Annotated in this window: 53 protein-coding genes and 1 tRNA gene (2 of these 54 cut by a window edge); 28 read left to right on the top strand and 26 right to left on the bottom strand. The window is 59.2% G+C overall.

Features of this window, described 5'->3' with window-relative positions; all coding sequences use genetic code 11:
- The 5 genes from phaeop14_RS15865 to phaeop14_RS15845 all read left to right on the top strand — a co-directional run.
- Positions 1-128 carry the end of a fumarylacetoacetate hydrolase family protein gene (locus phaeop14_RS15865; RefSeq protein WP_040178879.1) on the top strand. Its footprint begins 562 nt before the window's first position, so 128 of the gene's 690 nt are visible here — the last part of the coding sequence; its start codon lies beyond the left edge, outside the window; its stop codon occupies positions 126-128.
- 349 nt (positions 129-477) lie between these two features.
- The gene (locus phaeop14_RS15860; protein WP_096790080.1) at positions 478-1,524 is read left to right on the top strand and encodes a TRAP transporter substrate-binding protein; all 1,047 of its coding nucleotides are present in this window, start codon (positions 478-480) and stop codon (positions 1,522-1,524) included.
- 70 nt (positions 1,525-1,594) lie between these two features.
- Entirely contained in the window at positions 1,595-2,179 is a 585-nt protein-coding gene (locus phaeop14_RS15855) for a TRAP transporter small permease (protein WP_096790079.1), read from the top strand.
- Positions 2,176-3,681 carry a TRAP transporter large permease gene (locus tag phaeop14_RS15850; RefSeq protein ID WP_024098775.1) on the top strand — a complete coding sequence of 502 codons (1,506 nt, stop codon included), beginning with the start codon at positions 2,176-2,178 and terminating at the stop codon, positions 3,679-3,681. Before phaeop14_RS15855 ends, phaeop14_RS15850 begins: the two co-directional genes overlap by 4 nt.
- A 98-nt stretch (positions 3,682-3,779) precedes the next feature.
- On the top strand, positions 3,780-4,220 hold the full coding sequence (locus tag phaeop14_RS15845) for an acyl-CoA thioesterase (RefSeq protein ID WP_096790078.1): 441 nt from the start codon (positions 3,780-3,782) through the stop codon (positions 4,218-4,220).
- A 30-nt stretch (positions 4,221-4,250) separates the two neighbouring features.
- Here the strand turns inward: phaeop14_RS15845 and phaeop14_RS15840 are convergent, their stop codons facing one another.
- Together phaeop14_RS15840 and phaeop14_RS15835 are read right to left on the bottom strand one after the other, a co-directional pair.
- Positions 4,251-5,477, bottom strand: a complete 1,227-nt coding sequence (locus phaeop14_RS15840; RefSeq protein WP_096790077.1) for a winged helix-turn-helix domain-containing protein — start codon at positions 5,475-5,477, stop codon at positions 4,251-4,253.
- On the bottom strand, positions 5,477-6,502 hold the full coding sequence (locus tag phaeop14_RS15835) for a LacI family DNA-binding transcriptional regulator (RefSeq protein ID WP_014876273.1): 1,026 nt from the start codon (positions 6,500-6,502) through the stop codon (positions 5,477-5,479). Before phaeop14_RS15835 ends, phaeop14_RS15840 begins: the two co-directional genes overlap by 1 nt.
- A 145-nt stretch (positions 6,503-6,647) precedes the next feature.
- Between phaeop14_RS15835 and phaeop14_RS15830 the strand changes: the two genes are divergently transcribed.
- A tRNA-Arg gene (locus phaeop14_RS15830) sits at positions 6,648-6,724 on the top strand.
- 77 nt (positions 6,725-6,801) lie between these two features.
- Here the strand turns inward: phaeop14_RS15830 and phaeop14_RS15825 are convergent.
- From phaeop14_RS15825 to phaeop14_RS15810, 4 genes are read right to left on the bottom strand one after another with little or no spacing between them, the layout of a single operon-like run.
- Positions 6,802-7,578: a heme ABC transporter ATP-binding protein gene (locus tag phaeop14_RS15825; protein ID WP_096790076.1), complete on the bottom strand. Its 777-nt coding sequence runs from the start codon at positions 7,576-7,578 to the stop codon at positions 6,802-6,804.
- 12 nt (positions 7,579-7,590) lie between these two features.
- Positions 7,591-8,676, bottom strand: a complete 1,086-nt coding sequence (locus tag phaeop14_RS15820; protein WP_096790075.1) for a FecCD family ABC transporter permease — start codon at positions 8,674-8,676, stop codon at positions 7,591-7,593.
- 1 nt (position 8,677) lies between these two features.
- Positions 8,678-9,547, bottom strand: a complete 870-nt coding sequence (locus phaeop14_RS15815; protein ID WP_096790074.1) for a heme/hemin ABC transporter substrate-binding protein — start codon at positions 9,545-9,547, stop codon at positions 8,678-8,680.
- Positions 9,547-10,599 carry a hemin-degrading factor gene (locus phaeop14_RS15810; protein ID WP_096790073.1) on the bottom strand — a complete coding sequence of 351 codons (1,053 nt, stop codon included), beginning with the start codon at positions 10,597-10,599 and terminating at the stop codon, positions 9,547-9,549. Before phaeop14_RS15810 ends, phaeop14_RS15815 begins: the two co-directional genes overlap by 1 nt.
- A gap of 233 nt (positions 10,600-10,832) precedes the next feature.
- Between phaeop14_RS15810 and phaeop14_RS15805 the strand changes: the two genes are divergently transcribed.
- The 7 genes from phaeop14_RS15805 (at position 10,833) to phaeop14_RS15775 (ending at position 16,355) form a co-directional block, all read left to right on the top strand.
- Positions 10,833-12,881: a TonB-dependent receptor domain-containing protein gene (locus phaeop14_RS15805; RefSeq protein ID WP_193438253.1), complete on the top strand. Its 2,049-nt coding sequence runs from the start codon at positions 10,833-10,835 to the stop codon at positions 12,879-12,881.
- A 27-nt stretch (positions 12,882-12,908) separates the two neighbouring features.
- Positions 12,909-13,340 carry a hypothetical protein gene (locus phaeop14_RS15800; RefSeq protein ID WP_096790072.1) on the top strand — a complete coding sequence of 144 codons (432 nt, stop codon included), beginning with the start codon at positions 12,909-12,911 and terminating at the stop codon, positions 13,338-13,340.
- A complete protein-coding gene (locus phaeop14_RS15795) occupies positions 13,337-13,993 on the top strand; it encodes a MotA/TolQ/ExbB proton channel family protein (RefSeq protein WP_096790071.1) in 657 nt (218 codons plus the stop codon). The genes phaeop14_RS15800 and phaeop14_RS15795 overlap by 4 nt, the downstream gene beginning before the upstream one ends.
- A complete protein-coding gene (locus phaeop14_RS15790; protein ID WP_244905781.1) occupies positions 13,983-14,366 on the top strand; it encodes an ExbD/TolR family protein in 384 nt (127 codons plus the stop codon). The genes phaeop14_RS15795 and phaeop14_RS15790 overlap by 11 nt, the downstream gene beginning before the upstream one ends.
- Positions 14,366-14,755, top strand: coding sequence for an ExbD/TolR family protein (locus phaeop14_RS15785; RefSeq protein ID WP_096790069.1), 390 nt, complete (start codon positions 14,366-14,368; stop codon positions 14,753-14,755). The genes phaeop14_RS15790 and phaeop14_RS15785 overlap by 1 nt, the downstream gene beginning before the upstream one ends.
- A complete protein-coding gene (locus phaeop14_RS15780) occupies positions 14,752-15,597 on the top strand; it encodes an energy transducer TonB family protein (RefSeq protein WP_096790068.1) in 846 nt (281 codons plus the stop codon). Before phaeop14_RS15785 ends, phaeop14_RS15780 begins: the two co-directional genes overlap by 4 nt.
- 110 nt (positions 15,598-15,707) lie before the next feature.
- Complete coding sequence (locus tag phaeop14_RS15775) at positions 15,708-16,355, top strand: GDSL-type esterase/lipase family protein (protein ID WP_096790067.1); 648 nt, start codon at positions 15,708-15,710, stop codon at positions 16,353-16,355.
- Between the two features lie 123 nt (positions 16,356-16,478).
- On the opposite strand, the gene phaeop14_RS15770 is transcribed toward phaeop14_RS15775, so the two are convergent.
- The 10 genes from phaeop14_RS15770 to phaeop14_RS15725 all read right to left on the bottom strand — a co-directional run bounded on the left by phaeop14_RS15770 (position 16,479) and on the right by phaeop14_RS15725 (position 27,318).
- A complete protein-coding gene (locus phaeop14_RS15770; protein ID WP_096790066.1) occupies positions 16,479-17,021 on the bottom strand; it encodes a toxin-activating lysine-acyltransferase in 543 nt (180 codons plus the stop codon).
- A gap of 40 nt (positions 17,022-17,061) precedes the next feature.
- Positions 17,062-21,867: a hypothetical protein gene (locus phaeop14_RS15765; RefSeq protein ID WP_158524517.1), complete on the bottom strand. Its 4,806-nt coding sequence runs from the start codon at positions 21,865-21,867 to the stop codon at positions 17,062-17,064.
- 451 nt (positions 21,868-22,318) lie between these two features.
- Positions 22,319-22,939, bottom strand: a complete 621-nt coding sequence (gene ureG / locus phaeop14_RS15760) for an urease accessory protein UreG (protein WP_096790064.1) — start codon at positions 22,937-22,939, stop codon at positions 22,319-22,321.
- Complete coding sequence (locus tag phaeop14_RS15755) at positions 22,936-23,598, bottom strand: urease accessory protein UreF (protein WP_096790336.1); 663 nt, start codon at positions 23,596-23,598, stop codon at positions 22,936-22,938. The genes ureG and phaeop14_RS15755 overlap by 4 nt, the downstream gene beginning before the upstream one ends.
- The gene (locus phaeop14_RS15750) at positions 23,588-24,070 is read right to left on the bottom strand and encodes an urease accessory protein UreE (RefSeq protein WP_040178852.1); all 483 of its coding nucleotides are present in this window, start codon (positions 24,068-24,070) and stop codon (positions 23,588-23,590) included. The genes phaeop14_RS15755 and phaeop14_RS15750 overlap by 11 nt, the downstream gene beginning before the upstream one ends.
- A gap of 12 nt (positions 24,071-24,082) precedes the next feature.
- Positions 24,083-25,822: an urease subunit alpha gene (gene ureC / locus phaeop14_RS15745; RefSeq protein WP_096790063.1), complete on the bottom strand. Its 1,740-nt coding sequence runs from the start codon at positions 25,820-25,822 to the stop codon at positions 24,083-24,085.
- Positions 25,822-26,127 carry an urease subunit beta gene (locus tag phaeop14_RS15740; RefSeq protein WP_096790062.1) on the bottom strand — a complete coding sequence of 102 codons (306 nt, stop codon included), beginning with the start codon at positions 26,125-26,127 and terminating at the stop codon, positions 25,822-25,824. Before phaeop14_RS15740 ends, ureC begins: the two co-directional genes overlap by 1 nt.
- The gene (locus tag phaeop14_RS15735) at positions 26,124-26,291 is read right to left on the bottom strand and encodes a peptidase M23 (protein ID WP_096790061.1); all 168 of its coding nucleotides are present in this window, start codon (positions 26,289-26,291) and stop codon (positions 26,124-26,126) included. The genes phaeop14_RS15740 and phaeop14_RS15735 overlap by 4 nt, the downstream gene beginning before the upstream one ends.
- Positions 26,292-26,315: 24 nt before the next feature.
- Positions 26,316-26,618 carry an urease subunit gamma gene (locus phaeop14_RS15730; protein ID WP_024098754.1) on the bottom strand — a complete coding sequence of 101 codons (303 nt, stop codon included), beginning with the start codon at positions 26,616-26,618 and terminating at the stop codon, positions 26,316-26,318.
- A 1-nt stretch (position 26,619) separates the two neighbouring features.
- Positions 26,620-27,318 (bottom strand): urease accessory protein UreD, encoded by a 699-nt coding sequence (locus tag phaeop14_RS15725; protein ID WP_338090129.1) that lies wholly within the window; start codon positions 27,316-27,318, stop codon positions 26,620-26,622.
- A 573-nt stretch (positions 27,319-27,891) separates the two neighbouring features.
- Here phaeop14_RS15725 and urtA point away from each other — a divergent pair.
- The 8 genes from urtA (at position 27,892) to phaeop14_RS15685 (ending at position 39,629) form a co-directional block, all read left to right on the top strand.
- On the top strand, positions 27,892-29,187 hold the full coding sequence (gene urtA, locus phaeop14_RS15720) for an urea ABC transporter substrate-binding protein (protein ID WP_040178848.1): 1,296 nt from the start codon (positions 27,892-27,894) through the stop codon (positions 29,185-29,187).
- Positions 29,188-29,261: 74 nt separating this feature from the next.
- The gene (urtB, locus tag phaeop14_RS15715) at positions 29,262-31,262 is read left to right on the top strand and encodes an urea ABC transporter permease subunit UrtB (RefSeq protein WP_244905780.1); all 2,001 of its coding nucleotides are present in this window, start codon (positions 29,262-29,264) and stop codon (positions 31,260-31,262) included.
- A 3-nt stretch (positions 31,263-31,265) separates the two neighbouring features.
- Positions 31,266-32,468: an urea ABC transporter permease subunit UrtC gene (urtC, locus tag phaeop14_RS15710; RefSeq protein WP_096790059.1), complete on the top strand. Its 1,203-nt coding sequence runs from the start codon at positions 31,266-31,268 to the stop codon at positions 32,466-32,468.
- The gene (gene urtD, locus phaeop14_RS15705) at positions 32,465-33,205 is read left to right on the top strand and encodes an urea ABC transporter ATP-binding protein UrtD (protein ID WP_040170042.1); all 741 of its coding nucleotides are present in this window, start codon (positions 32,465-32,467) and stop codon (positions 33,203-33,205) included. The genes urtC and urtD overlap by 4 nt, the downstream gene beginning before the upstream one ends.
- A 3-nt stretch (positions 33,206-33,208) precedes the next feature.
- Positions 33,209-33,904, top strand: coding sequence for an urea ABC transporter ATP-binding subunit UrtE (gene urtE / locus phaeop14_RS15700; RefSeq protein WP_096790058.1), 696 nt, complete (start codon positions 33,209-33,211; stop codon positions 33,902-33,904).
- 516 nt (positions 33,905-34,420) lie between these two features.
- Positions 34,421-36,235, top strand: coding sequence for a BCCT family transporter (locus phaeop14_RS15695; protein ID WP_096790057.1), 1,815 nt, complete (start codon positions 34,421-34,423; stop codon positions 36,233-36,235).
- A gap of 173 nt (positions 36,236-36,408) precedes the next feature.
- Positions 36,409-38,598: a thiamine pyrophosphate-dependent enzyme gene (locus phaeop14_RS15690; protein ID WP_096790056.1), complete on the top strand. Its 2,190-nt coding sequence runs from the start codon at positions 36,409-36,411 to the stop codon at positions 38,596-38,598.
- A complete protein-coding gene (locus phaeop14_RS15685; RefSeq protein ID WP_096790055.1) occupies positions 38,595-39,629 on the top strand; it encodes an ACP S-malonyltransferase in 1,035 nt (344 codons plus the stop codon). Before phaeop14_RS15690 ends, phaeop14_RS15685 begins: the two co-directional genes overlap by 4 nt.
- Here phaeop14_RS15685 and phaeop14_RS15680 read toward each other — a convergent pair.
- From phaeop14_RS15680 to phaeop14_RS15670, 3 genes are all read right to left on the bottom strand, one after another.
- A complete protein-coding gene (locus phaeop14_RS15680) occupies positions 39,619-41,235 on the bottom strand; it encodes a DUF427 domain-containing protein (protein ID WP_096790054.1) in 1,617 nt (538 codons plus the stop codon). The two genes, phaeop14_RS15685 and phaeop14_RS15680, sit on opposite strands and share 11 nt — an antisense overlap.
- A gap of 138 nt (positions 41,236-41,373) precedes the next feature.
- Entirely contained in the window at positions 41,374-42,075 is a 702-nt protein-coding gene (locus phaeop14_RS15675) for a winged helix-turn-helix domain-containing protein (RefSeq protein WP_040170054.1), read from the bottom strand.
- Positions 42,047-42,352 (bottom strand): hypothetical protein, encoded by a 306-nt coding sequence (locus phaeop14_RS15670; RefSeq protein WP_040170268.1) that lies wholly within the window; start codon positions 42,350-42,352, stop codon positions 42,047-42,049. Before phaeop14_RS15670 ends, phaeop14_RS15675 begins: the two co-directional genes overlap by 29 nt.
- A gap of 167 nt (positions 42,353-42,519) precedes the next feature.
- On the opposite strand from phaeop14_RS15670, the gene phaeop14_RS15665 reads away from it, so the two are divergent.
- The 4 genes from phaeop14_RS15665 (at position 42,520) to phaeop14_RS15650 (ending at position 46,490) form a co-directional block, all read left to right on the top strand.
- On the top strand, positions 42,520-42,993 hold the full coding sequence (locus phaeop14_RS15665) for a hypothetical protein (protein WP_096790053.1): 474 nt from the start codon (positions 42,520-42,522) through the stop codon (positions 42,991-42,993).
- A 107-nt stretch (positions 42,994-43,100) separates the two neighbouring features.
- Positions 43,101-43,718: a ribonuclease HII gene (locus phaeop14_RS15660; protein WP_145957411.1), complete on the top strand. Its 618-nt coding sequence runs from the start codon at positions 43,101-43,103 to the stop codon at positions 43,716-43,718.
- Positions 43,719-43,828: 110 nt separating this feature from the next.
- Entirely contained in the window at positions 43,829-44,932 is a 1,104-nt protein-coding gene (locus phaeop14_RS15655) for a site-specific DNA-methyltransferase (protein WP_024098739.1), read from the top strand.
- Positions 44,933-45,110: 178 nt separating this feature from the next.
- On the top strand, positions 45,111-46,490 hold the full coding sequence (locus tag phaeop14_RS15650) for an adenylate/guanylate cyclase domain-containing protein (protein ID WP_096790051.1): 1,380 nt from the start codon (positions 45,111-45,113) through the stop codon (positions 46,488-46,490).
- Here phaeop14_RS15650 and phaeop14_RS15645 read toward each other — a convergent pair.
- Positions 46,487-47,656, bottom strand: coding sequence for an alkane 1-monooxygenase (locus phaeop14_RS15645; protein WP_096790334.1), 1,170 nt, complete (start codon positions 47,654-47,656; stop codon positions 46,487-46,489). The two genes, phaeop14_RS15650 and phaeop14_RS15645, sit on opposite strands and share 4 nt — an antisense overlap.
- Positions 47,657-47,728: 72 nt before the next feature.
- Positions 47,729-48,802 carry an A/G-specific adenine glycosylase gene (mutY, locus tag phaeop14_RS15640; protein WP_096790050.1) on the bottom strand — a complete coding sequence of 358 codons (1,074 nt, stop codon included), beginning with the start codon at positions 48,800-48,802 and terminating at the stop codon, positions 47,729-47,731.
- 84 nt (positions 48,803-48,886) lie between these two features.
- Here mutY and phaeop14_RS15635 point away from each other — a divergent pair, with 84 nt between their 5' ends.
- Together phaeop14_RS15635 and phaeop14_RS15630 are read left to right on the top strand one after the other, a co-directional pair.
- Complete coding sequence (locus phaeop14_RS15635) at positions 48,887-49,414, top strand: DUF721 domain-containing protein (RefSeq protein WP_040170062.1); 528 nt, start codon at positions 48,887-48,889, stop codon at positions 49,412-49,414.
- Positions 49,411-50,082, top strand: a complete 672-nt coding sequence (locus phaeop14_RS15630) for a DsbA family protein (protein WP_040178827.1) — start codon at positions 49,411-49,413, stop codon at positions 50,080-50,082. Before phaeop14_RS15635 ends, phaeop14_RS15630 begins: the two co-directional genes overlap by 4 nt.
- Before the next feature lie 83 nt (positions 50,083-50,165).
- Here phaeop14_RS15630 and lpxK read toward each other — a convergent pair whose 3' ends face one another.
- The 5 genes from lpxK to phaeop14_RS15605 all read right to left on the bottom strand — a co-directional run bounded on the left by lpxK (position 50,166) and on the right by phaeop14_RS15605 (position 56,166).
- Complete coding sequence (gene lpxK / locus phaeop14_RS15625) at positions 50,166-51,170, bottom strand: tetraacyldisaccharide 4'-kinase (RefSeq protein ID WP_096790049.1); 1,005 nt, start codon at positions 51,168-51,170, stop codon at positions 50,166-50,168.
- Positions 51,157-52,353, bottom strand: coding sequence for a 3-deoxy-D-manno-octulosonic acid transferase (locus tag phaeop14_RS15620; RefSeq protein WP_096790048.1), 1,197 nt, complete (start codon positions 52,351-52,353; stop codon positions 51,157-51,159). The genes lpxK and phaeop14_RS15620 overlap by 14 nt, the downstream gene beginning before the upstream one ends.
- A gap of 30 nt (positions 52,354-52,383) precedes the next feature.
- A complete protein-coding gene (locus phaeop14_RS15615) occupies positions 52,384-53,187 on the bottom strand; it encodes an inositol monophosphatase family protein (RefSeq protein WP_096790047.1) in 804 nt (267 codons plus the stop codon).
- Positions 53,174-54,520, bottom strand: coding sequence for a TldD/PmbA family protein (locus tag phaeop14_RS15610; protein ID WP_096790046.1), 1,347 nt, complete (start codon positions 54,518-54,520; stop codon positions 53,174-53,176). Before phaeop14_RS15610 ends, phaeop14_RS15615 begins: the two co-directional genes overlap by 14 nt.
- A 122-nt stretch (positions 54,521-54,642) precedes the next feature.
- Positions 54,643-56,166: a DUF2125 domain-containing protein gene (locus phaeop14_RS15605; protein ID WP_040170075.1), complete on the bottom strand. Its 1,524-nt coding sequence runs from the start codon at positions 56,164-56,166 to the stop codon at positions 54,643-54,645.
- A gap of 132 nt (positions 56,167-56,298) precedes the next feature.
- Between phaeop14_RS15605 and phaeop14_RS15600 the strand changes: the two genes are divergently transcribed.
- A protein-coding gene (locus phaeop14_RS15600) for an SDR family oxidoreductase (protein WP_040178820.1) crosses the window boundary here: on the top strand, positions 56,299-56,339 show its 5' end (the start). Its footprint extends 709 nt past the window's final position; the window shows 41 of its 750 coding nt (coding positions 1-41); its start codon is at positions 56,299-56,301; its stop codon lies off the right edge, out of view.

The following is a 56,339-nucleotide window of genomic DNA, read 5'->3' as shown; positions in this document are numbered from 1 at the left end:
ATTATCACCTGCGGCCCGGCGATCTGGTCATGACAGGCACCCCGGCTGGCGTCGGACCGGTTGTCGCAGGCGATTATATCGAAGGCGGAATTGACGGGTTGATGCCGGTGCGGTTGACGCTGCGCTGAGGGATCGGCGCGCGATATACATGTGTCGTGGTGAGTTTAGCATCGCTATACACGTATGACGTGAATTAAGTAACCGAATTACCGCTTGTTTCGATCATCCTGTAACGTATTTTTCTTTCAACACACCGCGCGGACTGCGCAGGATCGCGAAATCATGTGGCAGAAATGCATAATCATCTGTTGATGGTTACAAATGCACCTAATAGCTGGTGAGGCAAGGGGGTGCTATCGTGGTGATCCGGGACGGGATGACCGCGTTTGCACAGTGTCGCAGGGCAAGGGCGTTTGTTGCATCGGCGGGGTCCGATGGCGATAAATGAAACGAACAAAGGTCAGAGGGAGGAAACACATGACCACTCGGAGAAAGCTACTTGGCGCGGCGGGGGCCGTTGCACTCATGGCGATGGGCGCGACGTCCGCCATGGCGCAGGAGGTGACGCTGAAGCTGCACCAGTTTCTGCCGGCGCAGGCGAATGTGCCCAAGCTGATTCTGGATGTCTGGGCCGACAAGGTCGAGGCCTCTTCCGATGGCCGCATCAAAATTGACCGCTATCCGTCGATGCAGCTGGGGGGCAAACCGCCAGAGCTGATGGATCAGGCCATTGATGGTGTTGCAGATATCGTCTGGACCGTGGTGGGCTATACGCCCGGTCGCTACCCGTCGACCGAGGTGTTCGAACTGCCGTTCATGATGACCAATGCGCGCGCGGCCTCGCACGCCTATTGGGAGATGTTCGACGAGCATATGAAGGGCGCCGAGTTCAAGGACGTAAAAATCCTGGGCACATGGGTCCATGGTCCGGGCATCATCCATACCACTGATCCGGTGGAATCCCCTGACGACCTGCGCGGTATGAAAATCCGCGGCGGGGGCCGGTCTGTGAATGGTCTGCTGACCGAGCTGGGCGCCACCCCGGTGGGCATGCCGGTTCCGGCCATCCCCGAAGCGCTGTCCAAAGGCGTGATCGACGGCACCACTATTCCGTGGGAAGTCACCACCGCTCTGAAAGTGCCGGAGCTGGTCGAGAACCACACCGAATTCACTGGCCGTGCGCTTTATACGCTGACCTTTGTTCTGGCGATGAACAAGGAGAAGTACGAGAGCCTGCCTGACGATCTGAAAAAGGCTGTCGATGAGAACTCCGGTCTGGAATTCTCCGTCTTTGCCGGTGGGACCATGGCGGATGCCGACACTCCCGCGCGGGAGTTCGCGCTGGACGAAGGCAACAATGTCATCACTCTGGACGAAGAGCAGACCGCGATCTGGCGTGAGGCGTCCCAGCCGATCTACCAACAGTGGCTGGATGATATGAAGGCCAAAGGGGTCGATGGTGATGCGCTGCTGGAGCAGGCCACCTATCTGATCGACAAATACACTGCTCAGTACGACAACTGAGCCAAGACCGGTGGACCTGCGGCTGCGTTTATCCGCAGGTCCACCCCCCACCTGAAAGGGTAGGCTTTCCATGCACAAGCTGATGATGGGACTGGCCAGATCCATGGCCATGGCGGGCGGCGTTGTGCTGTCGCTGCTGATCCTGCTGACATGTCTGTCGATTGCCGGGCGTCTCTTGAACGGGGGGCTGCACGGCGCCCTGATGCAGAGCATCGCGCCGGATCTGGCCGAGTGGCTGATCGCGATTGGTGTCGGGCCGATCAACGGGGATTTCGAGGTGGTCGAGGCCGGTGTCGCCTTTGCGATCTTTGCCTTTCTGCCGCTGTGTCAGATCACGGCAGGCCATGCGTCAGTGGATATTGTGACCAACAGTTTTCCGAGGGGAGCCAAGCGGTTCCTGCGGATGGTGACGGAGATCGTTTTTGCCGCAGTGCTGGTGCTGATCGCGGTCCGGCTTGGGGCTGGTGCGCTGAGCAAGTTCCAGAATGGCGAGACGTCCTTCCTGCTCGAGTTTCCGGTCTGGTGGGCCTATGCCGCCAGCCTCGTCGCGGCCAGCGTGGCCGCCGTGGTGGGCATTTATATGGCCGCCGTACGTACGATTGAATTTATGACTGGCCGCATCCTTGTCTGGGACGGCGTGGAGGGCGAACAGTGACTGCGCTTGAAATCGGGATTGCCTCTTTTCCCGTCCTGATGATGCTGATTTTCCTGCGGGTTCCGATTGGCCTGTCGATGTTTCTGGTTGGTCTGGTCGGGTTGATCATTGTGACCGACGGCACCCAAGTTGCCTTTGGCCGGATGAAAAGCGAGACCTATTCGACCTTCTCCTCCTATTCACTGACCATCGTGCCGATGTTCCTGCTGATGGGCCATTTTGCGACGCTGGGGGGGATGTCCACCGCGCTGTTCAAGGCGGCGGAGGGGTTCCTTGGCCATAAGAAGGGCGGCGTTGCCATGGCAGCCATCGGTGCCTGTGCAGGCTTTGGCGCGATCTGCGGTTCGTCGCTGGCAACTGCGGCGACCATGGGGCGGGTGGCGCTGCCGGAGCTGCGCAACTACGGTTATGCCGGTGGGTTTTCCACCGCGACGCTGGCGGCTGGCGGCACCCTTGGTATTCTGATCCCGCCCTCTGTGGTGCTGGTGATCTACGCGATCCTGACCGAACAGAACATTGCCAAACTGTTCTTGGCGGCCTTCATCCCGGGTATTCTGGCGGCCATCGGCTATGTGATTGCAATCTCTATCTACGTCCGCGTCTTTCCCGGAAGTGCCGGCACCCGCCCGCCCGTGCCATGGGGCGAACGGTTTGCGGCGCTGTTTCACGTCTGGCCGGTCCTTCTGGTCTTTGGACTGGTGGTTGGCGGGATCTATCTCGGTTGGTTCACCCCGACCGAAGGCGCGGCCGTTGGCGCGTTGGGGACCGGGCTGATCGCCTGGCTGAACGGTGGGCTTAATCGCGAGACCCTGACCGACAGTTTCATGGTGACAGCCCGTTCGACCGCGATGATCTTTTTCATCGTGTTGGGGGCCGGGTTTTACAACGGGTTCCTCGCTCTCACCAAGGTGCCGCAGGAGTTGGCTGATTTCGTGGTCTCACAAGGGTTGAGCCCCTGGATGGTGCTGATGCTGATCTTGGCGTTCTATCTGGTGTTTGGCTGCCTGATGGACAGCCTGTCGATGATCCTGCTGACCATCCCGATCTTTTACCCTGTCATTTCGGCGATGGATTTTGGTCTGGTGAACCTGCCCGCCATGCAGGCCGAGGCCGCGATGGAGGTGTTGAAGGCGGGTGTGCCACAGGGGATGGGGGCGGAAATGCTCGCCTCGATCCAGGAGGCGATTGCCACCGGCGCTGAGCTGACCCGCGAGCAGATGAAAGAGCTGGGCATTCGCGTGACCAAGGGGATGGCGAACCGGATGGAGACCGAATACGTCGCAATCTGGTTTGGCATTCTGGTTCTGATCGTGGTCGAGGTTGGCCTGATCACGCCGCCGGTTGGTATGAACCTGTTTGTGATCAACGCGATGGATCGCACCACCCGTATGGTCGATACCTATAAAGCGGTGATGTTCTTTGTCGCCTCCGACCTGATCCGGGTTGTGATCCTGGTGGCCTTTCCGATCATCACGTTGCTGCCGTTGATGTTGATGCGCTGACGGCGCGGTTCACTCTCGCGGCCATCCGTTTGACCCTGGGGTCTGATGGGTGGCCGTTGCCATTTTCAATCCAGTTTTTTCCAGATCCGAGGCCCAGAATGACCGACAGCCAGACGCCCGATTTTATCCATGAGATCCGTGTGGGCTGGGGAGACTGTGACCCGGCGCGCATTGCCTATACCGGGCATTTGCCGGGGTTTGCGTTGCAGGCGATTGATGCCTGGTGGGAACATCAGCTCGATGGCGACGGCTGGTATCAGATGGAGCTGGACCGTGGCACCGGCACGCCCTTTGTACACATGAGCATCGATTTCCGCTCTCCCGTCACACCGCGCCATCGGCTGGCCTGTTCGGTCTGGCCCGTGGCTTTGGGTCAGAAATCCGTGACCTTTCGGGTTGAGGCACGGCAGGATGGCACCCTTTGTTTTGAGGGTAAATTTGTCTGTGTCTTTATCGCGCCAGAGGATTTCAGCGCCAAACCTGCGCCTGAAGATTACCGCGCAGTGATTGAGCCGTTGCTGCGGCCCGACCTCGCCTAGGGTTGGGAACTCCCCGTATTAGAGCCGATATCAGAGCGGCTCGCGCTGCCAGCCATCCGCAAATGACACCCGCTCCATGTCGGCAAAACGGCGGACCCGCTCCAGTTCGGCCTCCAGTCGGTTCTGCCGTGCCGGAGACCATTTGACGCCCCGCTCTGGCCAAAGCGCGGTGACATGCAGGGTGCCTGCGAGGCCCCCGGGCTGGCGGTGCGCCTTCATATCGATGCGGCCCACCAGGCGGTCTCCCTCCATCAGCGGGAAGACATAATAGCCGTAGCGGCGTTTGGCGGCGGGGGTGAAAACCTCAATCCGGTAGTGAAACCCAAACAGCCCTTCCGCGCGCTTGCGATCCCGCAGGGCCGGATCAAACGGGCTGAGGACGCGCATGCGGCCGGGGGGTGGCGGCAGCGCGGCGGCCTGTTCGACAGCACCGGGGCGGGCAAAGACACGGCGGCTGCGCCCGTCCGTTAGCGTGACATCGACCGGCTCAATCTGCCCATCCGCCAGCGCCTGTTTGCACCATGTGGCGCATTCCGCTGGGGAGGCCGTGGCCCAGAAGGCGGCCAGCTCTCCTGAGGTGGCAAAGCCGAGCCGGTCCAGCGCCGCGTTGCACAACCAGTCCAGCGTTTCTTCCGGCGCGGGAGAGCCTTGCGCGGGGAGATATTGGCTGTCGATGACCCGTTCGCTCAGATCATAGCGTTTCTGAAAGCCGCTGCGCCCGACCACCGCCAGCGCGCCAGAGCGCCAGAGGTATTCCAGCGCGGTTTTTGACGGGTGCCAGTCCCACCAGCCGCCGGTGCCCTTTTTCTCGTCCTTGCCTACGTCCGAGGAACTGACCGCACCATAGTCGCGGATATGGTCGAGAACATGCTGGAACTTCGCCTCGTACCCGTCGCGGTGCCAGTTGCGGTATCTTTTGCGCAGCACCTCGGCGTCGCGCTGAAACCGCAGGTGCCAGTGCGGATAGAACTCCATGGGCAAAACGGCGGCGTCATGGGTCCAATGTTCGAACAGGTTGCGATCCTGCTCATAAAGCCGTTTCAGCGCCGCAGGCCGATAGCTGGGCCTGCGTGAGAACAGGATCATGTCATGGGCGCGGGCGACGGTGTTGATGCTGTCCAGCTGCACAAAACCAAGCCGGGTGATCAGCTGCAGCAGTGCATCACCCTTGGCCGACCCGCTGGGTTGCTCCAGCAGGCCATGCCGATCCATGAACAGGCGCCGCGCGGCCCGGTTGTCCAGCCGCGCGACCGCCATCAGCGCCGCTTGAGCGTGTCACCAAAGGTGATCGTGGGCGTCAGGGTCACGTGCTTTTCGATCTCGGCATCCGGATTGTCGAGTTGGGCGGCAATGATCTCAGCCGCCTTGCGCCCGATTTCCAGACGACAGGCATCCATCGTGGCCAACTGCCGTGGCAGCCCCTGCAACAGTTCAACCCCGTTGAAGCCGGCAAGTCCGATCTGACCGGGAATGTCGATCTTCTGATCCATCAGGTAGAGCATGCCACCTGCGCCGATCATGTCGTTGGAATAGTAAAGAAAATCCAGCTCCGGAGAGCGTTCCAGCATTTCCTGCGTCATCTCCCGGCCCTTGGCCAGCGCAGAGCCGCCGGAGTAGAAAGCGCGATCCATGATCTCCACGCCTTCCTTGGCGAGGGCCTCGGTAAAGCCCTCGAACCGTTTGCGCGCGCGGTGGTCCAGCGGCATCTTGGTGCCCATGAAGCCGATATTGCGATAGCCGGCTTTCAGGATCGCCTTCGCCATCTCTCGGCCTGCGCGACGGTGTGAAATGCCGACCATTGCATCCACCGGCTTGCCATCGGTATCCATCACCTCAACCACCGGAATGCCCGACGCATTGAGCATGGCGCGCGCGGCCTCAGTATGTTCGAGACCCGCAATGATGACGCCAGAGGGCCGCCAGGAGAGCATCTCGTAGAGGACTTTCTCCTCTTTCTCCGGCTGATAGTCCGTGACACCCACAACCGGCTGCAGGTCGGTATTTTCCAGAACCGAATTGATACCAGTCAGTACCTCGGGAAAAACCATGTTCGAGAGCGACGGGATGATGACCGCCACCAGATTGACCCGGTTGGAGGCCAGCGCGCCGGCGATCTTGTTGGGGACATAGCCCAGTTCCTTGGCCGCGCTCAGCACCTTTTGGCGGGTTTTTTCCGACACATCGCCCCGGTTGCGCAATACGCGACTGACGGTCATTTCTGACACCCCGGTGGCTTCGGATACGTCACGAAGAGTGAGCGGGCGCTTGTTGTCCGTTGTCACGTCGATGGCCTCACATTGTTGTTCCCGTTAGGTTAGCGCAGACAGCGCAGGCTGCACAATGGGGACGGCTGCCGCGAAATCCAATTCCTCAGGATTGTCTTGCCATGACGGGTTTGCTATCGCGTAAACAGGCTGGCCCGGATCAGGCCCCGTGGCTCAACTGGATAGAGCAGCCCCCTCCTAAGGGGCAGGTTGCAGGTTCGAATCCTGCCGGGGTCGCCATTCTGTTGGCTGTGCTATTTTTTCATTCGTCAGTGTGTGCAAGATGATCTCTTCCCTCCTTTGGGAGGGGGGCTATGTCAGATCTGGCGCGCCTGTGGCAGAAGGAAGGGAACACCGGAGCGGGGCAAGCTGTTGACCGGGACCGGGCAACCGTAGGCGTGTTCCAAGGTTTGGCTGGTTAGAACCTCCTGCGGTGTGCCCTTGGCGGCGACGTGTCCGGCATGGATCAGGGTGATCTGGTCGGCATACATGGCGGTCAGGTTCAGATCGTGCATCACTGCGACAACACCGCCGCCGCGCGCTGCATAGTCACGCGCCAGATCCATCACGGTGAACTGATGACCGATATCAAGGCTGGCCACGGGTTCATCCAGAATAAGCCAACGCGGGATGCCCTCTACCACCGGTTCCCAGACTTGGGTCATCACCCGGGCCAGTTGAACACGCTGCTGTTCGCCGCCGGAGAGATCTTGATAAAACCGGTTTGCAAACCCGCCCAGATCGACCTGTTCCAGCGCCCTGAGCGGTAGCTCCGTGTCCGCCGCGGCCAGACCTGCGGAGAGCCCGAGCCGTACGATTTCCACCACTGTGAAGGGAAAGGCGATTGCGGCGGATTGCGGTTGAACGGCCCGGATCGCAGCCAACTCCCAAGGTTTCATCGCAGCGGTGTCTTGGCCGTTCATCAAGACCTGGCCTGTAAAGGGCACCTCGCCGGTCATTGCCCTCAGAAGTGTGGTTTTGCCAGAGCCATTTGGGCCTGCGATTGCCGTCACCTCACCTGGCCGTGCGGCGAAGTCGATGCCATCCAAAATTCTGCGATGGCCAAGTTTAACCGTAATGTCAAAAGCTTCCATCGGGTTCTCCGCTCAAAGGCCCGTGCTGCCGAAGCGGCGCAGCAGGATCCACAGAAACACCGGGGCGCCCAGAACGGCTGTGATAATGCCAATCGGAAGCTCGGCTGGGGCAATGATCACCCGCGAGATCATATCTGCCGCCAGCAATAGCGATGCACCCAAAAGGGCGGCATTTGGCAACAGGCTGTGGTGGTCCGGTCCGCTGGCCAAACGCAGCAGATGTGGAACGACGATGCCGATAAATCCGATGCCACCGGAGACCGCGACAGAGGCTCCGGTGGCGCTCGCGACTATGAGGATTGCGATGTTTTTGACCCGTTGCACCGGAATACCGATATGCCCCGCCGCTGCTTCTCCCAGCGCCAGCCCGTTCAGGCCGCGCGACAGGGCTGGCAGAGCCAGCAGAGCGACGCCAATGATGGGGGATGCTGCCAGCACCTTTGACCAGGTTGCACCGGCCAGTGATCCCATGCCCCAGAATGTCAGATCGCGCAGTTGGTTGTCATCTGCGATGTAGACCAGAATTCCCGACAGAGCTCCTGAAAGTGCGCCGAGCGCGATGCCTGCCAGCAGCATCGTGGCGACCGAGGTCTGCCCCCTGCGTGTGGAGACACGGTACAGAATGAGCGTAGACCCCCAGCCGCCGAGAAATGCGGCGATGGGGACAAGGTAGTTGCCAACCGTATCGCGCAGCATGGCGGGCAGAAAGGCACCCATGACAATTGCACAGATCGCTGCCAGCCCCGCGCCAGCACTGACACCGACAATCCCGGGATCCGCGAGCGGGTTGCGAAACAGCCCCTGCATCACAGCGCCGGAAACGGCCAGGGCGGACCCAACCAGAATACCCAAGAACAGACGTGGTAAGCGGATATCGAACAGAACAATCTGATCCAGTCGCGACAGGTCGCGTCCCATCGCCAAGTCTTGCAATGCCCCCCATAGCGACGTGCCTGACGCGCCCCAGGCCAAGGACAAAACAGACATCACGGCCAGCAGTAAAGCCAGAACGACGGTCAACCTCCGCGCCTGCACCCGGCGGTCGATAGCGCCCAGCGATGTGACACCGCTGTTGGGGGTATCCGCAGCGAGCGCCATATCAGTCTGCCTCGCTGTAGAGTGCCTGGTTGAGCTCAGTGACTGCGGATGCGGTGCGCGGCCCAAAGCCAAGCAGATGCAGGCCGTTCATGCGGACCACCTTGCCGGTTTGGGCAGCGGGGGTCGGTGCGATGGACGGCAGCGCAAGCAAGTCCTCGATTGCGGCACCATGGTCGCCGCCACGGTCCATCATCAGGATCACATCCGGCGCAGCCTTCGACACCGCTTCGTCCGTCATCGGCTTATACCCGTCGAAGTCCGTCACCGCGTTAACGGCGCTAGCCATTCGGATGATGCTGTCGGCCGCCGAGTTTGCACCGCCCGCCATGATTCTGCCGCCCCGTGTCGACAGAATGAACAGCACCTTTTTGGGATGCTCCCCGGCAACCGATGCGGCGTCTGCTTCTGCGGATCTGAGGTCTCGCGACACGGTCTGCGCCAAGGCTTCGGCTTCGGCCTCTTTGCCCAATGCCGCACCAACGGTGCGAATCTTGGCTGTGATCCCGTCTGCGGAAAAGATCTCCGGCACCGAAACGTAGTCAACTTGAGCGCTTTTGAGGACGTCCAGCGTTTCAGGCGGGCCGGCGCCTTCGATCGCGATAATCATGTCGGGGGCAACCGACAGCACGCCTTCTGGGGACAATGCCCGCGCGTATCCGATATCCGGCAACGCCAGTGCTGCTGCAGGGTAGGTGGAGGTCCGGTCGCGGCCGATCAGCCGATCCTGCTGACCAAGAGCGTGGATGATCTCGGTCACCGAGCCACCGACAGAAACGATGCGTTTGGGCATCTCCGCCAGGGCAATGCTGCCGATTAGCAGCCCTGCCATCAGCAGATTAAGCCCCAGGAATAGACGGCCGAATGCAGACATCACGCCGGTTCTTTCACAGCGTAGGAGGCTAGGTTTTCAACAATGGCATTCCATTCCGGGCGGTGATCTTTGGCTTCGGTCCGGCGGCCAAAGACCTGAAAGATAATGCCACCCTCGGCATCGAAGGCTTCGACAGACACCGCGTCCCCGCGCTGGGTGGGCTTGGTCACTGCCCAAACCTCAGCGATGTGGTCCATGCGCAAATGCAGATCAAAGCCCGGGTCCAGGATATTCTGCCATGGCCCCATTTCACGCAGATTGCGGATTGGGCCGCCATGGATTTCGATGCATCCCATATTCCCGACGAAGAACATAACGTCGAGTTCCTGATCCTGTACCGCAAACAACATCTTATTGACCTCAGCCGGGTCGAGCTTGCGGGCCAGCGGCTCCCCTGCAGTGCGGTAGGCGCCCAGTCGGTTCATCTTCAGCTTCGATGTCAGCCGCATGAACTGATGGGTATCCGTCATCTTGGCCCATTCAGCGCGCAGGATGTCTGCCTTCTCCGGGTTTGCCTTGGCAGGTTCTGTCGGTTTGCGCGGCTCTACGGTGAGTTCCTGAGACTGTTGCTCCAGGGTCAACTCTTCAACCAACCGCTGCCAGGCATCCAGATCCGAGGTCTCGCGCAGATGCACCTTATGAACCGCGTCGCCGGCTGCATCAAAGATCTGAATTGACCGTTTGGTGCCCTTGTCTGTTTCGCGTTTCACCGCAAAAGCCGAGACGAAATGCCGGGGGAAGAAGCGCAGATCAATTGCATCATTGAGGATCATCGATGCGTGCTGGCCTGAGTGATAGTTTTCGTAGATGCCAACCTTCTCGATCACACAGGATGGGTTGCGGGTCAGGGCCATAACCTCACCCAGTGGCGCAAGTCGCGGCATGATTTCATCCGGGCTGGCCTGAATGCGCGAGACGCCTTCACCGACATAGGCGGCCACCAGCTGGCCTTCGGTAATGCCGAATTTGTCGGCAAAATCGCGATCTCTCAGGTTTGCATGCTCAGCGCGCGCCGCACGGATCGCAGCTGGTGTCATGGTTGAGGCGGTCATGGCAGCCCTTTCTACTAAGACGTCCTAGAAGAGGCTGGCAGTGGCGGAACGTGCCGCGCGAGAGCTGGCCACCGCGTTTTACGGTGCATTAAATTTGTTGACTGTTTTTATCAGCTTTAATAACAGACACAAGCGGAATTTATGATTCCACCAGATCTATCAGACAAACGACCAGGCCAGCCCCGCCGCAAGCATTTGGTTCACCGAACTAGACTAATGCGAAGGGACGCGAGATGGGGAAATACCAAAAGGGATGGCGGTTGCTGAGCACCGTATCTGTGTTGGGCCTGCTAGCCAGCGCAAACAGCGTGGCGGCACAGGATATTGCGGAAGACGGCGATTTTCTGGGGACGATTGAGCTGGGCGCAGGCAAGCGCGAGGTGCAGACCGACACCGGGGTGCCGCTCACTGTTATCAACCAAGAGGAAATCGACGACCGGCAAGCGGCAACAATTGCCCAATTGGTTGAATCCGTACCAGGTGTGACACTGGTGAATGGCACCACCCCGCAGTCTTCCGGTATTTCGATCCGTGGCTTTGGCGCTGACGGGACCTACGGGGCTAACCCGCGCGTGTTGATCACCATTGATGGGGCGACCACTGGCGGCGAAGAGATCTATCGGATTGGTAACCAGCTATTCACAGATCCCGCACTCTACAGGGAAATCTCGGTCATCCGCGGTACGGTCGGCAGCTATGAGTATGGATCGGGCGTTGTTGGCGGTGTCGTACAGCTGGAAACCAAGGATGCCTCTGACTTCACCGGTGGTGAAATCGGTACACGCTTCCGGCAGACTCTGGAGGCACAGTCCAACGGCACCGGATGGGCCTCATCCTCCATTCTGGCTGTGCAGCCAACAGAGGATCTGGAATTTCTTCTGAACTACACAGTCCGCGACAATGATTCCTATGAGGATGGCGATGGTGTTGAAACCGCAAATAGTGGCTTTCGGAACTATTCCTATCTGGCGAAGGGGCGCTACACATTCGGGAATTCCCGCGAGCATGCCCTGAGTGCCTGGTATAATGTCACCCATTCGGACGACAACAGCGTGCCCTATGACATTCTGGGCGCGTCTTCAGGTGGCGGGTTCTACTTCGGCGATGTGGATCGGATCACAGACAGCCGGACCGCCGGATTGCGCTACGAATTCGATGCGGTTGACAACGACCTCATCCATTTTGAGGCGACCCTGACCTATGCGGAACAGGACATTGACAGCACGTATGTCGTTGGCAGCTGCGCCGGGTTCCCGGGCTGTGATGCCTCTGTGTCAGATCTGTTGAACGCGGATCACAACTATAAAACCACCAAACTGCAACTGAAGAACACCAGCTATTTTGACACGGGTGTCGCCTCGCATGATCTGCGGCTTGGTCTGGAGATTACCAACCGTGAACGCCTTGATGCGAATTCGGCCCCTGGTGGCACCGACCGCAGGGTCGCGCTGTTTGCAGTGGACGACATTCAGTTTGGCGACCGTTTCACGCTGACCCCAGCCCTGCGGTATGAAACGCAGGACCTGAAGGGGACGGACACTGTGTCTCCCGGGGCCACCGATCCCTATAACGGCGAGATCAAGAATGATGCCCTGATGGGCGGGCTATCGGCGCGCTATGAGTTCGACAGCGGCTTTGCTGTCTTTGCGAGCGCCGCATACACTGAGGTTCTCCCGATCATTGATCGGTTGGACAAGGACCCTTCGGTCTGGGTGCCGGAAATCGGAACCACCTATGAGGCTGGTTTTTCCTATCAGAACCAGGATGTCTTTACCTCCGGCGATCAGTTGGCCTTTAAGGTCAATTACTATGACACCAACCTGAGCGATGTTCGGGTTGCCGGCGATGTGCTGACACAGGTGGATGTCGACGGCTTCGAAGTCGAAGCGTCTTACGGCATGGCGAACGGTCTCTATTTCGACCTGAACGGAACCGTTGCAGATGGTGAACAACGGCGCCCGGATGGCACTGTGTCAGAGTATACTCTGGCCCCGGTTGGTTCCGCCGCGCTGACAGTTGGCAAGCGTTTCAACGACACGCTGGATCTGAGCTGGGAAGTGGTGGCTGCAGAAAGTACAAATGCCATCAATGGGAGCGGTCCCTTGCCCGGTTACGGAGTGAATAACCTGCGCGCGACCTTCCGGCCGCAAAACGGCATGCTTGAAGGGACCGAAATCCGGTTCGGCGTCGAGAACGTTTTTGACAAACAGTATCAGACCCAACTCTCAACCCGTGCGGCAGCCGGGCGCAATTTCAAGCTGACGGTTTCCAAAACCTTCTGATCCCAAAGGCAAATCGAGAGGTGTTCCATGACACTTGGATTGAAAACCGGAAAACCCCTGCTGCTGGCCGCTGTGATGGCAGCAGCAGGCGGCGCCACAGCGCAAGAGCCGGACAACGCAGGGGTCACCATTGAGCTGAGTGACGCCGAACCGGTCGGCGAGGCCTGTAAACTGTCCTTCGTTGTGCAGAATGGCCATAAGGCGGACATCGGCAAGGCGGTCTATGAGATCGTCTTGTTCGATGATCAGGGACAAGTGGCGCGGCTCACGCTTCTCGATTTTCAGGACCTGCCTGCCGGGCGCCTGCGCGTGCGGCAGTTCCAGTTTCCTCACACCTGTGACGGCATCAGTCGGGTCCTGATCAACGGCGCCGATACCTGCACCGGTGATGGGCTTCCGGACGGTGCCTGTAGCCGCGGGCTTGTGCTGAGCAGCAGGGTGATGGAGCTAGCAGGATGACATTTGTTCAGGATGCCCTTGCCAAGGTGCTGGAGTTGGGCGGACCGGTGGTCTTGCTGTTGCTGGCAGTTTCGGTCCTGACCACTGCACTGGTGCTCTACAAGATCTGGCAATACCGTTCTGCCCGTGTTGGCCAGCATAAGGCGTTGGCCTCTGCAATCGCAGCCTGGGATCGCGGCGAAAGGGAGGCCGCCCTCGACAAGCTGAGCCATAGTCAGTCCTATCTGGTCCCGGTGATGCGGCTGGCCCTCTCAGGTACACAAGACACAATGCTGGCCGAGCGTGCTGACGCCGAAGCAGAAGAACGTTTCTCCCAGTTGGAACGCGGATTGGGGACATTGGACATGGTGGCACAGCTGGCGCCTCTGCTTGGGCTTTTCGGCACGGTGATCGGCATGATCGAGGCGTTTCAGAAACTGCAGTCGGCAGGCGCGTCGGTTGACCCTTCACTGCTAGCGGGCGGTATCTGGGTGGCCTTGCTGACCACGGCGGCAGGGCTGGCTGTCGCAATGCCCACCTCGCTTGTGCTCAGCTGGCTCACCGCCCGCATGCAGCGGGAGAGGGTCTTTGCCAATCGTGCTCTGCGCACCATCTTCGCCCCGACAGCCCAGACCTGGCCAAGAGAGCCTCTTCAGGTGGCGCATGGCACTTAAACTGCACAGCGCGCGTCGTGGCAGGCTCTCGATGACCTCGCTCATTGATGTGATTTTTCTGCTGCTTCTGTTCTTCATGCTGACGTCAACGTTTTCAAAGTTCGGCGAGATTGAACTGATGGCGGCAGGGCGCGGACCTGACAGGAGTGAGCGGCAGATGCTGTTTGTCAAGCTGGGGGCAGACAGCCTGACCTTGAACGCGCAGCCGGCTGACCTCAGTCGCATTGCCGATCTGATCCGCCTGCAGCCGCAGGCTGGCGACGGCCATCTGGTATTGATCAGCCCAAGCGAGGGGGCGTCCTCACAACGCCTGGTCGATCTGCTCACGCAGTTGCGTCAGGTGGCGGATCTCCAAGCTGTGGTGCTGGGCTGATGCGGATCCGGCCACATACAGCGGCGCAGAAGGAACCGACGATTGCGTTGATTAACATCGTTTTTCTGATGCTGATCTTCTTCATGATCGCGGGCACCTTGGCGGTGCCGCTCGACAAAGATGTCACACTGATTGAGGCCAAGGATCTGGAGGGGCGGGAGCCACCGGATGCCTTGGTTGTGCATGCTGACGGCAGGCTCACCCTGCGCGGCAAGGTGCTGGCGGATGCCGCCACATACGCCGCGATGCTGACCGAAGAGGAGCGCGCCGAAGTGCGGATCGTTCCGGATCGCGATTTACCGGCCCGGGATCTGGTGAAACTGGGCAACGCATTGCGCGCTGCCGGGGCGCAACATGTGCTGCTGGTTTCGGAAAGAGCGTTGCAATGACGGTGCCACACTCCCGGCTCATCGGCGTGTTCGCGCTGTTTCTGGCCGCTGCGGGCCATGCAGTCATGGCGCAGCTCAGTGTGCCTGACAAGGCAGAAATCAGCGGTGGTAATACTGGCCTCGCCGCCCAGGGTTTTGCCTTTGCCGATTTGGTACAGGGGGTTGATACGCCGATTGATGCCAAGGAGTTGCCGGATGCAGACATCGCCGCAACCCCCGCCGCAACCACGTTGTCACCGCAGGTCGAGAAGGTTGTGGTAGAAGCCCTACAATCCGCCGTCCAGCCCCTGCCGACTGGCGCCGTTCCGATCCGACCGGCTCTTGAGGTCGAGCCGAGCTCGTCGCAGAAACCGGAGGAACCACGTCCATCTGAAACGGCAACAGCAGCACCAAAACCGGAGGTGCTTGAACCGCTGCCGGACGCCAAACCGGAACCAAAGCCCCGGCCTACTCCCACAAGAGTGCAGAGGCATGGGAATAACGCGGCGCAGAACACCCTGGCGGGAACGGCGTCGGGAACTGCTCCAAAACACTCCGGGCAAGCCAAAACATCCCCGGGCACGGCCAAGCAACAGGGCAATGCGGCCGCAGACAATTACCGCGGCAAGGTGCTGCGGCGTGTAATGCGTGCCAAACGTCAGCGGGTGAACATCCGCGGGGCAGTGCTGGTCCGGTTCACGATCACGGGCAGCGGCGCTTTGGCCTCCGCCCGCATTGCGAAAAGTTCAGGCTCTTCAAAGCTGGACAACATTGCATTGGCACAGGTTCGCCGCGCCGCGCCGTTCCCGCCCCCACCCAAGGGTGTCAGACCGTCCTACACGGTCAGAATCAAAGGCAAATAGCTGTCGTGAGCCGGCAGATTGTTCACCTGACCACGCGTCGGTGAAAGCAGAACTGACGTCGCCGTGTCGTGCTGGTTTGATCCTGAGCCCACCCGTATTACGTCGGCTGTATGAAACATTTGATGATTTTGGGCCTTCTGCTTCTTTGTGCGTGTGGTCGGAGCGTGCCAGATGAAGCGCGTATTGTTGTGGCCGGAGATTCTATTATGGCCTGGAATCGCGGCGGCGGTGGCTCGGTTGCAGACGGGCTAGAGAGGCGGCTGGGGGAGCCGGTGGGAGATGTGTCGCTGTCGTTTGCACGGCTTATCGGGGGTGGTTGGGCGTTGAATATTCCCTCTCAGCTGAACGGTGTTGCAGCGGATTGGGTGGTGTTGAACGGCGGAGCCAATGACCTGAGTGGAAGCGGGTGTGGCTGCAGGGTCTGCGACAGCGTCCTTAATCGGCTGATCTCTGACAGCGGAACAAAGGGGGCAATCCCTGAGTTGGTCGCGGAACTGCGCCGCCGTGGATCCCGCGTGGTCTGGTTGGACTACTACACCGCTCCGCGATACGCTGGGACAACCTGTGTTGCGCCATACCGGATATTGGAGAGGCGCCTGGATCGCATGGCGGCAGCAGATCCGGGGGTAATCGTTTTGGACTTGGATTCGGTGTTCCGATCCGACGATCTCTCCCTTTTTGCCAGGGATCGCGTTCATCCGTCCCAGCGCGGGTCAGGTCGTATTGCCGACCTTGTGGCGCCTGTTCTTATACGTTGACTGCGGCTCTCTTTTCCGATGCCCGTCTTTGCTCGCAGGTGAATTCCCGGTTTCGCGGCTGAAACCAGGAGGACTAGGTTGGAATGCCATGTGCCGGGCCGTTAAGGACGGACCGGCGTCCCGTCATTCATCGCCAGCATTCAGGCCGGAGAGGAAGAAATCCTTGCCCAGCTCGGGGTTATGGGCCAATCCTTCGACCATGTCTTCGTAGTATTGCCGTTTGATTGCGCGACTTTGCGCTTTCTCTAGCCCGTGCCCGGTGAAGGAGGCAATGCGGGCGGTTTCATTGTCTTTCTTGACCCGCAACGCGCGCGCGACCTTATCTGGGTAGCGTTTCACCAGCGCGCTGCGCAGGGTCCAGGAATATTTCGGAGAAAATGGGGAAATCCAGTCAATGAACCAGAGCCGGTCACCGCTGGTCCAGCGGTCAGGGTTGAGGTGGTTGGGATTGAGGATGTAGGCGGCCTCTGTGTCCTCATCAAGGAGCGCCCAGCTGCAATAGGCCACCGGAAAGCCGTCCTTTTCAACAATGTAATACTGCTGATTGGCGATGGCAGGCAGGATAAATCCTGCCTGCTGGCTGACCGTCCAATCCCGGTGCAGGACGGAATTGGACCACAGCCAGGCAATCTTGCCATAGGTTTGAAAGTTCTGCTGTTGGTCCATGGTCCTGCTTTCCTGCTGTGACGGTCTTGCGGTCGTGGCGTCAGACAAAGACAAAGGAAGTTGCCCCCAGCTCGTCAATTTCCACGCCGAACAGATCGATCAGGCCGTCTGCGGTTTGGATACGGGTGTGGGTTTCTTCTCCATTTGCGCTTTCTATGACTGAGATGTCAAAATCATCAACCGATCCGCCGAAATCAAACATCAGCTTGTCCTCACCGACGGTGAAGTCGGTGATCCGGTCATTGCCATGGCCTGCGCGGAAGACGAAGGTGTCAAACCCGTCCCCCCCGGCAAGCCGATCGTTGCCCGCGCCGCCTTCGAGCAGGTTGCGCCCTGTGGTGCCGTTCAGGTCATCATCGAAATCAGAGCCAATGACGCCTTCGAACCCTGAAATCTGATCGCCAGCAACATAGTTGGTCGGCGAGGGAATGAACTCCGAGGTCTGCTCCGCCAGTTTGATCCGCACTGCGGTTGAATGACCCTTGTAGCTGAGGACATCAAAGCCATCACCGCCGTTCAGCGTGTCTGTCCCCTCACCGCCATGAATGGTGTCGTCACCGCCATAGCCGGCAATGACGTCATTGCCAGCGCCCCCTTTGAAGAAGTTCGCACCGTCATTCCCGACCAGGACATCGGCAAAGCTGGTCCCAATGGCGCCTTCGAAGTTGTCAATGCTCTCGCTGGATTGGGCTGGAGTGCCGTTCACGATGTCAGCGACCAACGAAGACCAACCCTTAGCCGGATTGTCAAAATACATAATGATGCCGTTGGTGGCGCCTTCGTAGCTGAGGACATCAAATCCTGCTCCGCCATCCAGATTATCTGCACCCGCTCCCCCGTCAATCAGGTCGTTTCCGGCACCACCTGAAATCGTATCGGCGCCCGCCCCGCCTCTTATGAGGTTGGCGTCCATATCACCGACTATTTTGTTCTGGCCCGCGTCTCCGAGCAGGACATTGTAGTTGCCATCACGGTTGGCAAGCATGTCTTCTAATGTCGCAAGCCCCCCGGCGGTCAGAACTGCACCGCCGGTCTGGGCATCCCGTGCCTGCCCCAGCGCATCGGCGAATGTGCTGCTGTATGGGCTGTCGCCGTTGTCGCGGTGCGTTGCCCAAATGTCATCCGAATTCCGGAACGCGTGGTAATTTGCGCGCAGGGTGCTGAAAGCGGTGTTGGGTGCCGCGGCTGAGGTGCTGTCGAAAGCCCCGAGCGCGCCGTGGCGGAAATTGACCTCCGCACCATTGGAGGTGACCACATTGACCCGGAAGGTGCTGGCGCTGTTGCCGTCCTGCAGGATTGCATCAAGGTCCGCCTGCGACAGCCCGTCTTGGGTGGTCCACCCGGCCCAACTGCTGCTGGAGACCTGGGTGCTGGTGCTCAGGCCCTGACGATCAATGAAATAGTCCTGAACGGTGAAAGAGGAGTGCGCACCAAGTGAGATGACCAGATCGTCACCGTAGGAGTTGAACCAGATATCCCCGTCTTCGCGCATATGGATGTTGAGGACGTCACCTTTGATGTCCTCAGCTTCTGGACCGGTGATCAGGTGGTGACCCTGGCTGCCGCCTCCATAGCTGGCCGGGAAATAGGTGATGTTGTAGACATCTCGGCCTTCGCCTCCGACCAGGATATCATTGCCGCCGTGGATATTGCTGTAGCTGAATTGATCATCCCCGGCACCGCCATAGAGGTAATCATCTTTCCATGACCCCTTGATCGTATCGTTGTGTTCCGTCCCGAGGATTGCAACGGAGTGGTTCCCCGCAACGTCGACGCTGATATCCAACTCAGTTGTGGTCCCGTCGGCATTCACATTGGTTATGCCGTTGTTGATCGCCTCGCGGTAGTCCGACAGCGAATGAACAATCGTGTCTCCTTCGACGCCTTCCTGTTCCAGCGTGATATGCGCGGCTTCGGTATTCCATACGTTGAGTTGTTTCAGCGCAGTATCATCAGTGCTGCGCAGGATATTGGTGAGCGAAGCCGCGGTTTTCGCAACCTCTTCATCCCGGTTGTCGGTCACCAGAGGGATCAGGGCTTCGGCCATCTCAGATGCGGTTTGTTCGCGGATCTGGTCAGTTTCCAGCTCGTCTACCAAACGTTTGAAGCTCTCGGAACTCAGGCCCAGGGTGTCTCCGTCGCCAGCGCCACCATCAAGATAGAGCTCCTCCTTCTGACCGCTCCAGTAGCTCTCCAGTAGCGCGTGGTCGAGGTTGATCAGATCGTCACCCTCACCACCGCCAACAACCTGAATGGCCGCGCCGACGTTGATCTGGTCATCACCGCCAAAGCCGAACACCTGTTCAAGCTGGGTCGAAGTGTCGAGATACATGTAATCGCCCAGAGACGAGCCATGCAGAATCTCGACATTGCTAAGGGTGTCTCTGACGGAATGCGCCTCGCTGCGCTCATCCAGCCCAACCTTGCGGAACTGCACAACTTCGGTGCGCTTGCCGTGATTGGTTGTCTGGGAGTCGATGGACTCCTGGTAGTATTTTGAACCGGCTTTGAGGTTCTTATACACATAGGTGGTGCCGTCAGAACTAGAGATCGACAGCCCGCGCGACAGCTCGCTTTGTGACAGCCGCGCATAAGAGGCCGTGTCTTGCCCGCTGCCACCATCAAAGGTGACCTGGCTTTCGTATGAGAACAGGGTGTCATCGCCGCCGCCCGCATCGATGTCGATCCCGATCTCCATCTTGTTGCCCATGCGATCCTCTGCACTGGACACGACTTTGCTCATGTTGAAGGTGGTTTGGTTGGCGCCGTAATCGCGGATATTCCAGCCCGAAAGATCGGTGATCTTCAGCGTTGTCTGATATTCATTCTTTCCGGTTTCTTCGCGGCTAGTTTCCTCAGTCCCGGCGGAGAACAGTGGCGTCGTGAAGGTCAGGTAGGATTTGGCACCATTGGCGTTGGGCAACTGAATGACGTTGATATTGCTGCCTTCGCTCGGCGTGAGCGCACGGTCGCCAGTCTGCCAGCCATTGTTGGTGAAGGTCTCGACATAGTTCTTGGCGGTCTTGTTCAGCTCGCCGCTGGTTTTGCTGATTGCCGCCAGCTCGACATCGGTAACATCCAGCCCCTGACCCCCTAGCGCAATCACCTGATCAACGTCTTCATCGGCGACCAGATCACTAAAAAAATCGGTGTAGTGGGCTTTGGTCTTTTCCTGTTTTTGATCGAAACTGCCGTCAAAGAACTCCTCTACGGTCTGTGGGTTTCCGTTCTCATCCGTCCTTATCTTTTCGGCGTATTTGTCGGCAATCGCTTCAAGCGCGACCTGTTCAAACGCCCCGACAATCGCGGAAATTGCGCCGCCGATCAGCCCCACCGCAGCCGCGATGGGCGCCCCCACACCGGTTGCGGCCAGCACACCGGACGTCACCCCTGTGACAACATCAAGCCCGGTGGTCACACCGTAAAAAGCGGCTTCTGCGTCCTTGGATTCCTGCAACAGATCGCTGAGAAGACCTGAACTGTAGGTGTCGGATTTCTGGATTGCGTCGATCCGGTCCTGTTTCTGGTCGAACTCGGCCCATTTTGCCGGGTTGATGGCCCCGACGACGGACCCGATGGCACCAATCACCGGCACTGCCTTGCCAAGCACATTGGCGGCCTTGCTGCCCGCCTTTACTGCCAATTCCGCAATACCGAGCACGTTTTCGACGGTCGCAAAGGCCAGTGCCGTGCCCTGAAGACCGACTTCGGCCTGTACGATCTTGCGGGTCTCATCTGGCAAGTCGGGATCCGCCAGCAGCTTGGCCGTCGGCACAAAGCTCCCAGCGGCGCCGCCAACCAATGACAGCGCGGCAAAGCCCTTTGCCCCCTTGGCGAATTTGAGGTGCCCTGCGGCCTCAAGAATATCACCGCCCGCCCCCAGCGCGGCCTCACCCAGGAAACCGGCATTTGCGGCATGGCCCTCGGGTGTGTTGTCGGGTTTCACCGCAAAGGCCGAAATTGCCTGTCCGGTGCTCAGCACATTGACGCCCGCCTTCAGCGACGCCGTGCGCACGGTGCTGCTGTATTCCTCGAACCCCTCAGTTTTTTCTTTCAGATTGATGAGATCAAGTGACTCTGCCGAAACCGCTTCCAGTTCGGCCTTCTTGTTGGCGGCAAGGATATCACTGCCGGTGTAGGTCTCGGCAGCATAGATCTTGTATTCTTCAAGCTTTTCCTGGCGAGAGATTTCCAGCGCGTCGATGCGGGCTTGCAGATACTCTGCGTGGTTTGCGGTGTGTTCGCCAATGTCGCCGCCTTTTGAGAAGGTCGCGAGTTTTGTCTGAAGGCTTTCAGCAGCATCCACCACGGCGTTGGTGCGGTAGATTTCCTTGCTGATCTTATCAGCCGCCGCCGCATCGAAATCCGGGTGGTTTGGATCACTCAGCCGGTCGTGTTGCGCCCGCAGGACATCAAGCTCGACCTTCAGCTTCGAAATGTCGTCGGTGACAGTGCCCTTGATTGAGTTGATGAACTGTTCGTTGGTGTTTGCCAGTTCACCCGCGGCGTACTGCTGTTCGACTGCGGCAACGATCTTGCCAACGATTTTCAGGTCTTTGGCGACAAACTCCGCCCATTGGGCTTCCACGTTGTTGTCTTCATCCTCACCGGTCAGATCCTTTCCGGCGATTTTCCCTTTCAGGCTTTTGACCAGATTGTAGTTCCAATTCGAATAATTGGTCGCCTTGCTGATCGATTTGACCTCTGGAATGGCGATCCCGGATTCGAGAAATGTCTGAACCGTATCGCGAAACGAGTCCCGCGCCTCCGGTCCCAGATCCTCAAAGATCGTGTCATATGCAATGACTGAGGTTTCTAGGATGGCGGCTTGTTCTTCGTTCAGCATATAATGCGACCTTTCTGACGGGGGCAGAGTGTGATCCGGTTCGTCACGGGTGTGCCGTGCTCGCAACGCTGAAAAAAACGCCGCCGCCATCGTATGTCCAAACTTCGGTATTGGATAAGGCCAGATCGCAAGAAGTGCGAATAACGCGCTGAGGTTCAATGGGTTATCAGAAGCCGCTAAGTTGAAACTAAATGCGATCAAGGATGGTGGCCGAACGTATCAATCTGTTTGCCCTTAAAGTCAGTTGTCGCAGTTCTCAGCCGTAGTGACGCATATTCTAAATTACATCACATGTTCACAAAATCGACGAATCACCATCCGGCGATGGGGCGTGTCGGATTCTTCAAAGGTGCGGGTGCTGTGCCTTGATCGGGCATGCTGATGGCACGCGAATGAGCACGCTCAGGTTGAACCCTGATCGGCTGCTTGCTGTTTGTGACGCGCCTGTGTGCTACGTCAGTTCTAGGCCCGCCAAGTCACAGATCAGCCTGCGGATGGCGTCGACACCGTCGCGGGCCTTGAGGTTGGCAAAGACAAAGGGACGTTCGGTGCGCATGTGCTTTGCATCGCGCTCCATCACCGACAGATCCGCACCGACATGGGGCGCCAGATCGGTTTTGTTGATGATCAGAATGTCCGAGCGGGTGATTGCAGGACCGCCCTTGCGTGGGATTTCTTCTCCTGCGGCAACATCAATCACATAGATTGTCAGATCGGCGAGTTCTGGGCTGAATGTGGCCGATAGGTTATCACCACCGCTTTCGATCAGGATGAGTTGAAGATCTGGATGGCGTTCGCGCAGCTCGGCCACAGCACCAAGATTGATGGACGCGTCTTCGCGAATGGCGGTATGGGGACAGCCGCCGGTTTCCACCCCCAGAATCCGGTCTTGTGGCAGGATCTGTTGGCGCATCAGCGCCTCGGCGTCTTCCTGTGTGTAGATGTCATTGGTGATCACCGCGATGGAGTGACTGTCTCGAAACACTTCGCTGAGCGCTGCAGTGAGGGTGGTTTTGCCCGCACCGACCGGTCCGCCAATTCCAATGCGCAGGGGCCCGTTGAGAGTTGTCATGTGCGAAAGATCCTTGAATGCTGGGTTTCGTGTTTCATTGCTGCGATATCGGCAAGGAAGCTGGTAGAGGACAGCTGTGCGAGGTCGCCATCATCGGTCTGCTCGGCGATGTCCTGACAAAGCGGCGCAAGGGCGCGGGTAATCGCCTGTGCTCTGCTCTGTCCGATGGGGGCGAGACGTTGGCCCGCCGCCACAAGGTTCGCGGCAAAGGCCTGCAGGTACAGCGCGATGGTCGCCTGCAAGGGCAGGGCACAGCAGTTTGCCGAATAGCCAACAGCGACGGGATAAGTGAGCTTAGTGGGTATGCCGTTCTGGTCCGTTTCCGGCCACACGGTGCGGGTGATCTGGCAAAAGGCCGCTCCTTGCAGGTCGGTTTCGCGAAGACGCTCCAGCGATGGTGCATAGGCGCGAATTTGTGCGTCGATCTGCGCCACGGCACCAGTATGCGGGGCATGATAGGCTGCAGCGAGAAACAGAGCATCAGACCGGCCACCGCCGTCCCGCAGAACTGTTTCAATCCAGCCCTGCAATTCGGCTGCTGTGCTGACCGCAGCGGAGGTTATTGCCCATTCTAACCCATGCGAATAGCTGAATGCCCCCACCGGATAGCCGGGAGAGAACCACTGTGCCAAGGTCAGCAATTGTGCATTAGTGGGCATGGGGCTGCCCGTGCCCATCGTCATGTGAATGGGAGTGGGAATGGCTATGGGTGCGGCCATGGCCATAGGCCCCGCCCTCTGGGGTGAAGGGTTCCACCACATCGCGCAGTGTCGCGCCAAGCTTGTTCAGCATGTCCCGGATCACATGGTCGCGCTGGATCAGCAGGCGATTGGCCTCGATCTGGCAGGGCATATGACGGTTGCCGATGTGCCAGGCCAAACGGAGGATGTGGTCGCCTGTCACTTCCAGCAGCTCCTCCTTTGCCGGGCGAACACCGATTTTATGCCCGTCGTCCAGCACGAAGGCGTCGCCTGCATCCAGAGATTGGGTGGACGGAAAATCGGCCAGAAACCGCAAGCCGCTATCGCTGGTCAACACTTTGCGGCGCAGGAACCGGTCCTCATAGCTAAGGGTGATCTGATCCTCCGTATCATGGGCATGGATTTTGTGCTGGCTTAGGGGGAGGGACATCCGAGAACTCCGTCAGAATAAAAAATAGCGCTGGGCCATCGGTAGATCATCGGCCGGGGTACAGGTGAGAAGTTCGCCATCTGCACGGACCTCATAGGTTTCCGGATCGACTTTGATCTCTGGCAGGGCGGTGTTGAGTTTCAGGTCAGATTTACCAATGGTGCGCGTGTTCCTGACCGCGCAGGTCTGTTTGGCGAGGCCAAGGTGTTGGCGAATTCCGCCTGCTTCAGCTGCCTCTGACACAAAGGTGACGGCGGAGTTTTCCACTGAGCGGCCGTAGGCTGCGAACATCTGCCGGGAATAGACAGGCTGTGGTGTGGGGATGGAAGCATTGGGATCACCCATCTGTGCCATCGCGATAGAGCCGCCGAGCAGCACCATTTCAGGCTTTACGCCAAAGAACGCCGGGTTCCACAGCACCAGATCAGCCCGCTTTCCGACCTCAATACTGCCGATTTCATGGGCGATACCGTGGGCGATGGCCGGATTGATCGTGTATTTTGCAATATAGCGGCGAACGCGGAAGTTGTCGTTTTCGCCGGTCTCTTCCGGCAGGCGCCCCCGTTGCTTTTTCATCTTGTCGGCAGTTTGCCAGGTGCGGATCAGAACTTCGCCGACACGGCCCATGGCCTGACTGTCCGAGGCGATGATCGAAAAGGCGCCCATGTCATGCAGGATGTCCTCTGCCGCGATGGTTTCGCGGCGGATGCGGCTTTCGGCGAAGGCGACGTCTTCGGGGATTGATTTGTCGAGGTGATGACAGACCATCAGCATATCCAGATGCTCTTCGATGGTGTTGACGGTAAACGGACGTGTGGGGTTGGTGGAGGAGGGCAGAACATGCGCCTCTCCGCAGATTTTGATGATGTCCGGCGCATGACCGCCACCCGCGCCCTCTGTGTGAAAGGCGTGGATGGTGCGGCCCTTCAGCGCTGCAACGGTATGTTCGACAAAGCCAGATTCATTCAGCGTGTCGGTGTGGATCATCACCTGTACGTCCATCGCATCTGCCACTGAAAGACAGCAATCAATGGCCGCCGGGGTGGTGCCCCAATCCTCATGCAGCTTCATCGCGCAAGCACCTGAGGTGATCTGCTCTTCCAGTGCGTGGGGCTGCGAGGCGTTGCCCTTGCCTGCAAAGGCCATGTTCATGGGAAAGGCATCCGCCGCCTGCAGCATACGTCCGATGTGCCAGGGCCCCGGTGTGCAGGTGGTGGCGAGGGTTCCGTGGGCGGGCCCCGTGCCGCCCCCCAACATGGTTGTCAGGCCGGAATGCAGCGCCTCTTCGATTTGCTGTGGGCAGATGAAATGGATGTGACTGTCAAAACCACCTGCGGTCAGGATCCGTCCCTCTCCCGCGATGATCTCGGTTCCCGGCCCGATGATGATCGTAACGCCGGGTTGTGTGTCTGGGTTGCCTGCCTTGCCGATGGCGGCGATGCGCCCGTCTCTCAGGCCCACATCTGCCTTGTAGATCCCGCTATGGTCCAAGATCAGCGCATTGGTGATGACCGTGTCGACCGCGCCGTCGGCACGGCTGGCCTGCGATTGGCCCATGCCGTCGCGGATCACCTTGCCCCCGCCGAATTTCACCTCTTCGCCATAGCGGAGAGCCTTGCCGCCTCCGCTGGCTTCGGCGATCAGATCGCGCTCTACCTCGATGACCAGATCGGTGTCCGCCAGGCGCAGGCGGTCGCCTACTGTAGGGCCAAACATCGCTGCATAATCGGCACGGATGATTTGGGATGGCATTAGAGATCCCCCATGATGGCAGCATTGAAGCCAAAGATGCGCCGTGCGCCGGATATCGGGATTAGCTGCACTTCGCGGCGCTGGCCCGGTTCGAACCGCACGGCGGTGCCCGCTGCAATATCAAGACGCTGGCCGCGTGCGGCAACCCGGTCAAAGTCGAGTGCCGGGTTTGCCTCGGCAAAGTGGTAGTGCGATCCGATTTGCACCGGTCGATCGCCGGTGTTGGCCACCATCAGACGGGTAACGGGGTGATCCGGGTTCAGCTCCAGATGGCCCGAAGCGGGGAAGAGTTCGCCGGGGATCATTTGCGTCGCCACAGAAGGCTGGCACCGCCAATGACCACGGTTGCGACCAAGGCCGCCAGAAGCCATGTCTCGGCGCCGTGGGGGTGAACATGTGCTCCACCATGGGCGAGGGCCGGGCTGCCGATCAGTAGCAGGAGAGTGAAATATGCGGGGCGAGGTGTCATGAGTCTGGATCTCCTGATTGTGGATCAGCGAATGGGGTTGTGGACGGTGACAAGCTTGGTGCCATCGCGGAAGGTCGCTTCCACCTGAATGTCGTGGATCATCTCGGCAACGCCCGTCATGCAGTCGTCGCGAGTGATGACCTGCGCGCCCGCTTCCATCATGTCGGCGACGGATCGACCGTCGCGTGCCCCCTCGACCACCGCGTCTGTTATCAGTGCGATGGCTTCGGGATGGTTCAGCTTCACACCGCGCGAGAGCCGGCGCCGGGCCACCTCTGCCGCCATGGAAATCAGAAGTTTGTCTTTTTCGCGTGGGGTTAGATTCATGTCAGATCATCCAAGGTCGGGGAAGAGGGGCGCCATGCAGATCGCTGAGGATTGGCAGCAGCAGCTGGCGCAACGCGAAACTGTCGGGAGCGAGGGCACGCATGATCAAAAGGTCATCGCCGATTATGCTGGCACCGGCGGTAGGACCCAGTTGCGCACGTAAAGGAGCAAGCCTGCCTTCGGCATCGGGTGCGACGTAGGCCAGGGTCGCCATAGCTCCGGCGCCACCAGCTATCGTCGGATTCGCCAAATGTGCGGCGACATCGCCATGCAGATGGATTGTATCCAGAAACAGGGGATGCCCGGCGCGCCGAATGTCGATGCGATCATTCAGGCGGGCTTTGGTCAGTTTCTCGCCCATGGCCGCCCGCCCAAAAACCAGCGTTTCACACAACAACAGGCGGGACTCTGCGTCCAGATCAACGGTGAGGCTTCGGTCCAGGCTGCAGCCTTGAAACAGGATCGTTTCCTGAGGAAGCCAGGCGAGGTTGGCCTGGGGGGCGACGCTGATTGTGTTGCGGATCAGGCCGGTTTCACCGGGCTGCGCACGATAGGCGCGCTCAGCTGCTTGGGTGGTGAGGGTCAGCGATGTCCCAACGCGAGCGGTTGCGTGCAGATTGAGTTGGTCACCCCCTGTCACACCGCCGGCAGTATTGACGACCACCCCCTGCAGCGCGGCGTCGTCGGTGCGTGGAAACAAGAGCTTCAGCGATCCAACCTGCCTAAGGTCGGCCAGGACTGATGCACTGCCACGCCGCTTGGCGGAGACTGAGACATCTCCAACAGCGCGCGGGGGGGCTATCTGTACTGCTGTCGCAGGTACCTTATCGGCTTGCTGGTACCGGGTCACAGGCAGTCCACAGGCACGATCGGACCAAGACGATTGCTGGCGTTGAGATGAAGGTCTGGGCGTCATGCTGCTGATTTCATCACAGCGCAGACCCACCGCCAGCGCAAAGCGAGCTATTCGGCATTCTGCGCCAAGCCCTGTGCGAAATAGAGGCCAATTGCTGGATTGATGATGAAAAAACAGGCGCGCACTTGGTTGGCGCTACGTGATTTTCTCGACGCGTTTGCGAAAGTTTCTGCGATGCAGAATGCTGGGTCCATCCACAAGGGCATGACCCGGAGAGACTGTGGATGTGTGACGACCGGAGGAATTTGCGATCTCGCCAGCCGCCACACGGATGCAACACGAAGCTGCCCGGTACAGGTAGGAAATCCGGCGCCCCGGCGCAAGGGATCCACCGTCGTTCCGGCGAGGAGAGACTATATGATCACCCGAAAATCCGTTCCGGCACCAACGGCCACCGTTGTGGCATTGGCGATGATGGCGTTCGGCACCGGAGCCTTTGCTGCAGATTGCCCGATCAAGGTGGGCGTCCTGCACTCGTTATCCGGTACGATGGCAATTTCTGAAACCACGCTGAAGGACACCATGCTGATGCTGGTCGACGAGCAGAACGCCAAGGGTGGCCTTCTCGGATGTGAGCTGGAGCCGGTTGTTGTTGATCCTGCGTCGAACTGGCCGCTGTTTGCGGAAAAAGCGCGCGAACTGCTAAGCGTGCATGAGGTGGATGTGATTTTTGGCAACTGGACCTCGGTAAGCCGGAAGTCAGTGTTGCCAGTGATCGAAGAGCTGAACGGTCTGCTGTTTTACCCGGTGCAATACGAGGGGGAGGAAAGCTCGCGCAATGTGTTCTACACCGGGGCGGCACCGAACCAGCAGGCGATTCCGGCAACGGATTATTTCCTCGAAGAGCTGGGTGTTGAGAAGTTTGCGCTGCTCGGCACAGATTACGTCTATCCGAGGACGACCAACAACATTCTCGCCAGTTACCTTGACCAGAAGGGGGTCGGGGAGAGTGATATCTTTGTGAACTACACGCCGTTCGGTCATTCCGATTGGTCAAAGATCGTCGCGGATGTGGTGGCCTTGGGCGCGGACGGTAAGAAAGTTGGTGTGATCTCCACCATCAATGGCGATGCGAACATTGGCTTTTACAAAGAACTGGCAGCGGCGGGTATCAGCGCGGACGACATCCCTGTCGTGGCCTTCTCCGTGGGAGAGGAAGAGCTGTCGGGCCTGGATACCTCCAACCTTGTCGGTCATCTGGCCGCCTGGAACTACTTCCAGTCCGCTGATGGAGAGGCCAACAGCGCCTTTGTTGAGAAATGGAAGGCGCGCATGGGTGACGCACGCGTCACGAATGACCCCATGGAAGCTCACTACATCGGTTTCAACATGTGGGTGAATGCTGCCACAGAAGCAGGCAGCACCGATGTCGATGCCGTGCGTTCCGCCATGTATGGACAGGAGTTTCCGAACCTGACAGGCGGTACAGCTGTCATGCTGCCCAATCACCACCTCGCCAAGCCGGTTCTGATTGGCGAAATTCTGGACAATGGCCAATTCGATATCATCAGCCAGACAGAAGAGATGCCCGGTGATGCTTGGACGGATTATCTTCCTGAATCTGCGGTTTTGACCTCGGACTGGAAGGATCTTGGCTGCGGAATGTATAATACCGAGACCAAGAGCTGCGTTCAGACACTATCCAACTACTGATTTCGCAGGATCTCAGGGAAGGGGGGATCTCCCCTTCCATCTTTTCTACCTTTCGAATGGAAATGACCCCTATCATGACACGGTTATTTGCCGCTGGTCTGCTGGTCCTGTGGGGCTGTCTGGCTGCCATGGCGCAGACGTTGCCGCCATCAGATCCGCCTCAAGCCGGGATATCAACGACGTCGCGTGCGCCCCTTCAGCAGCTTTTGCAGTCACAGTCTGACCTTATCACCGCCAGTTCGCGACGGACGATTCAACCCGCCATTGATGAGATTGCGCAGAGCGGTCTGGACGACGTGCAGACGCTTTTGCAGCTGTGGCAGGGTAAAAAACTGGTCATGCGCAAGTCGGATGGGCTTTTCTTCCGTGGCGATACGAGGGGAGATAGTCGTTATGAACTGACGGATCTGGACAGCGGGGCTGTGATCGGGGCTGTTGATAAGGCGGACCTTAAACCGATCAAGCCAAATTCCGGCGTACGCGCCCTGATTGGCACTGCTCTGGTACGGTTCCAACTGAACGATCCGGTGGCTGCGATCCGCAGGGCTGCGGTCACCTCAATTGGGCGGGATCCGTCGGCGACAGCGCTGGAGCCTCTACGGGCGTCGACCCTCAGCGAAGCCGACGACGACCTGCGCGCGTTGAAGCAGCGTCAGGAGCGCCTGCTGACCATGCGTTTTGACATTGATGCCCAGGCGCGCGTCGCGGCCATCGAAGACATGTCGGGCGATCTGGGTGTTGATGTGCGCGCAGCCCTGAATCCACTGCTGGACACCACGCTGCAGATCTATCCCGTGGGAGCGCCAGCGACCGGGAATATCGCAGCCGAACGTCGTATCGGTCAGGATTTTACCGAAGCCGATGCCTATGCAGTGTTGGTGGCTGCGGGGTTCGCTGAAGCGCCCTTGCAACGCGATGACATCAAATCGGCGCTGGCAGCGCATATTGTGGACGGGCGTGTGGCAGGTATTCCCCTTGCGCAGCTCTCCGATGCGTCAGTGCGGCGGAATGCCTATGATGATCTGGCTGTGGCCGGACTGGTCCGTGCTGGTCCGACAGAGCAGGAAATGGCCGACACCGTTGCGCGTTACCGGTTTGCCGATACCTATAATGAGGCCTCTTCTGCCGTGACAGATGCAGCGGAGTCGGCGCTGGCACGGAGCAACCGCAAGGTTGCCTTCCATAAGGCGGCGGATCTGGCATTGGATGCAATATCGCTGGCTTCCATTTATTTCCTCGCAGCCATCGGCTTGGCGATCACCTTTGGCGTGATGGGCGTTATCAATATGGCGCATGGCGAATTCATCATGATGGGCGCCTACACTGGCTACGTGATCCAGCTGGTGATCCCGGACCACACGCTCTCCATACTGGTGGCGATCCCTGCTGCGTTTGCTGTCACCTTTGGCGCGGGGATTGCGATGGAGCGGTTGGTGATCCGATGGCTCTACAACCGTCCTCTGGAGACGCTGCTTGCTACTTTCGGCATTTCGATTGCGCTGCAACAGCTGGCCAAGAACATCTTTGGCACACAAGCGCGTCCGCTGACCGCACCGGGCTGGCTGGACGGCGCATGGACGCTCAACGATGTGGTGTCGATCAGCTATATCCGCATTGCGATCTTTGTTCTGGCGCTGGGCTTTCTCGCGCTGCTTTTGTTCATCATCCGCCGCACACGTCTGGGGCTGGAAACACGGGCAGTGACACAGAACCGCAGTATGGCGGCTTCGATGGGGATCAATCCGGACCGCGTGAATATGCTGACCTTCGGCTTGGGATCTGGCATCGCAGGGATTGCGGGCGTGGCGATCGGATTGTTTGCAAAGGTCACATCGGAGCTGGGCAACGACTATATCGTGCAGAGCTTCATGACGGTGGTTGTCGGCGGGGTCGGCAGCATCTGGGGGACCTTGGCGGGCGCAGTGATGATCGGCTTCTCCCAGAAGGGGATCGAATGGCTCAACCCCTCCAATACGCTAGCTGCACAGACCTACATGATCGTGCTGATCATTATCTTCATTCAATTCAGGCCGCGTGGGATTGTCGCCCTGCGGGGTCGCGCGGCGGGAGATTGATCCATGCAACTTAGCTTCATTGCCCGAAACCCGTCTGTCCTGATCTTCGTCACGATCCTTGCGCTGTTCACGCTGGGCGTCACCCTGCTGTCCGAAGGCTTGGGGATTGGGATCGTCTCAACGTCACTGATCAAGACATTGGGAAAAACACTTTGCCTCTGTCTGGTCGCCATCGCGATGGATTTGATCTGGGGTTATGTAGGGATTCTGAGTTTGGGTCATTTCGCCTTCTTCGGTTTGGGCGGATATATGATCGGCATGTGGCTGATGTATGAGCGGACCCGGGACACGGTGCTGGCGTCATTGTCCGACCATGTACTTCCGCCAACTGATGCTGAAATACGGGATGCGGTTGCGCATCAGATTTTTGGTGTCGTTGGCGGCGACCGTTTTCCGCTGATCTGGACCTTTGCTGACAGTTTGCCTTTGCAACTTTTCCTAGTTGTGGCTGTCCCCGGTGTGCTGGCACTGACCTTCGGCTGGCTTGCCTTTCGCAGCCGGGTGACCGGTGTCTACCTGTCGATCCTTACTCAAGCGATGACCTTGGCACTGGCGCTATATCTGTTTCAGAATGACAGCGGACTGCGCGGAAACAACGGGTTGAGCGGGTTGCAGAATTTACCAGGCTTGGCCGATGTGCCGCAGTCGGTGATCTCGATCTGGTTCTTCTGGGCGTCGGCTGTCGCACTGGGACTTGGCTATGTGATCGCGGCCTGGCTGGTGGGTGGAAAATTTGGCTCCGTTCTGCGTGCCATTCGCGACAATGAAACCCGGGTGCGGTTCCTTGGATATTCTGTTGAGGGATACAAGCTGGTGATGTTTACCGGGACGGCCTGTGTCGCAGGTATCGCTGGGGCGCTCTTTTATCCGCAGGCGGGGATTATCAATCCAGCCGAAATGGCGCCGATCGCCTCCATCTATCTGGCCGTCTGGGTTGCGATCGGCGGGCGGGGTCGGCTCTACGGTGCGGTGATCGGTGCGGTCTTTGTGTCGCTGCTGTCCAGCTGGTTCACAGGCGGGCAGGCCCCGGATGTTGTCCTCGGAGTTTTCACCATTCGCTGGGTCGACTGGTGGCAGGTTGTTCTAGGGTTGGGGTTTGTTCTGGTCACCTTATTCGCACCGAAGGGGATTGGCGGTTTGGTCGATCTGGTTCAGCGGCGCCGCACCGCCGAGGTGCCACCCCACACAGAGAAGGCAAAATCATGAATCCTCTTCTGGAAGTGTCGGGTGTCTCAGTCAGCTTTGATGGCTTTCGTGCAATCAATAACTTGTCGTTTCGGATCGGTCGGGCCGAGCTGCGAGCGATCATTGGGCCCAACGGCGCGGGCAAGACGACGTTCATGGACATCGTCACTGGAAAGACCGCGCCGGACAGCGGCAGTATCATCTGGGATGGGAGCCGACGATCAGTCTTCGCCCGTTCCGAGGCACGTATTGCCCGTGAAGGTATTGGGCGAAAATTTCAGAAACCAACGGTCTTTGAAGAACAGACAGTTCAGGAAAATCTACTGCTTGCGCTCAAAGCGGATCGCCGCCCACTTGCTGTATTACGGTATCGCGCATCCCGGCCGCACCTTGCCCGGATCGAAGAACTCGCAGGTGAGGTCGGATTGAGCAGTGCACTGCAGCGTCGGGCCGGTGAGTTGAGCCACGGCCAGAAACAATGGCTGGAGATCGGCATGTTGCTGGCCCAAGAGCCGCGTTTGCTGTTGGTGGATGAGCCTGCCGCGGGCATGACGCTGGAAGAACGGGAACAGACAACAGCAATTTTGGTTGCGGCGGCTAAAACGCGCGCGGTGGTCGTCGTGGAGCACGATATGGATTTTGTCCGAAGACTGAATTGCCGGGTCACGGTGCTGCACGAGGGCGCGGTTCTCGCTGAAGGATCGTTGGACCATGTGACAGCCGACCAAGCTGTCATTGATGTTTATCTGGGGCGCTGAGCGATGTTGAAACTTGACGATGTAACTTTGCACTATGGCCATTCTCAGGTTCTGCATGGGATCTCGATGGAGGTGCTACGCGGAGAGGTGGCCTGTATGATGGGCACAAATGGCGTTGGCAAAACCAGTCTGATGAAGGCGATTGCTGGTCGCCATGCCCGATCCGGCGGTCTCATAGAGTTGGATGGCCGATCTTTGGGAACTGCTTCGGCGCATCAATTGGCCAAGAATGGGATTGCCTATGTGCCGCAGGGGCGGGAGATTTTCCCGCTTCTGACAGTGCAGGAGAATCTCGAAACCGGGTTCGGTTGCTTGCCAAAAACCGAACGCCACGTTCCGGATAAGATCTATGAGCTGTTCCCTGTGCTTCATGATATGCGCCATCGACGCGGTGGAGACCTGTCGGGCGGTCAGCAACAGCAGCTTGCCATCGCCAGAGCGCTGATCACGCGACCAAAACTGCTATTGCTTGATGAGCCGACAGAGGGCATCCAGCCGAATATTATCCAGCAGATCGGTGAGGTCATCCGGCAACTGAGAACCGAAGGTGAGATAGCGATTGTGCTGGTGGAGCAAAATTTCGACTTTGCCTACGAGCTGGCAGACCGGTTTGTGGTTCTTCGTCAGGGTCGTGTCACATTGGCTGGTGGCCGCAACGACGTCAGCCGGGCAGATCTGTTGGCGGGTGTATCCGTCTGATCGTCGCGACGCGATAGCGTTGCGGCCGAGCCGCCTAGACTACGGTGTTGCCCGTGAGTCGGTCGGGCGCGACGCATATATTGGCGGACTCCGCCGTCTGAAACGTCAAATCTGTCGCTTTCGGCTGCTGTTGCGGTCGAAAATTGCATTCATTTCGCCTGTCACTGGCTGATCATTCACCGCGCTTCGGGGTGAATTTAGATAATCTGAAATTCGCTACATTTTAATCGAAGTGCTTGGCGCGCTGTATTTGGCTAGTCTTAGCCAAATCTATGATGGCGCCGTGTCAGGCACGCCAGAGGAAAAGGAGAGTCTCCGAACCCGCCGTTTTGGCAACGCTGATAAAAAGCACCGAAGCCAAGCGCGCGCATGTTCTGGAATTGTTTGTAATTCGCCACGACCAAATTGCAGCCTGCGCGGTTTGAATGTGCAGGAGGAGACCAACTCGCCACCCGAGCGTCAGGGTGAGACGGGGATCAACAAAAAAAGACGCGCCACACTCATCAGGGAACGATCATGTCAATCAAGCCACCATTTACCGAGCTGGAGATCGAAACGGCTCCATCCGGGTTCTACGAAGGCCACAGCCTTCCTATCGCATTGATCAGTAAAATCATCATGACAACGCTGGTCCTTTGGGCCTTGGTCTGGCCCAGCAAGGCCAGCGGCATTCTGTCTTGGGTCAACAGTGAGTTGCTGAATGGGTTCAATGCCTTCTATATCATATCAGTGGGGGCCTTTGCCTTTTTCCTGTTTGTGCTGGCAATCCTGCCAGCCACAGGAAGCAAAAAACTGGGTCCGGCGGATGCCGCGCCTGAGTTTTCCAATTTCTCTTGGTTCTCAATGATGTTCGGCGCTGGTCTGGGCGTTGGTTTGATGGTTTTTGCAACGGCTGAGCCGCTGGGTCTTTGGGGGTCGAACCCGGTTGTTCTGTCCGGTGCCGTTGCAGCCAACAGCGAAGAAGCCGTGCAATCTGCCTATCGCTACACCTTCCTGCATTACGGGTTCCATGCCTGGGCGATCTACGTGCTGACCGGTCTGTCGCTAGCCTATTACGCCTACACGCGCGATATGCCGCTGACCATTCGCTCGGCGCTGACGCCGTTGCTGGGCAAGGCCGCAAACGGGTTTGTTGGTCATCTTGTTGATGTGCTGGGTGTGGTCGCCACGATCTTGGGCGTTTCGGTCACCATTGGTTTTGGCGTCAGCCAGTTTGTCGATGGTGTTTATGCGGTCTCGGGTATGGAATGGCTGATGAATGGCGATACCGAAGCCCCGAAGCCCAGCACTGTGGGCCTGCTGTCGGCACTCTTTGTGATCATGGGACTGTCGATCCTGTCAGCCGTGTCAGGCGTTGGTCGTGGGATCAAATACCTCTCTAACCTGAACCTCGTGCTGTCGGTCATTCTGCTGCTGACCTTTGTGTTCTTCGGTTCGTTCTTCTTTGCGATGACCAAATTCGGCAGCGGGTTGGTGGACTATATCCTTCACTTCACTCAGATGTCGTTTGGTGCCTATGGTCCGCAATCGGCTGAGGCCTTTGCTGCGGCGTTGCCTGATGCGGCGCAGGCTTTGCCCGCGGACGATCTGAGCACGGTCTACGGTTCGGCAACATCGCCGTGGGGATCGTTGGGCGGCTTCACCGAAGGGTTGCCAGCCACTGCCGCTGCACTGGATGCAGACGCTGTCTATGCCGCCGGTGAACCCGGTCGCCAGTTCGGCTGGCAGGCCGGTTGGACGACATTCTACTGGGCCTGGTGGATTGCGTTCTCACCCTTTGTCGGCCTGTTTCTGGCGCGCATTTCCAAGGGCCGCACCGTGCGTGAGTTCATCCTGGGCTGTGTAATCGCGCCTGCGATCGTTTGCTTCCTGTGGATGACTATTCTGGGCGGCACTGCGATTGATCTGGAACTGAACGGCTCCGCCGCGGGGTCAATCATCGGAGCCACCAACACGGCGAAGCTCTTTGCAACGCTGGAGCAGATGATTTCCGGTGGCTTCCTGTCGGCCATCACCGTGATGTGCGTTGTGCTGATCATGACCTTCCTGGTCACGTCGGCGGACTCGGGGATTTTGGTGATGAACACCATTATGTCCGGCGGTGAGCAGGAAACCGGCATCAAGCACCGTATTATCTGGGGGCTGATCCTGACCTCCGTCATCGGCGCACTGATCATCGCGGGCAACAGCGGCACGGCGTCCAACCCCTTTGGGGCCCTGCAGAATGCGATGATTATCGGCGCGTTGCCGTTCACCATTGTCATGGTCTTCATGATGATCTCACTGGCGAAAGCGCTGTACCGCGACAGCCTGCGTGCCAAAGCAGACTGATCACGGTTCAGTTTCTGACCTGAGAGCAAAGGTCGCGCCTCGGCGCGGCCTTTGTCGTTTCTGAGTGATGAGGCCAAAACCTATGAGTGATGCTCATAGATGGTGGCGGTAATCTCATTGGTAAGACTGGCGGATTTGGGTGATAAAGCCATTGAACTGTCAGGGGTAAGGCCATGGATCGCGCCGAGATCGTACATCAAAATTTCCTTGAGCGCGTGCGGACAGGGTCCCTGCCACCGGGCGCCGCACCAGAGGGCGCGCTGACGCCCAGTGAAGCGGTGGCGATCTATCGCGCGCAAGTACTGAGCCGGGCGCTGGACCGGACCAGCCGGGCGATGCAGAAGGCCGGGCAGGGGTTCTATACCATCGGGTCGTCAGGGCATGAGGGCATGGCGGCGGTGGCGCGAGCGCTGCGGCCCGATGACATGGCCTTTCTGCACTATCGCGATGCGGCGTTTCAGATCGCCCGTGCGGGCCAAGTACCGGGGCAGAGTATTGCCTGGGACATGTTGCTGTCCTTCGCTTGCTCCGCTGAGGATCCCACATCTGGCGGGCGGCATAAGGTGCTGGGTTCAAAGGCGCTGATGATCCCGCCGCAGACATCCACCATCGCCAGCCACCTGCCAAAGGCGGTCGGCGCGGCTTACTCCATCGGCGCGGCGCGGCGTCATGATCCGGAACATCGGGTTCTGGCCGAAGATGGGCTGGTGATGTGTTCCTTTGGCGACGCCTCTGCCAATCATTCAACGGCGCAGGGGGCCGTCAATACGGCGTGCTGGACCTCCGTGCAGTCGACACCCCTGCCGCTGCTGTTTGTCTGTGAGGACAACGGGATCGGCATTTCGGTCAAGACACCGAAGGGCTGGATCGAGGCGTCGATGTCTCACCGTCCGGGGATGCGTTATTTTCAGGCCGATGGGCTGAATATGCATGATGCCTATGCAACCGCACAGGCGGCGGCAGACTATGTGCGACTGCGGCGCAAGCCTGCGTTCCTGCATTTGCGCACGGTCCGGCTCTATGGTCACGCGGGGGCCGATGTGCCGACAACCTACCTGAGCAAGGCGGAGGTCGAAGCGGATGAGGCCAATGATCCGCTGCTGCATTCGGTACGTCTGTTGTCAGAAACAGGCGCGTTGTCCTGCGAGGCCGCACTGGAGATTTATACCGAGACCTGTGAACGGGTCGAGAGGATCCGAACGGAGGCTGTCACCCGTCCCCATCTGAAAACGGCTGATGAGGTGAACGCGAGCCTGGTTCCGCCCGCCCGGATGTGCCAACCGACCAATGGACCAAGTGCTGAGGCCCGGGCAGAGGCGTTGGGTGGCGACCTGCGCGCGCAGGCAGATCCACAGCCAATGAGCCGTTTGATCAACTGGGCGCTCACAGATCTGATGTTGGCGCACGGCGAACTGGTCGTGATGGGTGAGGACGTAGGCCGCAAAGGAGGTGTCTATGGTGTTACCCAGAAATTGCAGCAGCGGTTTGGTCAGGATCGGGTGATCGATACGCTGCTGGATGAGCAGTCGATCCTTGGGCTGGCCATCGGCATGGGGCACAACGGATTCGTGCCGATCCCAGAGATCCAGTTCTTGGCATATCTGCATAATGCAGAAGATCAGATCCGCGGCGAGGCAGCGACACTGCCGTTTTTCTCCAATGGCCAGTTCAGCAACCCAATGGTGCTGCGTATTGCAGGGCTTGGGTATCAAAAAGGGTTCGGCGGGCATTTCCACAATGACAACTCGCTGGCTGTGCTGCGCGATATTCCGGGCATTGTGATTGCCTGCCCCTCAGATGGGGCAGAAGCTGCGATGATGCTGCGCGAAGCTGTACGGCTTGCGCGGGAGGAGCAACGGGTCGTGGTCTTCGTCGAGCCTATCGCGCTTTATCCGATGCGGGATCTGCACGCGCCCAAGGATGGCGGCTGGATGCGTCACTACCCAAAGCCGGATCAGCGGATCGCACTGGGAGAGGTCGGTGTGCATGGGGATGGAACCGATCTCGCAATCGTCACCTACGGCAACGGTCGCTATCTGGCGACGCAGGCACAGGCGGATCTCGCAGCCAAGGGGATTGCCGCCCGTGTCGTTGATCTGCGCTGGCTCGCGCCCCTGCCAAAAGAGGCGCTGCTGGCTGCAGCCGCCGACTGCGATAAAATCCTGATCGTGGATGAATGCCGCACCACTGGCAGTCAGTCGGAGGCGCTGATGGCGCTGTTTTATGAGGCGGAGGGCAGCCCGATGGCCCGTGTTGTGGCAGAGGATTGTTTCATCCCAACGGGACCGGCCTATGCGGCGACCTTGCCCTCGAAGGAGAGTATTGTGGCTGCTGCCCTTCGCTTGACGGGAGCCGCAACATGACCCGGACCGCTGTTTTGATCTGCCCTGGACGAGGTACCTATAACAAGGCGGAGCTGGGCTACCTGTCCCGCTACCACAGCGATAAACAGGCTCTAATTAGTGCATTTGATGCTATGCGAGACGCAATAGGACAGGAGAGCGTCTCGGCTCTGGATGCTGCCGATCGCTATTCAGTGTCGAAATACACGCGTGGTGACGTGGCTTCGCCGCTGATTTATGCCAGTGCCATCGCAGATGCGCAGTCCCTTGCAGAGGACATCGACATCGTCGCGGTCACCGGCAATTCCATGGGCTGGTATATCGCGCTGGCGGCGGCGGGGACACTCAGCCCACAGGCGGGGTTTGAGGTGGTGAACACCATGGGCCAGCTGATGCAGCAGCACCTGATTGGTGGGCAGCTGGTCTATCCCTGTCAGAGCGAAGATTGGCAGCTGGATCGTCGCCGCAAGGCGGAGCTGTTGCAGCTGGTCAGTGACATCGCCATGCGACCTGGTCACCAGCTGTCGCTGTCAATCGATCTGGGTGGTATGTTGGTTCTGGCCGGGAATGCCGAGGGGCTAGACGCGTTCGAACGGGCCGTGCCCCCACTGCAGGATCGTTTTCCCATGCGTCTGGCCAATCATGCGGCATTCCACACGGAGCTGCAGGCTCCGGTAGCTGCTGCCGGTCGGGCACGGCTGTCACAATCGCTATTTGGTCCCGCCAAGAAGCCGCTGATCGACGGACGCGGGCAGATTTGGTGGCCGGGCGCGGATACGGTGGAAAGCCTTTGGCGTTATACGCTGAACACGCAGGTGGTCGAACCCTATGATTTCACCCGCGCCGTACAGGTGGCGGCGCAGGAGTTTGCGCCGGATCTGTTCATCATCGCCGGGCCGGGTACCACACTTGGAGGAGCGGTGGCGCAGTCTTTGGCACAGATCAACTGGCAGGGGCTGGACGGGAAGGCGGCGTTCAAGACGCGACAGGCGCAGGACCCGGTGGTTGTTGCCATGGGCGATCCGGCGCAACGGGCGCTGGTCAGCCGCTAGCACGCTGGCCTGGGTCGATGGCCATGGACACGGCGAAGGCCTCTACGGGGCGTGAGACGTTGTGCAGTGACACAGACCCCAGCGGCGTGGCTTGTTCCGGTGTCTCCAGCAAGTCTCGGCTGACCACAATGGTATGGCCACAGGATTTGCCATAGTCGCCGAGCCGTGCCGCGATATTTGCGGCCTGTCCGATGACGGTGAAGTCCAGCCGCTCACGCGAGCCGACGTTGCCATAGGTGACGCCGCCATAGGCCAGACCGATGGAGCATTCGCTGCGCCTCTGGCCGGGATCGTCGCCCATGGCGTCCAGCGCGGCAACGATGGCGCGCGCTGACTGCAGCGCCTGAGCGCGTGCCTCAGCCGGGCTGTCACCCGCCGGGAACACGGCCAGAACAGCGTCTCCGATGAATTTCAGCACTTCGCCCCCGTGGTCGTGCACGATGGTGGATGCCGTCTCAAAGAAATTGTTGAGCAGTTCGATATAGGCGGTGCGGCCCAGCTCCTCTTCCAGACGGGTCGAACCGCGCAGGTCGCAGAACATGATGGCCGCATCAATATCGTCGCCATCGCCGCGCCGGATCTCTCCGCCCAGAACCCGCGCGCCGGTGCGTTTGCCGACATAGGTCTCCAGCAGGGACTGGGCGTTTTCGCGTTGCATGAACACTTCGTAGTAGCGCGCGATCACTGCGGAGCATTCAAATATCAGCCCCAAGTTCTCAGTCGTGAAACCTTTGGGGTGGTGGCTGGCAACAGTCAGCACATTGATGCGCCCATCCGAAAACGGAAGCGGCATGGCCACATAGTCCGTCGCGCCCTCCTCTCGCAGGTCGGTCAGGATGGGAAACGCGTCGCTGGGCTGTTCCAGATCCAGACGTTGACGAATTCCGCCCAGCCCATTCGAGACGTGGCGCAAGGGGCTGTTCTGGAAGGCCGGGTGGTCGTGGATCTCATAGCTAGGCGCATAGGTGGTCACCTTGCCTGATGCGCGGCTCCAGATGAAGTTCTTGCCCGCGATCATAGGATGCAAAGACCAGGCCATCACCGAAAGGCGAGATAGATGAACGCCTTGTTCCACCAGTTTTTCGGAAAGGCGCTGGGTAAACTCCTCCGGTGTGGGCAAATAGGCTGCCTCACGCAGCAGCCAGTCGATCAGGGGGCCGGAGATATTGCCGTAGTCGGGGATGACCAGCTGATTGCTGCCCAGGTCGATGTCGACGTTGGCGTCCGGCATGAAACTGACATGACCTGCAATTCCGGAGGCCTCAGGCAAGGCTTCGTCGTAAGACCAGGCGGCATTGCCAATACAGTGTTTGCCAAGCTGAAGATCCTGATAGCCCGCTGTGCCCTTGAAGGGGCAGAAAGTCTGGTGACCATTGGCTGCAGATAGGCAGGAGTGGATATCATTGCGAGGGAAATAAATCGCGGCAGGCTGGCGGGTTTCATACATCACCTTGGCGCGGGTGCTTTGCGCGATGATTTTCCCACCGAGGCGCGCGGTCACCGGCCCGCGCAGCTCTTCAATCAGGATGCCATAGGGCTGCGGAGCGGTATTTGCGCGCAAATTCATAAGCGTCGTTTCCTGCTGATTGGCCAGCATGGGGGCCATGCGACCTGCCCTCTATTATGTGGTGATTGATGCTAGAAATGCCAGAGCGGCACGGGGAATTGATCGGCTTGACCTCAGGGCTGTTTCCACACCGGCTGCCAATTGGTCACCGACTGCACGGGTGCCCACTGCAGTCGGTCAGACCATGCGGATCACATCCTTGCTGATCGACAGAACATAGCCCCGTTTGGCGATATTCTTGACCAGAAGCTCACTCACCATCTGATTGCCCAATGTATCGCGCAGGCGTTTGATCCGGGTGGCGCCCGCGGCCTCTTCGCAATCGATGGACGGGCGGCCGGAGATCATCGCCTCAATCTCCGCACCGGAAAGCACATCGTCATCCAGACGTGCCTCCGCCAGAACCGCGAGGGTCTCCATCGCGGCGGCGGTCAGTTTGAAGCCCATGGTATTGAGATAGACGGTATTTTCCTCGCGGCTGATCAGCAGTTCGGTCACCTGAATGCCTGCGCGTTCGATCTGCACCATGCGCCGGTTTAGCATGACCAGCATGGCCAGCACCACCAAGGCGGCGACCATCATCATGGTGGCAAAAACCAGCAGGACAAAAATCACCATGCGATAGCTGGTCAGCGTGTCGGCAAAGGCGGTGCCGGATTGGGCGAGGATTTCCAGCAGTTTGATTTCGGCCTGAGTGGTGAGGTCATTCTCGACAAAGACACGCTCCACCCGGGCGTTGAAGGCATTGGCATCCGGCAGCGTCAGCAGGAGCACGGTGCCGGCAATGACCAGGAGGGCAACAATGGCAGCAATCCCCAATGCGATGACGCGGCTGCCTGCCGCGCGCACCTCAGAAACGGAGAAAATAGGGTCCGGCATCTGCTTTCCTTTGTTCCAGCCCGTCGGGACCAAAAATGGACAGAACATTCAGCAAGGTCCAGCCTGCCGCTGATAACCTTCCGGAGATTTCCGCCTTGGCCGCTGGTTTGCTACAGGCACCACCAATCTGGATCACACCGTAGTGCAGCCGCAGGGGCGCATCCTGTTTGGCCTTGTAGTCGGCGTAGCATTCGGCGGCTGTGGCCGCAGGTGCATCGCTGAGTATACCGGCAGCAAGACCGGCAATCAGGGTCGTGGAGATAAGCAACTGTTTCATGCCCTCACCCTGCGCATTTGTTGCGGGATATTCAATAACCACAGGTGATTGCGCGCAGTGATATTCGATAACAGGGCCGCGTTATTGCCTGTCCGAGGGGGCTGACCCCAGGCTGACTGCATCGGTCATCTGACCTCATGTTTTCAGACCTCAAGGAAGGACATCCCATGTTTCGCAGCCCTCGCTCCAGCGTTGATATCAAACCGCATCGCAAGTTCATCACGCTGATTGTTGCCGCCGCGGTTGCGGTGACCGGTTTTTCCGCAGCGCCTGCACGGGCGGATGAAGATATCGCCAAGGTCCTGGCGGGTCTGGCGGTTCTTGGCATTATCGGCGCTATTGTGAAAAACAATCGGGATGATGACCATCAGCAGGTAACCCGACCGCATCGCCCCCATCGTCCTAAACCACTGCCGCCGCGGGTGGCGCGCTATGACCTGCCAGCGCAATGCGTGCGGTATTTCCCGCGCTACAGCCAGAGCCGCACCCTGATGGGCCGGGGCTGCCTGCGCAAACAGTACGGTTTTGAACACAAGCTGCCGCGTGCCTGCCAGGTGACCTTCTGGAACGGCAAACGCAACCGCGTTGGTTACCGCCCCGATTGCCTGAAGAACCGGGGCTATCGCATCACTCGTCGCTAACGCGGGACCATAGGTTCGAGCAGACTTAGGGGGCTTCGGCCCCCTCTTTTTGTGCTCATCTGATGGCTGGGCTTGAAACTCAGCGCAAAACCCGGTCAGACCAAAGGATGGAGTATCCCGATTATAGTTTGGAAGCGGCGGCGCGAGTGCGTGGCCAGATGCGCATTGCAGGCGTGGATGAGGTAGGGCGTGGCCCGCTGGCAGGGCCGGTGACGGCAGCGGCGGTGATCCTGGACCCTGATAATATCCCCGAGGGGCTGAACGACTCCAAAAAGCTGAGCGCCAAACGGCGCGAGGCAGTGGAGGCGTCTATCTTTGCACAGGCTGAGGTGTCGATTGCCCATGCCTCTGTCGAAGAGATTGATTCTTTGAACATTTTACGTGCGTCGCATCTGGCGATGGAACGCGCGGTTGCGGCACTGGACCCGGCGCCGGACTATCTGCTGATCGATGGCAACCTGATCCCAAAAGGGCTGCTGCAAGCGTCAGAGTTCGTCATCAAGGGGGACGCCAAATCAGTCTCCATCGCGGCCGCCTCCATCGTGGCGAAACAGGCGCGTGACCGGATCATGGTGGATTTGGCGCAACAGTTTCCCGGCTATGGCTGGGAGAAAAACGCAGGCTACCCCTCCAAACAGCATCGCGAGGCGTTGGTTTGCCTAGGGGTGACCCCACATCATCGGCGTTCCTTTAAGCCTGTCCACAATATCTTGTATCAAGAGTGAACCACATCGCGTTGTTCTAAAAAACAAATTGACCTCGAATCCACGATGACTCATCCTGTGGACAACCAAAATGAGCGCAAAAATGCGCCGTGGTTATCGAGGCAGAGCAAATGAACAAAACACTTACACGGGGCGCCGAGGCGCTCCCGCTAAACGCGATCCTTGACGGTGACTGCATCGAAGTGATGTCCGGTCTACCGTCAAACTCGGTTGATCTGATTTTTGCAGATCCGCCCTATAACCTTCAGCTGAAGGGGCAATTGCACCGCCCTGACAACAGCAAGGTGGACGCGGTTGACGATCACTGGGACCAGTTTTCCAGCTTTGGCGTCTACGATAAATTCACCCGCGACTGGCTGAAACAGGCCCGCCGCATCCTGAAGCCCAACGGCTCCATCTGGGTGATTGGATCCTACCACAATATCTTCCGGGTCGGCACAGCCGTGCAGGACGAAGGGTTCTGGATCCTCAACGATGTGATCTGGCGCAAGTCGAACCCGATGCCGAATTTCCGCGGCAAGCGGTACACCAACGCGCATGAGACGATGATCTGGGCATCGAAGTCTGAAGGCGCAAAATACACCTTCAACTATGAGGCGCTGAAGGCGCTGAACGAAGGTTTGCAGATGCGGTCTGACTGGGTGATGCCGATCTGCACAGGGCATGAGCGCCTGAAAGATGACGCCGGCAACAAGGCGCATCCGACGCAAAAGCCCGAGGCGCTGCTGCACCGTATCCTCGTTGGGTCGACCAATCCCGGCGATGTGGTACTGGATCCCTTCTTCGGCACGGGCACCACGGGTGCCGTGGCCAAGATGCTGGGCCGTGAGTTTATCGGGATCGAGCGCGAAGCCGCCTATCGTGAGGTCGCGGAGAAACGCATCAAATCGGTGCGCAAATTCGACCGCGAGGCGCTGCAGGTGTCCGCCAGCAAACGCGCCGAGCCGCGTGTGCCCTTCGGGCAGCTGGTTGAGCGCGGTATGCTACGTCCGGGTGATGAGCTTTATTCGATGAACCAGCGCCACAAGGCGAAGGTCCGCGCGGATGGCACATTGATTGGCGACAATATCAAGGGATCGATCCATCAGGTCGGGGCACATCTGGAGAATGCACCGTCCTGTAACGGCTGGACCTATTGGTGTTTCAAGCGGGATGGAAAAACCGTGCCCATCGATGTGTTGCGCCAACAGATTCGGGCAGAACTTCAGAACTGATCCCACCCTTTTCACAACCTGTGTGAAACCGCAGGCGCTGTCGCATTGTCGACGGCGCCAACCTTGCCCCGCCAATCCGGCGGGGTCTTTTCGTTTATAGCGGTGCTTCATGGGGTGCATCTGGCGGCAGCTGTCGCTATTTTAGCGTGAGACTGGCGCCAATAGATGGACAGACGTCATGGCCATAACTGCCTCCGCTCCCGCTCCGGCATTGGACAGCGATGAAGCGATTTTCACGCAAGAGAGCCCCTATGCGCTGGACGCACTAACCGAGCACAAGCGCAATGGGCTGGAGCTGGCGGTGCGCGCGCGTTGGATTGCGATGGCGGTCACGGCGGCGTTTCTGGTTTATGTCATTCCCGAGTGGGATGTTCTGTACTACCATTTCATTCTGGCGTTGCTGTGCCTGAACGGCTGGCTCATCCGCCGAGTGGGTCGGGTCGGGCAATCGCGGTTAGAGATGCTGCTGATCTTTGCCGATCTGGCGATCATGACGGCTGGCATGGTCATTCCGAACCCGTTCAGCAGCGAGGATCTGCCACTAGCGATTCAGTATCGCTATGGCAATTTCATCTACTTTTTCATCATTCTGGCGGCCGGAACCCTTGCGTATTCCTGGCGCACGGTGATTGCCATCGGCAGCTGGACGGTGCTGATCTGGCTGTCGGCGGCCTTTACCGCCTGGTGGTTTGCCGCGCCTCAGTCGGGGATGAGTGCGGCGCTCTTGGCAGCGGTTGAAGGCAACCAGGCGCTGGCCCCTTTCGTTGATCCAACGGACTTTGCTCTGCATCAGCGACTTCAGGAGGCGATCGTGTTCTTTCTGGTCGCGGTCACATTGGCGGTGTCTTCAAGGCGGTTTTACCAGCTGATCCAGAATAATGCGGTACTGGAGCGCGAGCGCGCCAATCTTTCGCGGTATTTTTCACCCAATGTCGTGCAGCAGCTCTCACAGAACGACGAGCCGTTGAAGCAGACCCGGCGCCAGGATGTGGCGATACTGTTCATTGACATCATTGGGTTTACCCGGCTCGCGGCGGATCGCGATGCCTATCAGGTGATTGATCTCTTGCGGGATTTTCACGGCCGGATGGAACGGGAGGTTTTCCGTCACGAAGGAACGCTGGACAAATACCTTGGCGATGGTCTGATGGCGACCTTTGGCACGCCTTTGGCGGGACCAAAGGATGCAACCAACGCGTTGATCTGTGCACGGGCCATGCTGACGTCACTGGCTGATTGGAATGCAGAGCGCCGTCGGTATGGTGAGTCTGAGATACGCGTCGGTATCGGAGTACATTTCGGTGAGACCGTTATTGGTAACATCGGTGCGAACCGGCTGGAGTATGCAGTGATTGGCAATGCTGTGAATATTGCTGCCCGGCTGGAGGAGCGTACACGTGAACTGGAGGCCCAGCTTGTGATCAGTGAGGCGCTGCGTCAGCAGGTGCAGGCCGAGGGTGGTCCGGCCAACCTGGAGCGAGCTGGCTTTGCCCGGTACCCTGCGTCTGAGCTGCGTGGATTGACACGATCGATGACACTTTGGGCGCTGCCGCGCTAGCAGGCTGTGGCACCCGTGGTGGGGTCTGGTTCTGGTCGCTGATCCGCCGGCAAAGCCTTATTGTAGGCGCTCCATTCGGTGATCTCAGGGTAATACATCTGCCGCCATCGCCGCACCCGCGGGTTCATTATCCGGCGCCAGAGCGGTGGAAACATCGCGGCGACGGTCATCACCGGATAGCCGTAGGGCAACTGTGGTGCGTCGGCCGGGGTATGGTTCTGTAGCAGGGGAAACCGTCGGTCCGGTCTGTAGTGATGGTCAGAATGGCGTTGCAAGTTGATCAGCAACCAGTTCGAGGCCTTATGTGCGGCGTTCCAGGAGTGCCGTGGCATCACGTGTTCGAATTTGCCATTGCCCAGATATTTGCGGGTCAGCCCGTAGTGTTCGACGTAGTTCACCAGCTCCAGCTGCCAGATCGCAACACCTGCTTGCACCAGAAACAGCAACAGCCCTGTGAACCCACCCAGCAAAACCGCGACCAACAGCATAAGCCCTTGTAGCGTCCAGTAGCGAAAGAAGGGATTGCGTCGATCGGTCCAGGGCAAATTGCGGCGCGCCAGCTGGGCGCTCTCGGCGCGAAAGGCGGATTGCCAGCATTGCCGCAGCACTCGCGGATAGAACCGGTGGAACCCTTCGTTGTAGCGCGCCGTCACCGGGTCGCGGGGTGTGCCGACATGGCGGTGATGGACGAGCAGATGTTCGGATCTGAAATGCGAGTAGAGCACCATGGCCAGCAGGATATCCGCCAGCCAGCGTTCCAGCTTGCTCTTTTGGTGCATCAATTCATGGCTGTAGTTGATCCCGACAGTGCCGCTCAGGACGCCAACGCCGAAGAACACGCCGAACTTCTCAAGACCTGACAGATGTTCTGCCGCTGGCACATAGATGAGCATGGCTATGAGCAACATGGCCTGCACAGGGACCCAGGCCATGGTCAGGGCGGAGTACCAGCGAAGGTCGTCCTCGGGTGTGAGCGGGTCGGCGTTCTCCAGGTTGAGACCAAACACCCCATCAAGCGCGGCAAAGAGATACCAAGTGGCCAAGGGGGGCAACAAAATGGCCCAACCGCCATAGACGGCGGCCAACACCACAAGGGGAACCAGCAGAAAAGACAGCCAGAACGGTAGAGCTGCCTGCCAGCTGCGCAGTGTTTCGGGGGTGGTCATCATGGCGCAAATCCAGTGATGTCGAAGATGTTTGTGCCGACTATGCCTGTGGTCCGGAAAAAAGAGAAGGGATCAGCGTCCCTTCCATAAATCAAAGGCCTTGCGCATGACCGTTGGCAGATCCGTCGGTTTGAAGTCATGTCGCGCGATCACGCGCTGATGGTCCTCAGCTGCGAAATCCGCAGGCAGTTCTGCCAGCATGACGCGCAGGATAAGGTGAAAATGCGTGAAGGTGTGACGCACCTCAGCGTTTAGAAGTTGCCAGTCGGCCTCAAACGGTGGTGCGGGGGTGGGATGGTCAGGGCTGTCGGTCCAGTCGCTGCCGGGCCAACCCAACATGCCGCCCAGGAGCCCCTTGTCCGGGCGCTGTTCCAGCAGCCAGTCACCCGCAGCGCTGCGGGCCAGATAGACAATGCCGAGCCGGGTTGGCTTGGGTTTCTTTGGGGTTTTCTTGGGCAACTCCGTTGCAGTTCCCGCCGCGCGGGCCGCGCAGGGCGTACGCCATGGGCAAATGCCGCAGGCGGGATTGCGCGGCGTGCAGATCGTGGCGCCAAGATCCATCACGGCCTGAGCATGATCGCCGGGTCGCTCTGCCGGGGTCAGGGCGGCTGCTTTCTCCTTGAGCTGTGGTTTGGCGGTCGGCAGGGGGACATGGACATCGTAGAGCCGCGCCATCACCCGTTCGACATTGCCGTCCAAGACGGTTTCCTGCCGGTCAAAGGCGATGGCAGAGATCGCCGCCGCCGTATAAGGGCCGATGCCCGGCAGGGCGATCAGCCCGTCGTAAGTGTCGGGAAAGGTGCCGCCATAGTCCTGCGCAACCACTCGGGCACATTTCAAGAGATTGCGCGCCCGCGCGTAATATCCAAGCCCAGCCCATTCGCCCATCACATCCGCATCCGGCGCGGCTGCCAGATCTGCGACTGTGGGCCAGCGGCTGGTAAAGCGGTGAAAATAATCCTTCACCGCAGCCACGGTTGTTTGTTGCAGCATCACCTCGCTTAGCCAGATCCGATAGGGATCCGGCCAGACCCCAGCTGCACGGTCCGCCGGGCTGATCCGCCAGGGCAGGGTGCGGGCGTGATGGTCGTACCACTCCAGCAATGTGCTGCTTTGTGGTTGGCTCTGGCTGTCGAGGTCACGCATTCTTTATCCTTTGTGGCCCGGTTTCGCTGGTTCTCGCATGGCAGCCCTTTACAATAGGGCGAGCAGTCTAGCAAAACCACGGGCATGGCAGTGCAACGGACAAAATCTCGCGGGTTCAAACGGACATCGCAGCTTCTGAATGATCAGATTCGCAAGGCCGGTGAAAGCCGGGGTTTTGCTGTGTCGCGTCTGCTGACCCATTGGGAAGAGATTGCAGGGCCTGACATTTCCGCCATCGCGCGGCCCGTCAACGTCCACTATGGGCGTGGCGGTTTTGGTGCGACATTGACGTTGCTAACCACCGGTGCCCATGCCCCGATGCTGGAGATGCAAAAGGAACCTCTGCGCAGTAAGGTCAATGCGGTCTATGGCTACAACGCCATTTCCAAGGTCCGCATCACCCAGACCGCGCCCACCGGTTTTGCCGAGGGGCAGGTCTCCTTCAAATACGCCCCGAAGGTTCGCAAACCGCAGGCGCCTGATCCGCAGGATGTTGCGGCAGCAGCCGAGGCTGCGACCGGGGTGGAAAGCGATGATTTGCGCGCAGCCTTGGAACGGCTTGGGCGCAATGTGCTGACAAAACAGAAAACTCTCAGAAAGGGGTACGAATGACCCGTTTGATGTCCGGCATCTTTGCCTCCGTCGCAGTTGCGGCGGGCGTCTATGGCTATGCCGCATTGCAGGGCGGCACGTCTTTGCCCAGCAATCCGCTGATCGGAGCGGCCCACGCACAAGAGGCCGAGGTGGACACCTCCACCATCGTGGAAATGGTCCAGGGGGCGGAAGATGCGCCAGTGACGCTGATCGAATACGCGTCTTACACCTGTCCGCATTGTGCGAATTTTCATCAGGGCGCCTATAAGCAGCTGAAGCAGGACTATATCGACACCGGGAAGGTGAAATTCATCTACCGTGAGGTCTATTTCGATCGTTATGGTCTGTGGGCCTCGATGATTGCGCGCTGCGGTGGACCAGAGAAATTCTTTGGGATCAGCGATTTGATCTATAAGGGGCAATCCGACTGGGCCCGTGCCGGTGGCGCGACCGAGATTGTCGATGCGCTGCGCAAGATCGGGCGGCTGGCGGGCCTGGAAGAAGAGCAGCTTGAAGCCTGTTTGCAGGACGGTACCAAGGCACAGACCCTTGTGAGCTGGTATCAGGAAAATGCGACTGAGCATGGGATCGAATCCACGCCCTCTTTCATTCTGAATGGCAAAAAGATCGAAAACCAGTCGTATGACGCGTTCAAGACACTGATTGACGCCGAACTGGACGGCTAACCGCCGTCGTACTGAGCGGATAAACACAGAAAACCCGCCCGGTCTCCGTGGCGGGTTTTTCGTTATATAGATCCTGGATGTGGCTACGGCGGCGGTGGCGCAATCTCGCGAAGTCGCGCCAAGAGCGCCTCATCATTGCTGATCTGCAGACGTACCGGCAGAGTGATCACCTTATTGCGGAAACTCTCCGGCAGGCGGACGGCGTCCTTCTCGGTGGTGACCATTTGCGCGCCAATCAGCTTGGCCTCTGTTTCCAGTCGGGTCATCAGCGCAGTGGAAAGCGGCTGGTGGTCGTCCAGGGCTTCGCTACGGCGCAGATCGGCGCCAAGCTCGCGCAGCGTGTCGAAAAATTTCTGTGGATGACCAATGCCGGCAAAGGCCAAAACGGGCGTTCCGCCCCAAGGCATGCCGGTTTTCAGCGGCTCAAGCACACCGGTGTAATGTGGGCAAGCCGTCAGTGCGTTCCGCCATGCTGCCTGGAACCGGGCCTGCGCCTCGGGTTGCCCCAGTGACAAAACCAGATCAGCACGGGCCAGCCCCGTTGTGACCGGTTCGCGCAGGGGGCCGGCGGGCAGGCAATGCCCATTGCCGAACCCACTATCAGCATCGACCACAACAACCGAGAGATCCTTGTGCACCGCCGGGTTCTGAAAACCATCGTCCAAGACGATGACCGTCGCCCCTGCAGCCGCCGCGGCCTTTGCTCCGGCGGCGCGATCCTCTGCTTTCCAGACCTCACCAAAGGCGGCCAGCAACAGCGGTTCGTCGCCAACCTGACTGGCGCGATGGCGTCCGGGATCCACCTGCGCCGGCCCCTCAAGCGTGCCACCATAGCCGCGCGTAACCACATGCGGTTCGTGCCCCATGTCACGCAAGCGTTCCAGAAACCAGATAACTGTCGGTGTTTTGCCGGTACCGCCAGCATTGATATTGCCGACGCAGATCACCGGCACGCCCACAGTTAACGGTGTGCCGTTAGTCAGCCGTTTTGCTGTAGCACGGGCATAGATATGGCCCAGCGGGGACAGCAGGGTTTTGCGAATATCGAATTGTCCGGCTGGTTTGTGCCAGAAATCAGGGGCTTTCATATCTGTCCTCTCGCTTGTCCAGAAGCTCCTGAACGCGGTCCATCAGGTGATCGGTCATGCTGGCGCCTTCGGTGACGACCTGCCAGCCTGCCAGTGCCATCTCGGCGGCGCGATCTGGTGCTGACAGGCTCAGCACGCCCTGTGCCAGATCCTCGGCGTTATCGACCTTCCGCGCGGCGCCAACCTCAGTCAGGCGCTCATAGAGGGGGCCATAGGTACCCAAACCCGGTCCGTGCAGGACCGCGGAACCAAGAGCTGCCGCATCCAATGGGTTCTGCCCGTTCGCGCGCGACGCCAGGCTACCTGCGAGCAGACACAACGGTGATAGCCGGTACCACAGGCCACTGTCCTCGGCAGAGCTGAGCAGCACCTGCGTGTATTCATCGGGCTCTTCGCCGCTGTCCCAATCGGCCAACTGCAGGCCGCTATTGATGATAGCATCGCGCGCTGCAGCCAAATCTTGCTCATCACGCATGGCGACGACCAGTAACAGGCGGTGCAACAGGCGCAATACACTGCGGTGTGCATCCAGGATTGTGGGTAAATCCTCAAGTTCGGTTTGTGACGAAAACCAGACAGGGCGGCTGCCCAATGTGGCTTGCATATGGGTGAGTTCATCACTGTTGCAGCCGGGGGGCGTGGTCGACAATCGCAAGGGATCCGTGCGTTGGATCCGGTCTGCGGCGAGGCCAAGGCGCAGCAGCTGTGCCCGTGCCTCATCTGAAGGGGTCATGATTTCGGTGAAGCGTTCAAACAGCCTGCGCCGTTGATCCGGCAACCAGCGGCTGGTGCGGTCGGGCAGTTCGCTGGCATCAATATCGACCAGCAGACTGTCCAAGTTGCGTTCGCTCATCTGGCGCATAAGGCCGCGGCGGAGATCCCCGCCCGACCAGATCATCAGGTCGGGCCGCCAGTGATCCAGAAACATCCGCACTTCTGCCGGGCTGTCATCTGGCGGTGGCCCCGCAGCCAGATCGTAGCCGTCAACCGGCGGGCGGTTGGTGATGCTGCGGCTCCATGTCACCAGCACCGACAGATCGGGGCGCAGGGATTTCATCCGGTTGCCCAGATCGCCAAGCGCCAGATACCGCTCTGCTGAAGAGGCATGGACCCATAGCACCTCACCCACCGGCCGGGCCGGCCAGCGGAGACTACGTTCGGATGCGGCGGAAAGTCTCGACATGGCTAGAGGGGTCCTGCTGCGGGGCACATGTCAAAGCGGATGAAGGCCGGGGCTCTGCGGGTCGAGCGCGGCGATCAGCTGGTCATGCAGGCACGGCGGCGCGGCGACGACACCGTTCAGGGTCGGGTGCGGGTTGTTATATCGCAATTCCCCGCCGAAGCGATCACTGCAACACCCGCCAGCCTCACGCAGGATCAGATCGCCGGCGGCGATATCCCATTCCCAGCTGGGGCGGAGGGTGAGCATCGCGTCGTAACCTGCATCTGCAACCCGTGCCATACGGTAGGCCAGCGAGGGTCGGTGGCTGCGATTGAAGCCTGGCACCTGACCATTCTGCCAGTGGTTGGGGTCCTGCACAGGTCGTGCAGCCAGCACGTTCGCCATGTTGAGGTCAGCTTGCGCAGACACCCGGATTTCTGCGCCATTACAGGTCGCGCCCTGTCCGCGCGCCGCACAATACATCAGATCACGCTGGGGCAGATAGATGACCGCTGCGGTGACGTCGCCCTCTTCGGCGATTGCCAGCGAATGGGCCCAGGTGCGCGACCCTTGGGCAAAGCTGCGGGTGCCGTCGATCGGGTCAATAATGAACAGCCTGTCACGTTCAAGGCGCGTTGCTGTGTCTTCGCTTTCCTCCGACAGCCAGCCATAGTCGGGTCGCGCCTTTTGCAGCAGGTCGGATAGCATCTCGTTGACGGCAAGGTCAGCCTCAGTCACCGGTCCAGCGCCGCCGGGTTTCTCCCATTTCTGCGCCTCTGGACCGCTGTAACGGCAGGCGATGTCGCCTGCCTGCTCGGCCGCGCGGATCAGCAGGGAGAGATCAGTTTCCGGCAAGGGTCATCCCCTCGACCAGCAGCGAAGGCACCACGCGAGACAGGTGGCTGCGGGCGTCATTGGCGGGCACGATGCTGCGCAGCATGTCGCGTAGATTGCCAGCAATGGTGCATTCGTTGACCGGATAGGCAATTTCGCCATTCTCCACCCAAAAGCCTGCGGCCCCACGGGAATAATCGCCGGTATTGGGGTTTATGGTCGATCCGATCATGGAGGTCACCAGCAGGCCGGTGCCCATGCCAGAAATCAGATCGGCGCGGCTGTCTTTGCCCTGCGTCAGAGCGATGTTCCACTGGGATGGCGAGGGCACTGATCCGACACCACGCGCTGCGTTACCAGTGCTTTGCATGTTCAGTTTGCGCGCCGAGGCAAGGTCCAGTGTCCATCCTGTCAGGATTCCATTGTCGATAATGTCGCGGCGTTGCGTTGCCAGGCCTTCGCCATCAAACGGACGGGACCCCGCGATGCGTGGGCGAAAGGGATCTTCCGTCACGCTGAGGTGGGCAGGCAGGATCTGCTCCCCTAGCGCATCCTTCAGCCAGGAGGAGCCACGGGCGATACTGGCACCGTTCACTGCCGCCAGCAGATGGCCGATCAGCGAAGAGGAGACCCGTTCGTCAAACAGCACCGGATAGCTTCCGGTTTCCGGCTTGCGAGCACCGAGCCGCTCGATTGCCCGCTCTCCGGCCTGTGTTCCGATATCTTTGGCGCTGCGCAGGTCGGCCTGAAACGTACGGGAGTCGCCATCGTAGTCGCGTTCCATTCCTGTACCGCTGCCCGCAATCGCCGTGCAGGAGGTCGACCGGCTGCTGCGCTGATAGCCACCGGAGAATCCGTTGGTCGCCGCCATATGGACCTTATGGGTACCGTAGCCCGCTGCCGCAGATTGCACCTGTGTGACGCCGCTAACAGCCAAGCCCGCAGCCTCAGCAGCCAGCGCATCCTCCTGCAGGGCAGCGGGTGCCGGTTCGGCGCTTGCATCAAACAACTCCAGTGCCGCCAGATCCCAGTCCCGGGCGAGTTGCCCCGGTTCGGCGAGGCCCGCATAGGGATCTTCGGGTGCTTCGCGGGCCATGGCGACGGCGCGCTCGGCCATGGCGGTCAGGGTTTCGGCCCGCATGTCCGAGGCTGAAACGCAGGCCTGACGTTGCCCGACAAAGACCCGCAATCCCAGATCAACACCTTCTGACCGCTCAGCATGCTCTAGCGTGCCTTGACGTACCTCAATGGAAAGGGAGCTGCCTTCGGCCACCATTGCATCGGCAGCATCAGCTCCGGCCTTGCGGGCGGCATCAAGGAGTGCGTGGCTTAGGCTTTCGGGGGTCTGGGTCATAGGCACCTACATGGGTTGGACGTCACCTAGAGCTAGCCAGCGCGGCCAGATGCTGCAAGAGCGCAGACGAAAAAAGGGGCCGCAAATTGCGGCCCCAATCTGGGATCAGCCTTGTGTCGCGATTACTTGATGCGCTGGCCGTTTGCCTTGATCTGACCGTCCTCGGTCACCTCGATCTTGGAGGTCAGCGTATCTTCGCCATCGCCCGGTACTGCCAGCATGCCCATCATCATGCGCGCGCCCATGGCGTCGCTATCCGACACCAGACCCATGCCGATCAGCTTGTCCAGCAGGGTGTTGGCGCCCGCGAGAGTCAGATTTGCCTCACCGGAGGGCGCCGGCATGCCGTCGAAGGTGCTCAGATCGTCATTGTTGAAGGCAAAATCACCGGTACCGGTCAGCTTTGCCCCGGCGGCGGAGATTTCAAGCGAATTCACGGTCAGCGCGTGCAGCTCACCCGGTGCCTGTTCGCCGTTCTCCACCTCTGCCATGGCTTCGGGGTCAAAGAAGTCGAAGGCCAGCTTTGCCTTGCCTGCAAGATCCAGTGCGATTGTGGCCGGATCGTGGGGCAGGGCGCCAGTTGGATCCACCATACCCCAGAGCATTTCTGGCACATCAAAATCGCGCAGAACGAGGCCGAGGGCGAAGTCCTGTTCCTCGTCGGATTTGGCAACAGGCATGGTCAGCTTGAAACCGGCCTCAGCCATCGACAGCGCCAGCGGGAACGGCAGGTCAGAACTGGTGATGTTGGTTTCCGTCCGGTTCTGTTTCACGTCATAGGTCAGCCCATCAAGGCCCATGTCAAAGGCGATTGTTCCGCCTTCAGAAGTGCTGTCCAGCGCAAATGTATCCGCGCCATCCTGACCATTGATTGCGCTGTTGCCACTGGCAAAGTCAAACGTGCCTTCCGCGCTGAAGCCGCCGCGCAGCAGTGCCGCCATGTCGGTGCTTTCCAACCCGTTAGGAACAGTTGTGATGCCGGTGAAGTTCACCCCCTGCATCGCCCCCTTGAAGGCACCGCTGCCTCCGTCTTCAGGGACGTCGATCGAGGCGTCAAAATTCAGTGTTTCACTGGTCATTGTCTGGTTGTAGGTGCGGCTATCTGCATTTGACATGATGGTCTTGGTGACCACATCCGTCAGTGTCATGCTGACTTTGATCGCCTCTTTCGGAACGTCGGCGTCTGGTACCGTCAGATCTTTCAGCGCGATTTTCATCAGGCCGCTGGCGTAATCATAGGTCATTTCATCCGCGTCGCCGGAGACAAGCATCGGGCTGCCATCGTGGGAATACAGAACGGTGCCACTGACGGGGCCTTCGGGACCGTCAATTTTGAACATGATCGGCATTTCAGCAGGCAGCATGATGTTGACAGTGCCATCGCCGTTCTCGACAAATTTGATGTCAGGCAGGGTAAATGTGCCGCTGGTATCTTCCTCCATGACAGGTATGGCCATAGAGATATCCGATATGGTCAACGTATCGCCGGACATGGTTTCGGTGCCGTTCACGGTGTAACCGGTGGCGGTCATGTAGGACTTCCAGTCCGACCAGACGTCTTTTGCCGTTACATCTGCCAGGGCCGCCTGGGCAGAAAACGCCATAACAATCGCAACACCGCTGCTGCGGGCGAGGAAAACGGACATAAGTATACCTTTCGTGGTCTATTTTGCGCCATGGTTGGCCGGAGGAGGTACCGGGTCAAGGGGGCATCGCTCTGGACCGTTCCCCCTAACCAGTCTACCACATTTCAAAACAGGGACTTGGAGATTAATACTATGGAGATCAAGGGCAAGACAGTTGTGATAACAGGTGCAAG

The sequence above is a fragment of the Phaeobacter piscinae genome, from assembly GCF_002407245.1.
Taxonomy (GTDB): domain Bacteria; phylum Pseudomonadota; class Alphaproteobacteria; order Rhodobacterales; family Rhodobacteraceae; genus Phaeobacter; species Phaeobacter piscinae.
The sequence above is the reverse complement of the archived record's forward strand: the minus strand, read 5'-3'. Positions and strand labels throughout refer to the sequence as shown.

What these genes read in the sequence shown, in the direction of transcription:
- phaeop14_RS15630 (WP_040178827.1), top strand. Translation starts at nt 49,411, where the DNA reads ATGACCCGTTTGATGTCCGGCATCTTTGCCTCCGTCGCAGTTGCGGCG.
- phaeop14_RS15665 (WP_096790053.1), top strand. Translation starts at nt 42,520, where the DNA reads ATGTTTCGCAGCCCTCGCTCCAGCGTTGATATCAAACCGCATCGCAAG.
- phaeop14_RS15735 (WP_096790061.1), bottom strand. Translation starts at nt 26,291, where the DNA reads ATGACACCTCGCCCCGCATATTTCACTCTCCTGCTACTGATCGGCAGC.
- phaeop14_RS15675 (WP_040170054.1), bottom strand. Translation starts at nt 42,075, where the DNA reads ATGCCGGACCCTATTTTCTCCGTTTCTGAGGTGCGCGCGGCAGGCAGC.
- phaeop14_RS15610 (WP_096790046.1), bottom strand. Translation starts at nt 54,520, where the DNA reads ATGACCCAGACCCCCGAAAGCCTAAGCCACGCACTCCTTGATGCCGCC.
- phaeop14_RS15690 (WP_096790056.1), top strand. Translation starts at nt 36,409, where the DNA reads ATGGATCGCGCCGAGATCGTACATCAAAATTTCCTTGAGCGCGTGCGG.
- urtB (WP_244905780.1), top strand. Translation starts at nt 29,262, where the DNA reads ATGACACGGTTATTTGCCGCTGGTCTGCTGGTCCTGTGGGGCTGTCTG.
- phaeop14_RS15740 (WP_096790062.1), bottom strand. Translation starts at nt 26,127, where the DNA reads ATGATCCCCGGCGAACTCTTCCCCGCTTCGGGCCATCTGGAGCTGAAC.
- phaeop14_RS15855 (WP_096790079.1), top strand. Translation starts at nt 1,595, where the DNA reads ATGCACAAGCTGATGATGGGACTGGCCAGATCCATGGCCATGGCGGGC.
- phaeop14_RS15695 (WP_096790057.1), top strand. Translation starts at nt 34,421, where the DNA reads ATGTCAATCAAGCCACCATTTACCGAGCTGGAGATCGAAACGGCTCCA.
- phaeop14_RS15825 (WP_096790076.1), bottom strand. Translation starts at nt 7,578, where the DNA reads ATGGAAGCTTTTGACATTACGGTTAAACTTGGCCATCGCAGAATTTTG.
- phaeop14_RS15755 (WP_096790336.1), bottom strand. Translation starts at nt 23,598, where the DNA reads ATGCCCACTAATGCACAATTGCTGACCTTGGCACAGTGGTTCTCTCCC.
- phaeop14_RS15655 (WP_024098739.1), top strand. Translation starts at nt 43,829, where the DNA reads ATGAACAAAACACTTACACGGGGCGCCGAGGCGCTCCCGCTAAACGCG.
- urtD (WP_040170042.1), top strand. Translation starts at nt 32,465, where the DNA reads ATGAATCCTCTTCTGGAAGTGTCGGGTGTCTCAGTCAGCTTTGATGGC.
- phaeop14_RS15660 (WP_145957411.1), top strand. Translation starts at nt 43,101, where the DNA reads ATGGAGTATCCCGATTATAGTTTGGAAGCGGCGGCGCGAGTGCGTGGC.
- phaeop14_RS15770 (WP_096790066.1), bottom strand. Translation starts at nt 17,021, where the DNA reads ATGGACCAACAGCAGAACTTTCAAACCTATGGCAAGATTGCCTGGCTG.
- phaeop14_RS15685 (WP_096790055.1), top strand. Translation starts at nt 38,595, where the DNA reads ATGACCCGGACCGCTGTTTTGATCTGCCCTGGACGAGGTACCTATAAC.
- phaeop14_RS15750 (WP_040178852.1), bottom strand. Translation starts at nt 24,070, where the DNA reads ATGTCCCTCCCCCTAAGCCAGCACAAAATCCATGCCCATGATACGGAG.
- mutY (WP_096790050.1), bottom strand. Translation starts at nt 48,802, where the DNA reads ATGCGTGACCTCGACAGCCAGAGCCAACCACAAAGCAGCACATTGCTG.
- phaeop14_RS15775 (WP_096790067.1), top strand. Translation starts at nt 15,708, where the DNA reads ATGAAACATTTGATGATTTTGGGCCTTCTGCTTCTTTGTGCGTGTGGT.
- urtC (WP_096790059.1), top strand. Translation starts at nt 31,266, where the DNA reads ATGCAACTTAGCTTCATTGCCCGAAACCCGTCTGTCCTGATCTTCGTC.
- phaeop14_RS15845 (WP_096790078.1), top strand. Translation starts at nt 3,780, where the DNA reads ATGACCGACAGCCAGACGCCCGATTTTATCCATGAGATCCGTGTGGGC.
- phaeop14_RS15650 (WP_096790051.1), top strand. Translation starts at nt 45,111, where the DNA reads ATGGCCATAACTGCCTCCGCTCCCGCTCCGGCATTGGACAGCGATGAA.
- phaeop14_RS15805 (WP_193438253.1), top strand. Translation starts at nt 10,833, where the DNA reads ATGGGGAAATACCAAAAGGGATGGCGGTTGCTGAGCACCGTATCTGTG.
- ureG (WP_096790064.1), bottom strand. Translation starts at nt 22,939, where the DNA reads ATGACAACTCTCAACGGGCCCCTGCGCATTGGAATTGGCGGACCGGTC.
- phaeop14_RS15840 (WP_096790077.1), bottom strand. Translation starts at nt 5,477, where the DNA reads ATGGCGGTCGCGCGGCTGGACAACCGGGCCGCGCGGCGCCTGTTCATG.
- phaeop14_RS15800 (WP_096790072.1), top strand. Translation starts at nt 12,909, where the DNA reads ATGACACTTGGATTGAAAACCGGAAAACCCCTGCTGCTGGCCGCTGTG.
- urtE (WP_096790058.1), top strand. Translation starts at nt 33,209, where the DNA reads ATGTTGAAACTTGACGATGTAACTTTGCACTATGGCCATTCTCAGGTT.
- phaeop14_RS15620 (WP_096790048.1), bottom strand. Translation starts at nt 52,353, where the DNA reads ATGTCGAGACTTTCCGCCGCATCCGAACGTAGTCTCCGCTGGCCGGCC.
- phaeop14_RS15810 (WP_096790073.1), bottom strand. Translation starts at nt 10,599, where the DNA reads ATGACCGCCTCAACCATGACACCAGCTGCGATCCGTGCGGCGCGCGCT.
- phaeop14_RS15795 (WP_096790071.1), top strand. Translation starts at nt 13,337, where the DNA reads ATGACATTTGTTCAGGATGCCCTTGCCAAGGTGCTGGAGTTGGGCGGA.
- phaeop14_RS15635 (WP_040170062.1), top strand. Translation starts at nt 48,887, where the DNA reads ATGGCAGTGCAACGGACAAAATCTCGCGGGTTCAAACGGACATCGCAG.
- phaeop14_RS15730 (WP_024098754.1), bottom strand. Translation starts at nt 26,618, where the DNA reads ATGAATCTAACCCCACGCGAAAAAGACAAACTTCTGATTTCCATGGCG.
- phaeop14_RS15670 (WP_040170268.1), bottom strand. Translation starts at nt 42,352, where the DNA reads ATGAAACAGTTGCTTATCTCCACGACCCTGATTGCCGGTCTTGCTGCC.
- phaeop14_RS15815 (WP_096790074.1), bottom strand. Translation starts at nt 9,547, where the DNA reads ATGTCTGCATTCGGCCGTCTATTCCTGGGGCTTAATCTGCTGATGGCA.
- urtA (WP_040178848.1), top strand. Translation starts at nt 27,892, where the DNA reads ATGATCACCCGAAAATCCGTTCCGGCACCAACGGCCACCGTTGTGGCA.
- phaeop14_RS15680 (WP_096790054.1), bottom strand. Translation starts at nt 41,235, where the DNA reads ATGGCCCCCATGCTGGCCAATCAGCAGGAAACGACGCTTATGAATTTG.
- lpxK (WP_096790049.1), bottom strand. Translation starts at nt 51,170, where the DNA reads ATGAAAGCCCCTGATTTCTGGCACAAACCAGCCGGACAATTCGATATT.
- phaeop14_RS15780 (WP_096790068.1), top strand. Translation starts at nt 14,752, where the DNA reads ATGACGGTGCCACACTCCCGGCTCATCGGCGTGTTCGCGCTGTTTCTG.
- phaeop14_RS15860 (WP_096790080.1), top strand. Translation starts at nt 478, where the DNA reads ATGACCACTCGGAGAAAGCTACTTGGCGCGGCGGGGGCCGTTGCACTC.
- phaeop14_RS15645 (WP_096790334.1), bottom strand. Translation starts at nt 47,656, where the DNA reads ATGACCACCCCCGAAACACTGCGCAGCTGGCAGGCAGCTCTACCGTTC.
- ureC (WP_096790063.1), bottom strand. Translation starts at nt 25,822, where the DNA reads ATGCCATCCCAAATCATCCGTGCCGATTATGCAGCGATGTTTGGCCCT.
- phaeop14_RS15790 (WP_244905781.1), top strand. Translation starts at nt 13,983, where the DNA reads ATGGCACTTAAACTGCACAGCGCGCGTCGTGGCAGGCTCTCGATGACC.
- phaeop14_RS15765 (WP_158524517.1), bottom strand. Translation starts at nt 21,867, where the DNA reads ATGCTGAACGAAGAACAAGCCGCCATCCTAGAAACCTCAGTCATTGCA.
- phaeop14_RS15605 (WP_040170075.1), bottom strand. Translation starts at nt 56,166, where the DNA reads ATGTCCGTTTTCCTCGCCCGCAGCAGCGGTGTTGCGATTGTTATGGCG.
- phaeop14_RS15820 (WP_096790075.1), bottom strand. Translation starts at nt 8,676, where the DNA reads ATGGCGCTCGCTGCGGATACCCCCAACAGCGGTGTCACATCGCTGGGC.
- phaeop14_RS15785 (WP_096790069.1), top strand. Translation starts at nt 14,366, where the DNA reads ATGCGGATCCGGCCACATACAGCGGCGCAGAAGGAACCGACGATTGCG.